Below are 41,171 nucleotides of genomic sequence, written 5' to 3'. Positions count from 1 at the left end.
CGCTGATCGGCGGCGCCGGGGCCGACAGCCTCTACGGCAGCGGCGGCAACGTCACGGCGGATTACTCGGCCTCGGCTGCGGGCGTCACGGTGAACCTGACCAGCGGCACCGGGCTCGGCGGCGATGCGCAGGGCGATGTGCTGTCGGGCATCGCCAACCTGACCGGCTCGGGCGCCAGCGACTCGATGACCGGCGACGGCAACGCCAACGTGATCTACGGCGGGGCGGCGGGCAACGACAGCCTTTACGGCGCGGCGGGCAACGACGCGCTGCACGCCTCGTCGGGCAACAACGCGCTTTACGGCGGGCTCGGCAACGACACGCTGACCGGCGGGCTCGGCAACGACCTGTTGCAGGGCGGCGCGGGCAACGATTCGATCATCGGGGGCGGCGGCAACGACACCGCCGACTTCACCGATTCCGCAACCGGCATCACGCTGACGCTGACCAGCGGCGCGGGCACCGCCACCGGCGACGGCACCGACACGCTGAGCGCCATCGAAAACGTCATCGGCGGCACCGGCAACGACGCGATCACCGGCGACAGCGCCAACAACTGGATCAGCGGTGACCTGCTTGGCAACGACTCGCTCTACGGCGGGGCGGGCGACGATACGCTGGTCGCGGGCGCGGGCAACGACGTGATCAACGGCGGGTCCGGCATGGACTTCGTCGACTACAGCAACGCGACCCAAGGGGTCTCGGTCAACCTCGGGACCGGGGTTGAAACGGGCTATGGCAACGACACGCTGTCGGGCACCGACGGCATCATCGGCTCGGCCTACAACGACACACTGATCGGCTTTGACGGACAGGGCCTGGCGGGGTCGGGCGACGTCTACACCAACATCTTCTACGGCGGCGCGGGCAACGACTCGATCTCGGGCCTTGGCGGCGATGACTCGCTCTACGGCGGCAATGACAACGACACGATCTACGGCGGCGCGGGCAATGATGGCGTCTACGGCGACTCGGGCAACGACACGCTTTATGGCGACGCCGGAAACGACACCGTGGGCGGTGGCGACGGAAACGACCTCGCCTATGGCGGCGACGGCAACGACACGCTGACCGGCGACGCGGGCAACGACACGCTTTATGGCGACGCGGGCAACGACTCGGTCGACGGCGGCACCGGCAACGACTCGCTCTATGCCGGCGCGGGCAACGACACGCTGACTGGCGACGCGGGCAATGACACGCTCTATGGGGACTCGGGCAACAACCTGCTGTACGGCGGCGCCGACGATGACAAGCTTTACGCCGGAACCGGCGGCGACACGCTTTATGGCGGCGACGGCAACGACTCGCTCTATGGCGGGGCGGGCGTCGATCAACTCTACGGCGACGCGGGCAATGACGCGCTTTACGGCAACGGGGCCGGCGATTCGCTTTACGGTGGCGATGGCAGCGACACACTCTATGGTGCGCCGAACGAAAACCTGACCGGCGGCGCCGGGTCCGACGTGTTCTATGCCGCGGCGGGCGACACGATCAACGGCGGAACGGGCGATCAGGACACGCTGAACCTGGCGGGCGACTACCATTTCGTGCCGGTGCCGGGGAATCCCTTCCTCGCCAACGTCGAGGATTCGCTCGGCCATATCGTCGGGCACATCAACTACGACCCGAGCAACGTTCAGAACGGCGTCGTCACCTTCACCGACTCGCATGGCGCGACCACCGGCACGATCAACTTCAACAACATCGAGCATGTCGTGCCCTGTTTCACGCCGGGCACGCTGATCGCCACGCGCGACGGTCTGGTCGCGGTCGAGGCGCTGGTGCCGGGCGATGAGGTGCTGACCCGCGACCGCGGCTATTGCGCACTGCGCTGGGTCGGGCGCAAGACGATCGACGGCGCGCGGCTGGCGGCCGACCCGGCCTTGCAGCCGGTGCTGATCCGGGTGGGCGCACTGGGGCCGGGCGCGCCCGAGCGTGACATGATGGTGTCACGCCAGCACCGGATGCTGGTGCAGGACATCCGCGCCGAACTGCTGTTTGGCGAGGCCGAGGTGCTGGTGCGCGCGCTCCACCTGATCGGCCAACCGGGCATCGAGGCGGTGGCGCCGGACTCGGTGACCTATGTCCATCTGCTGTTCGACGCGCATGAGGTGATCCTCGCCGATGGCGCCTGGAGCGAGAGCTTCCAGCCCGGCGACCGCACCCTGGCCGGGTTCGACGACGCGCAGCGCCGCGAGCTTTACGCGATTTTCCCCGAACTGGCGCTGCCCGCCGCCACCGAGAGCTACGCCGCCGCGCGGATGACGCTGAAGGCGCATGAGGCGCGCGTCCTGTTCCGCGATCGTCAGCCAGCGCTTCGCAGGTCTGCCCGCGCGCTGCCGCCGTCGATCCTGCTGGACGATCCGCGCGCCCTGCCGGTGCCGCAACGCGGCCGCCCGAACGGGCGCGAGGGGCTGACGGCGGTGGCCTGAGGCGGCCTGGAGCGAATTGCGTTTTATCTGATGTGAGGACATCAGAATTCGCCCGAGCCCCGGGGCGAATTCGGATTCACGATGAACGCAATTCGCTTTAGCCCCGGTGGCGCGGCGCAAACAGCGCGCGTACCTCGGCCTCGGAATAATACCCCATCGCCAGATCGTGGGCAACCGCCAGCGGGTCTCGCCGGTCGGGCGGGCCGTAGCCGCCGCCACCCGGCGTGCGCACCTCGACCCGGTCGCCGGGGCTCAGCGGGATGTCCTGCGCCTTCGACAGATGAGCGGGCGTCATCGGCACGTTGTCGCGCCAGATGGTGACCTCGTTCACCGCGCCGTCATGGCCGCCAAGCGCACCCTGCGGCCCGAACCGGCCGTGATCCATCACGAAACTGGCCGTCGCCTGCCCGCGCCGCAGTTCCATCATGTAATCCAGCCCGAAGCCGCCGCGATGTTCGCCCGCGCCGCCCGAGCCTTCGCGCAGGCGGTAGTGGTGGTAGAGCACGGGGAACTGCTGTTCCATGATCTCGACCGGGGGGGCCTTGGAAATGCCGATGGTGGAACAGCCGTTCGTGATGCCGTCGCCCCCGGCCCAGCCGCCATAGCCGCCGCCCGAAAGCTGATACATCACGAAGTCGCGCCCGGTCGCCGGGTCGTGGCCCCCCAGCGCGAAGTTGCCCGAGGTTCCTGCGGGCGCCGCCGTGACGCGGCCGGGCAGCGCGGAGACCAGCGCGGCGAACACCGCCTCGGCGATGCGCTGGCTGACCTCGGCGGCGCAGCCCGAGACCGGGCGGGGGTAACGTGCGTCAAGAAAGGTGCCTTCGATCCCGGTGATGTGCAGCGGTTCAAAGGCCCCGGCGCTGATCGGCACCTCGGGGAAGATGTGGCGCATGGCAAGGTAGACCGACGACAGCGTGGTGGCGCGCACCGAGTTCATCGGCCCGGTGCAGGGCGGCGACGATCCGGCGAAGTCGAAGGTCAGATCGTCGCCGTGCCGGGTGACGGTCAGCCGGATCGCCAGCGGTTCGTTCACCACCCCGTCGCTGTCCACCCAGGCGGTGGCGGTGTGGGCGCCTTCGGGGATCTCGGCGATGAAGGCGCGCATCTGGCGGGCGGCGCGGGTGCTCAGTTCGGCGATGGCTTCGGTCACGGTCGCATCGCCGTAACGGTTCATCAATTCATTCAGGCGATCCTCGCCCACCATCAGGGCGGCGGCCTGCGCCTGCACGTCACCGATGCGCTGATCGGCGACGCGGATGTTGGAACAGATGATCGCGTAGATCTCGGTATCCAGCACGCCCTGCTTGAAGAGGCGCACCGGCGGCAACCGCAGCCCCTCCTGCTCGACCGAGGTGGCCGAGGCGGAAAACCCGCCCGGCACCGCGCCGCCGGTGTCGGGCCAGTGCCCGGTGTTCGACAGCCAGCAGTAAACCTTGGCCCCCCGGTAGAACGGTCGGGCGAAGCGCACGTCCATCAGGTGGGTGCCGCCAAGGTAGGGGTCGTTGACGATGTAGACATCGCCGGGCTGCGGCGCCGGGGTCAGGCCGCTGGCGATCCGCTCGATCAACTGACGGGTCGAATCCTGCATCGTGCCGACGAACACCGGCAACCCGCCCGCGCCTTGGGCGATCAGCGCGCCGTCGGCGGCGGCATAGATGCCGTCGGACCGGTCGTTCGCCTCGGCGATCACCGGCGAGAAGGCGGCGCGGGAAAAGCTCAGGTCCATCTCGTCGCAGACCTGCTGCAAGCCCGCCGCGATGACCGAAAGGGTGATCGGGTCGATCATGGCGCACCTCCGAGGGTGATCAGGATGTTGCCGTCGGCGTCGCCCCGCGCGTGGTCGCCCGGCTCGATCACCACGGTGGTGTCCATCTGCTCGACGATGGCCGGGCCGGTGAGGGTGAAACCGGCGGGCAGGTGGTCGCGCCAGTAGACCGGCGTTTGGTGCCAGGCGCCACCAAAGCGCACCGGACGCGCGCCGGTCTGCGCCTCGGCCAGCGTCGCCCGACGCTGGCCGGCGTCGATGAGCATGGCAAGGTCCAGCCCCGCGCGGCTGCCGATGACGGAGGTGTTGGCGTTCACCACCGCCGCCCGCGCGCCCGGCAGGCGGATGCGGAAGCGGCGGAAATAGACCTCCTCGAACCGCGCTTGCAGTGCCGCGCGAGTCACCGTCGCGTCGTCGAGCGGCACCCGGATCAGGTGGGTCTGGCCACGATACTGCATGTCGACCGAGTGCAGCCTGCGGACAGCCTCGACCACGATCCGCTCCTGCCCGATCAGCGCCTCGCCCTCGGTCGCCTGCGCGCCCAGCACCTGCGCCAGCCGCCCCATGTCGAGCGTGTCGAGCGGGGTATTGAGCGTGTGCACGAAGTCGTGCCGCAGATCGGCCACCACGCAGCCAAGCGCGTTGGTGATCCCCGGCCGCGCCGGGATCAGCACGCGCGGCACCCCCAGTTCACGCGCCAGCGCGGTGGCGTGCAACGGCCCGGCGCCGCCGAAGGCAAAGAGCGTGAAGTCGCGCGGATCGGCCCCGAGCGAGACCGAGACCATGCGGATCGCCCCGGCCATCCGGATGTTGGCCAGCCGGATCACCGCCTCGGCCGCCGCGATCTCGTCCAGCCCCAGTGGCGCGCCGAGCTTATCGCGGAACGCCGCCGCCACCGCGTCGCGCGGCGTGTCGGCGCGGGTGAACTTCGCCGGGTCCAGCCGACCGAGCAGCAGGTTGGCGTCCGAAATCGTCGGCTCGGTGCCGCCGCGCCCGTAGCAGATCGGCCCCGGCTGCGCCCCCGCGCTGTCCGGCCCCACCGCCAGCAGCCCCGCCGCCGTCACCCGCGCGATCGACCCGCCACCGGCACCGACGGTGCGCACGTCGACCATCGGCACATGGATCGGCATCGCGTATTCGATCTCGATCTCGTTCGACACCGGCGGTTCGGCGCCCCGGATCAGCGCGACATCGGTCGAGGTGCCGCCCATGTCGTAGGTGATCAGATCGGGATAGCCGGCGCGGCTCCCGGTATAGGCTGCCGCCATCACGCCGGACGCAGGGCCCGACATCACCGTTTTCGCCGCCTCGCGGCTGACGGTGCGGGCCGAGACCATGCCGCCGTTGCCGTTCATCACCAGCACCTCGCCGCGGTAGCCGCCCGCGCTGAGGTCTGCGGTCAGCCGGGCCAGGTAGCGTTCCAGCAAGGGCTGCACCGAGGCGTTGACCGCTGCCGTCACCCCCCGTTCAAACTCACGGCTTTCCGACAAGAGCGCGTGGCCCATCGTGATATGCGCGTTCGGCCAGAACCGGGCGAGGATCGCCGCCGCGCGCCGTTCATGGTCGGGGTTGGCGTAGGCGTGCAGGAAATGCACCACGACCGAGACGCAGCCCGCGTTCAGAAGCGCGCGCCCCGCCGCCGCCACCGCGGCGTCGTCGAGCGGAATCACCACGGCGCCTTGCACGTCCATTCGCTCGGGCACCTCCAGCCGCAGATCGCGCGGGATGATCGGGACGAAGGCGCCGGTCATGCCGTAGGCCTGCGGCCGGGTGCGGCGGCCCAGTTCCAGCACGTCGCGGAAGCCTTGGGTGGTGATCAGCCCGGTGCGTGCCAGCTTGCGTTCCAGCACCGCGTTGGTGGTGGTGGTGGTGCCGTGCACGATCAGATCGGTCCGCGGCAGGTCGGCGCCCGCGGCCGTCAGCGCGGCCAGCACGCCAAACGCCTGATTGTCGGGGGTCGAGGGCACCTTGGCCAGCCGGACGGTGCCGCTGGCAGGGTCGAACAGGATCAGGTCGGTGAAGGTTCCGCCCACATCGCAGCCGACGATCTGGCCCGCGTCCATGCCCATCTCCCAAACTGTTCGTATGCAAACGATGCCCGCATCGACCGGGCCCTGTCAACGCCGGAAGGGTGCCGCGGCGCGGCGCGCTGGCAGCGATTTTTCGCGCGGACGATCGGATCGAATTTTCGGCGAAAATTCGTGGCTCCGGGCGGGGCGATCCGTCAGCCAAGCCGTGCCAGCAGGGCGACTAACGCCGTCTGCTCGTCGGGCGACAGCGGCGCGAGCGTCTCGGCGGTGATGCGGTGGGCCAGCGGACGGGCCGCGTCATAGGCCGCGCGCCCGGCCGTGGTCGGCGCCAGCATCAGCCGTCGGCGGTCGCCCGCATCGGGCAAGGTCGCCACCAGACCGCGATGGCGCAGCCGGTCCACGACGCCCTTGATCGTGGCCGCGTCCATCGCCGTCGCCCGGCCCAGCGCATTCTGCGAGGTCGGGCCCAGTTCGCACAGCTTGGCCAGCGCGGCGAACTGCGTCGGCGTCAGGCCGGGGATCATCCCGGCGAAGATCGCCAGATGCCGCTGCGTCGCGCGGCGCAGCAGGAATCCCACCTGTTCGTCCAGCCGGTAGCCGTCGGGTTGCGCATCATCCATGCCGCGATGATCCCGTTCGCACCAGCATCCCGCAAGGGCGAATTTCGCCGTTGACAGGGAAATGGAGCGGTCGCACGATCTGTTTGCATACGAACGACCTGCCCCGTGGAGAGTCCCTTGGCCGACCTGTTCCGGCCCCGCACACTTGAGGATGCCGTGGCATTTGCCGCGCGTGGAGGCGTGACCCTGATGGCGGGTTGCACCGATCTGTTCCCGGCGACTCCGGGGCAGACCCTGCGCGGCCCGGTGCTCGACCTGACCGCGATCGCAGGGCTGCGCGGGATCGCGCGTGACGGCGCGGGTTGGCGCATCGGCGCCACCACGACCTGGGCCGAGATCGCGCGGGCCGACCTGCCGCCCGCCTTCGACGGGCTGCGGGCGGCGGCGCGCGAGGTTGGCGCGGTGCAGATCCAGAACGCAGGCACGCTGGGCGGCAACCTGTGCAACGCCTCGCCCGCCGCCGACGGGGTGCCGCCGCTGCTGACGCTGGATGCCGCGGTGGACCTGGTGTCGGCGGCCGGTGTGCGGCGGTTGCCTTTGGGCGAGTTCCTGACCGGCCCGCGCCGCACCGCGCTGCGGCCGGGCGAGGTGCTGGCGGCGGTGCTGATCCCCGGAACGGCGGGGCGGGGGGTGTTTGTCAAGCTTGGCGCGCGGTCGTCGCTGGTGATCTCGATCGTCATGGTGGCGGCGCGTCTTGTCGTGGAGGGCGGCCGGGTGACCGGGGCCGCGCTGTCAGTCGGCGCCTGCTCGGCCGTGGCGACCCGGCTGCCCGCGCAGGAGGCGGCGCTGATCGGCGCCCGCGTGGCTGAGGCGGCGGCGCGCATCGACGCCGCGCTGATCGTTCCCGCCCTGTCGCCCCTGACCGACATCCGCGCCGATGCCGACTATCGGCGCGGGGCAGCGGTGACGCTGCTCCGCCGCGCGGTGGCGGGGGTGGTGGCATGAACCGTGCAGCCGGGTTGACCGAGTTTACCGTGAACGGCGCGCGGGTAGCGGTGGCGGCCGACCCGCTGCGCCGTCTGTCGGACGTGCTGCGCGAAGAGGTCGGGCTGACCGGGACCAAGGTCGGCTGCGACGCGGGCGACTGCGGCGCCTGCACGGTGCGGCTGGATGGTGCGGCGGTCTGCGCCTGCCTGACGCCGCTGGCGCAGGTGGCGGGACGGCGGGTCGAGACGGTGGAAGGGCTGTCGCAGGGCACCCTGTCGGCGTTGCAGGCGTCATTCCTGCGCCACGGCGCGGCGCAATGCGGCATCTGCACGCCGGGGATGCTGATGGCGGCGGCGGCGCTGCTGGAAGCGGTGCCAGCGCCGACGCAGGCCGAGGTGGAGCGGGCGCTGGCCGGTGTGCTCTGCCGCTGCACCGGCTACGGCGCGATCGTGCGGGCGGTGGTTGCGGTGGGGCAGGGCGCATCGGCACCGATGCCCGCCGCCGGGCAGGCGGTCGGCGCACGGGTGGAACGGCTCGACGGGGTGCCGAAGGTGACCGGGGCGGAAAGCTTCGGCGCCGACGACTGGCCTGAAGGGGCGCTGGTGGCGAAGGCGTTCCGCTCGCCGCATCCGGCGGCACGCTTCGCGCTGGGCGATGTGCTCGGATGGGCCGCGGCGCGCGGCGTGCAGGTGTTCACCGCCGCCGACATCGGCGGGGTCAACCGCTTCGGTGTGATCCCCGCCTTTGCCGACCAGCCCGCGCTGGCGGTGGGCGAGGTGCGGTTTCGCGGCGAGGCGGTGGCGGTGGTGGCGGGCGAGGCGTCGGTGATGGCCGCGCTTGGCCTTGCGGATTTCCCGATCACCTGGGAACCGCTCACCCCCGTCACCGACCCCGCCACCGCCATCGGCGCGCGCGCCGTGCTGCCGGACCGCTCCGACAACGTGCTGGTGCGCGGCCGGGTGGCGCGCGGCGATGCCGAGGCGGCGCTGGCACTTGCCCATGTCACCGCCGAGGCCGAGGTGGAGACCCCCTTTGTCGAACATGCCTACATCGAACCCGAGGCGGGCGTCGCCTGGATGGCGGGTGACACGCTGGTGATCCGCGCCTGCACCCAGGCGCCGGGGATGGACCGCGACGAGGTGGCGAAGGTGCTGGGCCTGCCGCCGGACCGGGTGCGGATCATCCCCAGCGCGACGGGCGGCGGCTTCGGATCGAAGCTTGACGTGTCGCTGCAACCGCTGATCGGGCTGGTGGCGCTGAAGACCGGGCTGGCCTGCCGGATGGTCTACAGCCGGGCGGAATCGCTGCAATCCACCACCAAGCGCCACCCGGCGCGGATGGTCGCCCGGATCGGCGCTGATGCGGCGGGGCGCGTCACGGGCATGGTGTTTCAGGGCCGCTTCGATACCGGCGCCTATGCAAGCTGGGGGCCGACGGTGGCGAACCGGGTGCCGGTGCATGCTTCCGGCCCCTACCTCACGCCGCATTACCGCGCGGAAACGGTGGCGGTGCACACCAACAACCCGGTAGCGGGGGCGTTCCGCGGCTTTGGCGTGCCGCAGGCGGCGGTGATTCAGGAAACGCTCTACGACGATCTGGCGGCGGCGCTGGGGATCGACCGGCTGGCGTTCCGGCAACGGAATGCGCTGGCCGAGGGCGATGCCTCGGTCTGCGGCCAGGTGCTGTGCGGCGTCGGTATCGGCGCCTGTCTTGACGCGCTCGCCCCGCGCTGGGGGCAGGCGCTGGCCGAGGCGGCGGCGCATAACGAAAAGGGCGGCCCGACCCGGCGCGGCATCGGCGTGGCCTCCTGCTGGTATGGCTGCGGCAACACCGCGCTGCCCAACCCCTCGACCATCCGCATCGGCCTCACGCGCGCGGGCGAGCTGGTGCTGCATCAGGGCGCGACCGACATCGGGCAGGGCTCGAATACCGTCATCGCGCAGATCGTGGCGGACGGGCTGGGGCTGCCGCTGGGCGCGATCAGCCTGATCGGCCCCGATACCGCGCTGACGCCGGATGCGGGCAAGACCTCGGCCTCGCGCCAGACGGTGGTGACGGGCAACGCCGCGCTGAAGGCCGCGCGGGCGCTGCGGGCGGCGATCCTTGCGCGCACCAACAAGGGCGCCGAGGCGGCGATCACGCTGGGCGCGGGGCGGATCACCGTCACCGATGCCACCGGCAGCACCGAGATCGCGCTGGCAACCCTGCCCGATGACCCCAACGGCTATGCCCTGTCGGCCGAGGCAACCTACGACCCGCCCACGAAACCGCTCGACGCCAACGGGCAGGGCGAACCCTACGCCGTCTACGGCTACGGCGCGCACCTGGCCGAGGTGCTGGTGGACATGGAACTGGGCACCGTGAAGGTCAAGCGCATCACCGCCGCGCATGACCTTGGCCGCGTCATCAACCCGCTGCTGGCCGAGGGGCAGATCGCGGGGGGCATCGCGCAGGGGCTGGGGATGGCGCTGATGGAGGAGTATGTGCCCGGCCGCACCGAGAACCTGCACGACTACCTGATCCCCGTCGTGGGCGACATGCCCGAGATCGTGCCGATCCTGATCGAGGTGCCCGACCCCGAGGGGCCATTGGGCGCCAAGGGCCTGGGCGAGCACGTCCTGATCCCCACCGCGCCCGCCATCCTGAACGCGATCCGCCATGCCTCGGGCGCGCGCATCACCCGGCTGCCCGCGCTGCCGCACCGGGTTCTGGCGGCGATCCGGGAGGCGCAGGCATGACCGACCCGTTGCACGATCCGCGCGCCGATACCTCGAAGGGCACACCGCAACCGGCCCGCGTGAAGGCGGAAAAGATCCGCTGCGACGCCTGCCCGGTGATGTGTTACGTCGCCGAGGGGCAGGCCGGGGCCTGCGACCGCTATGCCAACGAGGGCGGCCGGATCATCCGGGTGGACCCGCTGACGGTGTTCGACCGCAGGCTGGCGGCGGGCGGCGAAATCCGGCCCTTCCTCGCGAAAGACTGGGACGGCACGCTGGCCGACGACCTGACGATCACCGGCATCGGCGCGGGCACCACCTACCCCGATTACAAGCCCGCCCCCTTCATCGTGTCGCGCGAGGTGGCGGGGGTGGATACCGTCACCGTGGTGACCGAGGCGATCTACAGCTACTGCGGCGTCAAGGTGAAGATCGACACCGACCGCCATCTGGGCGACGAGGGCGCCGTGGTGCGCGCGGGCGGCGAGCCGGTGGGGCTGGTCATCACCGGCGAATACGGCTCGCAGATGCTCTCGCTCGGCGGGGTCGGGCACCTGACCGGGGGCACCAAGGCGGAAGGCCGCGCAACCTGCGCCGCGCTGATGGACCTGTGCAACCGGCAGGCGGTGGAGCTGACCATCGACGGCGGCGCGCAGGTCATCGTGCAGGCGGGGCAGGCGCCCGTGGTGGACGGCCTGCCCGAGGAACGGATGCGCGTCGGCTGCGGCTCGGCCACGATCGGGATGTTCGCCAGCCAGTGGCAGGGGCTGGTGGACGAGGTGGTGGTGGTGGATGACCACATCACCGGCGTGGTCAGCGAACATCAGGCGGGCAAGGTGCTGGGCTGGCCCGATACCGGCATCCGCATCCTTGGCCACCGCTCGACTCCGGGGCGGTATTTCAAGGTGGCGAAGCCGGGGCTGGGCTGGGGCGGCACCGACATTGCCGACCCGCTGACCATCCTGGGCGACTGGCGCGCGGCCAAGGGGGCGCGGCCGGGGCTGAGCCTCTTGATGGTCTCCACCACCGGCGAGCATTCGGGGTATTTCGTGCTGGATGAGGCTTTGCGCCCCGTGCCGCAACCGATGCCGCCCGGCCTTGCGCCCTCGGTGGACCTGATCGCCGAGAACTGCGAGCCCGCGCTCTGCACCGTGCTGTTCATGGCCGGGGCGGGCGGCTCGCTGCGATCCGGCGTCACGCGCAACCCGGTGCGGCTGACCCAGGCCGTGCAGGCGGGCCGGGTGACCGTCAGTTGCGGCGGGGCGCCCGCGTATGTCTGGCCGGGCGGCGGCATCACCTTCATGGTGGACGTGATGCGGGTGCCGGTGGGCGCATTCGGCGCGGTGCCCACCCCGGCCATCGTGGCGCCGCTGGAATTCACGCTGTCGCGTCAGGATTACCGCGCGCTGGGCGGGCATGACGCGGCGGTGCGCGCGGTGGCGGACGTGCTGGCGACGGGGGGCGAGTACGGCGCCGCCGTGCGCGCGCTGGGGCCGCCATGAGCGCCGCCGCCGCGATGTTGCCGGACGGGCGGCTGCACCTGCAGCACGGGCCGATCGACCTGATCCTCTGGGCGGATGAGGGCCACCGGGCGCAAGCCTACGCTTTCGCTGCCCGTCGGTTCGACGGGATGCTGGAGGAACTGGTGGCCGAACTGCCCGCGCTGCGTCAGCCGGTGGCGCCGGGCGCGCTGCACGGCCCCGTCGCGCGGCGGATGGAGGCGGCCTGCCTGCCGCACCGGCCCGTGTTCATCACCCCGATGGCGGCGGTGGCGGGCGCGGTGGCGGATGAAATTGTTTCCGCCATGGCAACAATCCCCGGACTGGCGAAGGCCTGGGTGAACAACGGCGGCGACATCGCGCTGCACCTGACGGGGGTTGAAACCTTCACGGCGCTGATGGCCGGGGGCCGGGTGACCCTAGCCGCGCAAGACCCCTGGCGCGGCGTCGCCACCTCGGGTTGGCGCGGGCGCAGCCACTCGCTCGGCATCGCCGATGCGGTCACGGTGATCGCCGCGACCGGGGCCGCCGCCGACGCCGCCGCGACGCTGATCGCCAACGTGGTGGACCTGCCCGGCCACCCCGCCATCGCCCGCCGCCCGGCCCGCGCGTTGCAGCCCGACAGCGATCTGGGCGACCGCCTGGTCACCGTCGGCGTCGGTCCGCTGACCGAGGCCGACACCGCGCAGGCCCTTGCCAATGGCCTTGTCTGCGCCGAAACCCTGCGCGCCCGCGGCCTGATCGGGGCCGCGCACCTGACCCTCAACCGCCTCTCGCGCGCCACCGCCGCGCTGATCCCGGAGCCCGAACATGCCTGACTTCACCCTGCGCAAGACGATGATCTTCATCGAGGAGATCCGCCACGACGGCGGCCCCGCCCCGGCGTTGCCGCGCCGCCGCGCGGCCATCGTGGCGGTGGTGGCCAACCCCTACGCCGGGCGCTACGTCGCCGACCTGCTGCCCGGCATGGAGGCGTTGAAGCCGCTGGGCCTGATGATGACTGACCGGCTGATCGAGGCGATGGGCGGCATCGCGGGCATCGACGGCTACGGCAAGGCCGGCCTTGCCGGCGAGGGCGGCGAGTTGGAGCATACCGCGCTCTGGCATGTGCCCGGCGGCTATGCCATGCGCGCCCGGCTGGGCGAGGCGAAGGCCATTGTTCCCTCGGCGATGAAGGTGGGCGGGCCGGGGACGCGGATCGACATCCCCCTGGGCCACACCAACGCGGCCTATGTGCGCAGCCATTTCGACGCGATGGAGGTGGGCATGGCCGATGCCCCGAAGGCGGGCGAGCTGATGTTCGCGCTGGCGATGGCACGCGGCGCGCGCATCCACAACCGCATGGGCGGGCTGGCGGTCAGCGAGGTGCTGGGGCTCGACGGGCTCAGGTAGCCTGCGCGATCACCTCCAGCAGGTGCGCATGAACGGCGGGCGAGCCCGCGACCACGCGGCCGTCCGAAGTGCGGTCCAGCGGGCGGCCCTGCCAGTCGGTCATCACGCCGCCCGCCGCCTGCACCAGCGGCAGCACCGGCAGGTAGTCGTAGGGTTCCAGCCCGTAATCGACCACGCCATCGACCCAACCGGCGGCCAGTTGGACATAGCTGTAGCAATCCGCCGTCGCCCGCGCATAACGGCCCGCGGCCAGCAGCGCCTCGGCCACGGCACGATCGGAGGCCAGCATCCGCGGCACCTCGTTCAGGCACAGATAAGCCTCGGCCGGGGCGACCGTGCGGCAGCGGATCGGCGCGCCGTTCAGGGTGGCGCCAAGCCCCGGCCCGCCGATCGCGATCTCGCCCAGCGCAGGCATCTGCACCAGGCCCAGCACCGGCTGGCCGCGATGCAGCACCCCGATCAGCATTCCCCACATCGGATGGCCGGTGATGAAGCTCTTGGTGCCGTCGATCGGGTCGATCACCCAGACGTAATCGGCATCAAGGCGGTCATTGCCGAACTCTTCGCCCAGAAGGCCGTGGTCGGGAAACCGCGCCGTGATCTCGGCCCGCAGCCGCGCCTCGGTGGCACGGTCGGCCACCGTCACCGGGCTTTCGTCGGCCTTCGCCTCGACCGCCAACCGGTGGCGGAAGTGGCCCAGCGGGATCGACCGCGCGGCGGCGGCGATGTCGAGCGCGGCGTCGGCCAGCGCTTGCAGCGTTTCATGGGGCAGGGCGGTCATGCGGTTTCCTCGGCGTTGGCGATGTCGATGATGACTCCGGCGGTGGTCAGCAGCCGCCGGATCGCGGCGGGCGGCGCGGTATCGGTGATCATCCGCGCCACCGCGCCCGGCTCGGCGATGCGGATCGGGGCCGAGCGGCCGAATTTGGAGGCATCGACCGCCATGATCGTGCGGTCGGCGCCCGCGATGATGGCGCGGGCGAATTCGGCCTCGCGCAGGTCGCGCAGCAGGAATCCGGCCTCGGCGGTGACCGCCGCCGCCGACAGCACCGCGAAATCGACCCGGAACTGACGCACGAAGGCCAGCGCCTCGGCCCCGAAGGCGCCGCCGTCATGCGCGCGCAACTCGCCGCCCGCCATGAACACCCGGTTGCCCTCGACCGGCGCCAGCGCCTGCGCCACGGCCAGCGAATTCGTCACCACCATCAACCCCTTGTGGCCCCGCAGCGCCTGCGCGACATAGGCCGTGGTGGTGCCGACGTCGAGAAAGAGCGCGGCCCCATCCGGAATCGCCTGTGCCACCGCGCGGGCGATGGCGCGCTTGGCCTCGGCGTGTTCGGTCACGCGCTGGGCGAAGGGCGGCTCGGGCGTCCAGTCGCGCAATTGCACACCGCCGTGCAGCTTGGTCACCAGCCCCTGCGCCGCCAGCCGCTTGACGTTGCGGCGGATGGTTTCCTCGGTGACGTTGAGGCGGCGCGACAGATCAAGGATGCGTGCCGCGCCGGTATCGCTCAGGGCCTGAAGGATCTCCACCTCGCGCTGCGTGGCCTGCATCGGCATCTCCTGCATTCCGGTGAAGTGTGTGGGAAGCTTCCCTGCAAGGCAACCGGGATTGTGGCGAAATACCACAAAAGCCAAAGTCTTTCTTTGACGAAAGCCACATATTCCCACATCCTGTGCGGAATCGATGTCGATTCCCGGATGGAGACGCCATGACCCCCTATGACAAGGCGCGCCATCTGCCGATCTGGCGCGGGCCGGTGGACCCGCAGCCGTTGGGCGGCGGCATCACCAACGTGAACTTCGTGGTCGAGGATCAGGGCCGCAGGGCGGTGGTGCGGATCGGCGACGACATTCCGGTGCACCAGATCCTGCGCTTCAACGAACTGGCGGCGAGCCGGGCGGCCCATGCGGCGGGGGTGTCACCGGCGGTGCTTTACCATGAACCGGGCGCGCTGGTGATCGAGTTCATCGCGGGCAAGACGCTGGCGGCCGCGGATGTGCGGGCGCCGGGGATGCTGGACCGTATCCTGCCGCTGCTGGCGCGCGCGCATCGCGAGGTGCCGCGGCATTTGCGCGGGCCCGCGCTGATGTTCTGGGTGTTCCACGTCATCCGCGACTATGCCGGGCGGCTGGGGGCCGATGGCAGCGCCCATGCCGCGCTGCTGCCCGACCTGCTGGCCGACGCCGATCGGCTGGAGGCGGCGGTGGGCCCGGTCGAGATCGTCTTTGGTCACAACGACCTCCTGCCCGCGAACCTGATCGACGATGGCGCGCGGCTCTGGCTGATCGACTGGGACTATGCCGGGTTCAACTCGCCGCTCTTTGATCTTGGCGGCCTCGCGTCCAACAACGGGCTGAACGAGGTGCAGGAGGGCGCGATGCTGGCCGCCTATTTCGACCGCGCGCCGGATGCCGCGCTTTGGCGCAGCTACCGCGCGATGAAGGCGGCGGCGGCGCTGCGCGAGGCGCTGTGGTCGATGATCTCGGAGATTCACTCTGATCTCGACTTCGACTTTTCCGACTATTCACAGAAGAATCTGACCTCTTTTCGTGCCGCACTTGCAGATTTCAAACAAGGCTGAACCATGACCGCAAATCTTCCCACCACCGCCCGCGTCGTTGTCATCGGCGGCGGCATCGTCGGCTGTTCGACCGCCTATCACTTGGGCAAACTGGGCCTGACCGATACCGTGCTGCTGGAGCGCAAGAAGCTGACCTCGGGCACCACGTTCCATGCCGCAGGCCTGGTCGGCCAGTTAAGAACGTCGGCCAACATCACGCAATTGCTGGGATATTCCGTCGACCTCTACAACCGTCTGGAGGTCGAGACCGGGATCGGATCGGGCTGGAAGATGAATGGCGGCCTGCGCCTTGCCTGCAACGCCGAACGCTGGACCGAGGTGAAGCGGCAGGCCACCACCGCGCATTCCTTCGGGCTGGAGATGCATCTGCTGACGCCGCAGGAGGCGCAGGACCTGTGGCCGCTGATGACGATCGACGATCTGGTCGGGGCGGCGTTCCTGCCCACCGACGGGCAGGTGAACCCCTCCGACATCACGATGTCGCTGGCCAAGGGCGCGCGGATGGCGGGCGTCAGCATCTTCGAGGATACGCCGGTCACGCGCATCATCGTCGAGAACGGCCGCATCCGGGGGGTGGAAACCGCCAGCGGCACCATCGAATGCGAGAAGGTCGTGATCTGCGCGGGCCAGTGGACGCGCACGCTGGCCGCCACGGTCGGCGTCAACGTGCCGCTGATCTCGGTCGAGCACCAGTACATGATCACCGAGAAAATCCCCGGCGTGACGCCCGGCCTGCCGACGCTGCGCGACCCCGACCGGCTGACCTACTGGAAAGAGGATGTCGGCGGCCTCGTGATGGGCGGCTATGAACCCAACCCGGTGCCCTGGGCGGCGGACGGCATCCCGGATGGGTTCCACTACACCCTGCTCACCTCGGATTTCGACCATTTCGAGCAGTTCATGGCCCCAGCCATCGGCCGGGTTCCGGCGATGGATACCGCCGGGATCAAGCAACTGATCAACGGCCCGGAAAGCTTTACCCCCGACGGCAACTTCATCCTCGGCGAGGCGCCGGAGCTGCGCAACCTCTTCATCGGCGCGGGCTTCAACGCCTTCGGCATCGCCTCGGGCGGCGGCGCGGGGATGGCGTTGGCGGAATGGGTGGCCAAGGGTGAGGCGCCGTTCGACCTCTGGCCGGTCGACATCCGCCGCTTCGGGCGCAACCACCAGTCGACCGACTGGGTGCGGGCGCGCACGCTGGAGGCTTACGGCAAGCACTACACCATCGCCTGGCCGTCGGAGGAGCACCACTCCGGCCGCCCGCTGCGCCGCTCGCCGCTTTACACGATCCTGAAGGGGGCGGGGGCCTGTTTCGGCGAGAAGCTGGGCTGGGAGCGGCCGAACTGGTTCGCCGACCTTGCCGCGGGCGAAACCCCGGTCGACGTCTACAGCTACGGCCGCCCCGGCTGGTTCGATGCCGTGGCGCGCGAACACCGCGCGGCGCGCGAGGCCGCGGTGCTGATCGACCAGACCAGCTTTGCCAAATTCACGCTGAAGGGGCCGGAGGCGGCCAGCGCGCTGGGCTGGATTGCGGCGGGCAACGTCGATCGCAAGGTCGGCAGCCTGACCTACACCCAGATGCTGAACGCGAAGGGCGGCATCGAATGCGACCTGACGGTGGCGCGGGTGGCGGAGGATGAGTTCCACATCGTCACCGGCACCGGCTTTGCCACCCATGATTTCCACTGGATCGCCAGCCATCTGCCCGAAGGGGCGCGGGCCGAACTGGTCGATGTGACCTCGGCCTATGCCGTGCTGTCGCTGATGGGGCCGAAGGCGCGCGACATCCTGGCCCGCGTCTGCCCCGACGACATCTCGAACGCCGGGTTCCCGTTCGGCACCGCGAAACGGATCAGCGTCGCGGGCTGCCCGGTGCTGGCGCTGCGGGTGACCTATGTCGGCGAACTGGGGTGGGAACTGCACCTGCCGACCGAATTCGCGGTGACGGTCTACGAGGCGCTGATGGATGCGGGGGCGCCGCTGGGCCTGACCAACGCGGGCTACCGCGCGATCGAAACGCTGCGGCTGGAAAAGGGCTACCGCGCCTGGGGATCGGACATCGGGCCGGACCACACGCCGGTGGAGGCGGGCCTCGCCTGGGCCTGCAAGATGAAATCGGGCCTTGCTTTCCTTGGCCGCGAGGGGATCGAACGGCAACTGAAAGAGGGCGTGAAGAAGCGCCTTGCCACCTTCACCATCGAGGATCCTGCGGTGATCCTGCTGGGCCGCGAGACGATCTATCGCGATGGCGAACGGGTCGGCTGGCTGTCCTCGGGCGGGCACGGCCACACCGTCGGCAAGCCGATCGGGATGGGTTACGTCCGCCACCCCGACGGAGTCTCCGACGCCTTCCTCGCCTCGGGCGCGTGGGAGCTGGAGGTGGCCAGCGAGCGGGTGCCCTGCATGCTGCACATGGGATCGCTTTACGACCCTACCGGCGCGCGCATCAAGGCGTAGGGGCGCGGACGCGCAGTGGCGTTCTGCGGCGTCACCGGATATCAGGGTCGCGCGCCGAATCTGTTCGGAGTCGCGATACCCCATGATCACCGCCCCGAAAGACCCTGCCGCCGTGCTGCACGCTGCCTCGCCTTTGACCGCTCCGCCGCCGTCGCCGCGCGTGGTGCCAGACCTGTCGGTCGTGGTGCCGACCTTCAACGAGCGTGCCAACATCCGCCCGCTGGTGGCGCACCTTGCCGCCGCGCTCGAGGGCATCGCTTGGGAGATGATCTTCGTCGATGACGACAGCCCCGACGGCACCGCGGCCGAGGTGCGCGACGTGGCGCGCGAGGATCCGCGGGTGCGCCTTCACCACCGGATCGGCCGTCGCGGCCTGTCGGGCGCCTGCATCGAGGGCATCCTGTCCTCCATCGCGCCGCTGGTCGCGGTGATGGACGCCGACCTTCAGCATGACGAGGCGCTGCTGCCGCGCATGGTGCAGGCGATGGCGGACGATCCCGGCCTTGACCTTGTCATCGGCTCGCGCCACGTCGAGGGCGGCACGGTCGGCGGCGGGCTGAGCGGGGTGCGCAAATGGGGATCGGATCGCGCGGGCGCGCTGGCGCGGCGCGCGCTGCGCATCACCGCCACCGACCCGATGAGCGGGTTCTTCATGGTGCGCCGCACCGCCTTCAACACGGTCGTGCTGGACCTGCAGACCCAGGGCTTCAAGATTCTGGCCGACATGCTCTCGGCTTCGGCCGGGCGCTGGCGGGTGCAGGAACTGCCCTACACCTTTCGTCCGCGCGTCGCCGGGGAATCGAAGCTCGACGGGGCGGTGACGCTGGAATTCCTCGGCCTGCTGGTGGCGCGGCTGACCGGGGGGCTTTTGCCGATCCGCTTCGTCCTGTTCCTGATGGTCGGGATGACCGGCGTGGTGGTGCAACTTGCCACGGTGCGGCTGGCGCTGGGCGACGGCTTCGGCGTGGCACAGGCGCTGGGGGTCTTCGCCGCGATGACGACGAACTTCCTGCTCAACAACAATCTCACCTGGCGCGACCGCCGCCTGAAGGGGCGGGCGTTCCTGCGCGGGCTGGTGTCGTTCTATGCCGTTTGCAGCCTGGGCGCGGTCGCCAACGTCGGCGTTGCCGATTGGGTCTTCGCGTTGGTGCCGAACTGGGTGCTGGCCAGCCTCGCCGGAGCCGGGATCGGCGCGCTGTGGAACTTCTGGGCCAGCCTGATGGTGACCTGGCGCGCGCGTTGAGCGCGGGACTTTGGGCTGGCGGCTGGGGGCTGGACAGCGCCCGCGCCCGCGCCACATAGACCCTCGGCGGCGTAAGCGGCGCCGCACAAGAATTCAGACGGAAGGCCCGAGATGACCAAACGCGCAATCGAGATCACCACCGCCGACGGCACCGCACCCGCCGGTCTGTTCCTGCCCGAGGGCGGGCCCGCGGGCCGCAAGGCCGGGGTCATCCTCTACATGGACGCTTTCGGCCTGCGCCCCGCGCTTGACGGGATGGCCGCGCGGCTGGCGGCGGCGGGATACACCGTGCTGGTGCCCGACCTCTTCTACCGCTTCGGGGCCTATGGCCCATTCGACACCGTCACCACCTTCGTGCAGGAGGAATCTCGGGCGCAGCTCATGGCGATGATCCATGCGACCCCGCTGGCGCAGACCGCCGAGGATACCGGGGCCTTTCTCGACGCTCTGGTCACGGCGGGTGCCACCGGCCCGATCGGCACCACCGGTTACTGCATGGGCGGCCCGCGCGCATTGATCGCAGCGGCGGCGTTCCCCGATCGCGTCGCGGCGGCAGCCAGCCTGCACGGCGGCAACCTCGCCTCGGACGCGCCCGACAGCCCGCACCGGCGCGCGGCCGAGATCAGGGGCCGCGTCTACGTCGGCTGCGCCGGCGAGGATCGCAGTTTCCCGCCCGAACAATCGGCCCGTCTCGCGCAGGCCCTGCGCGAGGGCGGCGTCGATCACATCATCGAGAACTATGTCGGGATGGCGCACGGCTGGTGCGTGCCCGATCACGGCGTCTACAACGCCATCGGGGCCGAACGGCACTGGCGTCGGCTGCTGACGTTCTTTGCCGAGACGCTGGGCTGACGGGCGCGACGGCGCCGACGCGGCTTCGGCCGTGATGGCGCCGGGAAAAGCCCGGCAGCTCGATTGACGCCCCTACAGGTTCTCGGCCGTGTAGAGATCAAAGCCGATCAGGCGCTGCGCGGGCGGTGCGCCCGGATGGCCGAGGGTTTCCAGCATCGCGGCGACGGCGTCCTGCGCGAGGCGTGCGATCGGGTGGGCGATCACCAGCGTCAGCAGGCCGTCCATCAGCCCGGCGCGGGTGGCCTCCATCAGTTCATAGCCCACGGTCACGATCCGGCCGGGCCGCCCGGCCTCGGCCAGCGCGTCCAGCACCCCGGTCAGCCCGCCGCCCGAAATGTAGAGCGCCGCGAGGTCGGGCGCGCGCGCCAGCAGGCTTTCGGTCACATCGCGGGCGATCGCCCGGTCCTCGAAGGTCGACAGCGGCTCCAGCAACGTGAATTCCGGCGCGTGTTCGCGAAAGTAGCTGCGAAAGCCGCTCTCGTTCATCTCCTGGCAGCGATAGCGGTGGTTGCCGACGAGGATGCCGACCTTGCCCGGCCGCTTGCAGATGTTGGCGATGGCCCAGGCCGAGGTGCGCCCGACCTTCCAGTTGTCGAGCCCGATGTAGCCCACGCCACAGGCCGCAGTGAGCTGCGAGATCAGCCCGAAGACGGGAACGCCCTGCGCCGCCAGCGCCTCGATCGCGCGGGTCACCCGCGGATGCTCGGCAGAGACGACGGCTAGGGCATCGACCCGCCTGCCCATGTCCAGCATCCGGGCCGCCACCGCTTCGGGCGAGAGGTCATCCATGAACTCGACCACCGCCTCGGTCTGCGGCCCGGCGGTCTGCGCCGCCGTGTGCAAGGCCTCGGCGATCAGCCGGTAGAAGGTGCGGTTGGATTGTTGCAGCAGGAACCCCAGCCGCTGCACCGGCTGATCGACCCGCAGCCGCGCGCGCAACAGCGGGGTGGCGTAGAAGCCGATCGCCTCGGCGGCGGCCAGCACCTTGGCGGCGGTTGCCGCCCGGACCGGGTCGCGGCCGTTCAGCACGCGGTCGATGGTCGAGACGCTGACGCCCGCGGTGCGGGCGAGGTCGATGATCGTGGCGCGGCGGGACATCCGGGAACCTCCTGATTGACTCTCTCATTTTGACAGAAGTGTCATCTGCGAGAAATGAGAGGAAAGCATTCACCCATGATGAAATGAATATGCCGGATCATTTGTCACGGTATGAAAATTCCATCGCGATGCAGGACACGCGGACCCGACGCTTCGGGCCGCAACCGACAGGGGAAACCGATGACCAATGTCACCTGGAAAGACTATGCGCTGAAGGGCAGCGCCGAGGGCGCCACCGCGCTGACCGAGGACTCGTTCGAGGACAGGGTCGAGCAGGAATGGTTCACCGCCCGGATCGACCGCAAGCCGTTCAAGCACCTGATCAAGCGGTCGGACTGGCCGGCGCTGGGGCACTTCGGCCTCTGGCTGGCGCTGCTGGTGGCATCTGGCATCGGCGGCTATCTGTTCTGGCCCACCTGGACCTGTGTGCCGTTCTTCGCGGTCTACGGCATCCTCTATTCCGCCGCCGACCATCGCCACCATGAACTCAGCCACGGCACCCCGTTCAGGACGCGGTGGATCAACGAGGGGTTCTACCAGCTTTGCGCCTTCATGACGCTGCGCGAGGCGCATTTCTACCGCTGGAGCCACACCCGCCACCACACCCACACGATGATCGTGTGCAAGGATCCCGAGATCGCCGCGCCGCGCCCGCCGTTCTTGCCGGGCATCGCGTCGGACATCTTCTTTCTGTGGGACGGCACCAACCAGTTCAAGCGGATGATCCGCAACGCCTCGGGCGACCTGACCGAGGACGGCAAGCACTTCGTGCCGCTGGCCGAACGCCCCGCCGTGGTGCGGGCGGCGCGCATCTACCTTGGCCTGGTGGCGCTGGTGGTCGCCGCGTGCATTGTCTGGCACTCGATCCTGCCGCTGATGTTCGTGATCGGCCCCCGCTTCTACGGCGGCGTCCTGAGCCAGCTCTTCAACCTGACCCAGCACGCCGGGCTGGACGAAGACGTGCACGACCACCGGCTGAACACCCGCACCGTGCTGCTGAACCCGGTGTTCCGGTTCCTCTACTTCAACATGAACTACCATATCGAGCATCACATGTTCCCGATGGCGCCCTATTACCGGTTGCCGCTGATCCACGCGATGATCAGGGATCAGTGCCCTCCGCCCTACAACGGCCTCTGGCCCGCCTACCGCGAAATCATCCCGGCGCTGATCCGCCAGACCCGCGATCCGGCCCGGCACGTCACCCGCCCGCTGCCTGCGTATGCCGCGCCGCAGGTCTTCGCCACCGCTGCGGCCCAGCCCGCGGAATAGCCGCCCCCCAACTCCACCGACCCATCGCGGCCCCCATGACCGTCTTCAACATCGCCCTTTTCGGCGCAGGCCGCATCGGCAACGTCCATGCCCGCAACATCGCCGAGCATGACGAAAGCCGCGTGCGATACATCGTCGACCCCGTCGCCGCGCCCGCCGAGGCGCTGGCCGCCCGCGTCGGCGCGCAGGTGGTGCCCGAGGAAACGGTCTGGGCCGACCCCGCCGTGGACGCCATCGTGATCGGCACCGCGACCTGGACCCATGCCGAGTTGATCGAGAAGGGCCTGAAGGCGGGCAAGGCGGTGTTCTGCGAAAAGCCGATCGACCTGGCGATGACGCGGGTGGATGACGTGATGAAGGTGGTCAACCGGTCAGACCGGCCGCTGTTCATGGCGTTCAACCGCCGCTTCGACCCCGGCATCCTGGAGATGAAGCGGCGCATCGTGGCGGGCGAGATCGGCGCGCTGGAACTGGTCACCGTGATCTCGAAAGACCCCGGCGGCGGGCTACCGATCGAGTATCTGAAGACCTCGGGCGGCATGTTCCGCGACATGACGATCCACGATTTCGACATGGCGCGGCACATCATGGGCGAGGAATTCGTCTCGGTGCAGGCCACCGCGGGCAGACTGTGCGACCCCGCCATCAAAGAGATCGGCGACATCGACACCGCCTGCGTCTCGATGCAGACCGCCTCGGGGCGGATCGCGTTCATCACCAACTCGCGCCGCGCAACCTATGGCTACGACCAGCGGGTCGAGGCGCACGGCGCGCTGGGCACGCTGCGCACCGAGAACGTGCCGATCATCATGCTGGTGCAGGAACGCGCCGACGGGGTGCAGCGGTCCAAGCCGCAGTTCTTCTTCGTCGAACGCCATGCGCAAAGCTACAAGAACGAATGGGCGCATTTCGTGCGCGTGCTGAAGGGCGAGGAAGCCCCCTCCGCACCGGCGAGCATGGCCGCAAGGCGCTGGTGCTGGCCGAAGCCGCCTATCGCGCGCTGGATGTCGGCCAGCGCATCACCGTGCCGTTGTGAGGATACGCCCATGAAACTCGGCTTCGTGTCCGACAGCCTTGCCCACTTGCCGCTGGACGGCGTGCTGGATACCGCCGCCGCCCACGGGTTGCAGGGGGTCGAGGTCAACACCGGCGGCTGGTCCGCGGCGTCGCACTTCGACCTGGCGCGGATGCGCGCCTCGGCCGAAGCGCGGGCGGCCTTCCGCGCCGCCTTTGACACGCGCGGGTTGGAGATCATTTCGCTGAACGCCAACGGCTATGACGGCTGGCTGTCGATCGAGCACGAGGACGTCATGCTGAGCCGGATCGAGGGGCTGGTGAAATCCATCGCGCTCTTGAAGGCGGTGGCGCCGTCCGGGTTCAGCGACTTCGCCCCGCAGGCGATCTGAGCGATGGCCACGCCCAAGTCATGATGGAAACCGATCAGCGCGGCGCTTCGCGGGCCCGGCCTGACCTCTATCCTTGCCCGCGACACAAGAGGTTGCGATGAGATACCGAAGCTTTGGCCGCACCGGCTGGCAGGTCAGCGAGATCGCCTTTGGCGCCTGGCAGTTGGGCGGCGACTGGGGCGCCGTCGACGACGCGGCCTCGATCCGCACGCTGCATCATGCGTTCGACCGCGGCGTGAATCTGGTGGACACCGCCTTCATCTACGGCAACGGCCATTCCGAAGAGGTGATCGGGCAGGCGCTGCAGCAATGGCGCGGCCACAAGATCCATGTGGCGACCAAGGCGCAGCCGGTCGAATGGCCCGATCCGGATGACGAGGCGCCGCAGATGCGCGGCCGCTATCCGGCCTGGTATCTGCGCAAGATGGTCGACAACGCGCTGCGGCGGCTGCGGATCGAGCGGATCGACCTGTTTCAGCTTCACTCCTGGATGGCCTCGGGTCTTTACGAACTCGACTGGCTGGAGACGCTGAACGCGTTGCGGATCGAGGGCAAGATCGACCAGATCGGCGTCTCGATCCGCGACTATCGCCCGCAGGACGGGGTGGACCTTGCGCGGCTGGGGCTGGTTGCCAGCCAGCAGGTGGCGCTGAACCTGTTCGAACAGCGCCCGGCGGGCGACCTGTTCCGGGCCGGGGCGGGAACGCAGGGGTTCATTGCCCGCGTGCCGCTGGATTCCGGCGCGCTGGTCGGCAACTGGGAGGAGGGCACCTACGCCAGCTTCCCCGCGGGCTCGGTTCCTGCCGCGCTGTTCCGCGGCGACCGCTTTGCCGAGACGCTGGCCCGTGTGCGCGCGCTCAAGGCCCTGTGCGCGCCCTTCTACCCGACGCTGGCCGAGGCGGCGATGCGCTATGTCCTGTCCTGCCCCGAACTGTCCTGCGTCATTCCCGGCATGGCCAATCCTGAACAGGTCGACATGAACGTGGCCTACAGCGACGGCGCGGCTTTCCCGGACGAGCTGAAGGCCGCCCTTGCCGCCCACGTCTGGCCGCGCAACTTCTACCAGTAGGATGCCGATGACCCGCCAACTGGAACTGCTGCGCCCCGGCCAGATCGCGGCGGAAATGGCCCGCTGCCCGCGCGTCTGGCTGCCGCTGGGCACGATCGAATACCACAGCCACCATCTGCCGGTCGGGCTCGACGGGTTGCAGGCACACGGCCTGTGCCTGGATGCCGCCGAGATTGCCGGGGGGCTGGTCTATCCGCCGCTGTGGTGGGGCACCGGCGGCGGGCATGGCGGCTATCCCTGGACGGTGATGATGCCGGGGGCGGCGGAGATCGCGGCGATCCTTGGCGTCACGCTCTCGCGACTGGAGGCGCTGGGGGTGCGGCAGGCGGTCCTGTTCACCGGGCATTTCGCCGACGAACAACTGGCGATGATCGCCCGCATCGCCGCGGACTGGAACGGCAAGGGCGGGCGCCTGAAGGCGCTGGCGCTCGGCGTCAACGGCAACACCGGCGCGCCCTTTCCGCCCGATCATGCCGGTCTGTTCGAGACGACCCTGCTGGCCGCTTTCCACCCCGAGATCGTGGATATGGCGCTGCTTCCACCCGCCAATCCGGGCGAGGTCGGCGAAGACCCCGATGGCGCGCAACGCCATGACCCAGGCCACAGCCTGCACGGCATCTTCGGCGCCGATCCGCGCGCCTTCGTGCCCGGACGGGCACAAGACTTGCGCGCCGTGATGGCCGCGTGGCTTGCCGACAGCGCCGGGCCGGTGGGCGAGTGATCGGCGCGGATCAGTCCGGAACGGCGTCGGGCAGGTTTTCCGGCCCGTAAAGCACGATCGGAACGGTCGAGACATAGGGCGGCGTCACATGCGCGGCCCCGGCGAAGCCGAAATGGTTCAGCAGCACGTCGATCGCGAACTGCGCCTGAAGCTCGGGGCTTTGGTCGATCGTCAGGGTCATCAGACCCTCGCGCAGGAACTGATGGCTGAATCTGGTCAATTCATGCCCGATGAACACCGGCCGTTCGCGCAGGAGATCCGCCCGGATGGCGGCGGCCACGCCGCGGTTGGCGGCGCCGACGTTGTAGATCGCCACCACGTCGGAATGGCTGCGGAACGCGTCCTTGAGCCGCGCCTCCGAGCGGATCGCATCGTCGCCGCCCTCGACGATGCGGGCGATGTCGAAGCCCGGCGCGCATTCGGCCAGATAGTCCGTCAGCCCGCGCACCCGCTGCGCGTGGGATTGAAAGCCGAGGTGATTGCACAGCACGATGACCGCGCCCGGCCGGGCCATCCGGCCGAGGAAATATCCGGCCGAGCGCCCGGCCTTGTAGTGATCGGTGCCTGCATAGGCAAGCCGCGCCGAACCCGGCAGGTCCGAGATCATCGTGACCACCGGCTTGGCGCGGGCGGCAAGGTCGGCGATCGCGGCGTGAACCTGCGGGTGGTCCTGAGCATAGACGATGGCGGCATCGCAGGGACTGTGCAGCAAGGCCGAGGCGATCGCCGAAGGCGACTCGTCATCCAGAACCGTGCGATGGATCACCACCGAGCGATCCAGCCGCTGCGCCATGCGCCGGAACTCGAATCCCATCCGATGGATCAGGGGCAGCTCGGGGCGGGCAAGGATCACGTTGATCCGGACCATGCTGTGATGGCTGACGGGCAACAGCCGTTTCAGGCCAAGTTCGCGCGCCGCCTGCAGCACGCGACGCCGGACCTCGTCGCTGACATTGCCGCGATCATTGATCACCCGATCGACGGTGGCACTTCCAACCCCGGCGAGCTTTGCGACATCCTGCAAGGTGACTCGCGGCCTGTCGTGTTTTTGTCCCATCATTCCAAATCTTTAGAGGTTATCACATCGGCTCTCGGGGCGCGCCATGATTGCTTTCAATCAACATTCAGGTGCGACAACTTGTCAAGCCGGAATAGAAGCACGACCGGGACGCGGTTGATCCGGGGCCCGGCCGGACGTGGGGTGAAAAGGTCGCTCAATTCGACGCATCCGGCGTTTGTCCTGAATGAGGGAAACCCCTCGTCTGGAGTGATGCAGAGGTGCCGAGGTAATTCGCGATGGCGTGAAAATTCCATCGGATCGGTGTGGCGGGTCATGCCGCCTGAGTCTGGGGCGGCGATCGGGTGTCGTCGGAACTGCGAGAGAGAAGGCAATGGACGATCTGAAATTCGGAACCCGGAACAAACGCGGCGACTACACGCCCAACGCCGCGCTCGACGTGGCGCCGATCCTGATCTGGCCGCCGCAGCCGCTGAAGTTCCTGCGCTGGCTTCCGCATTACCTGCTGCCGTGGAATGCGCTGTTCATGGCGATCGCGCTCTTGTTCTGGACATACCTGACGCCGTCGAAAGAGGCGATGCAGACCCTCGACTGGCACTGGATCGCCTTCATCTGGGCGCGCAACTCGCTGTTGGTGCTTCTGGTCTATGGCGCGCTGGAACTGCGGCTCTACGTCCGCCGTGCGCAGGGCAACCGGTTCAAGTTCAACGCGCTGTTCCCGGCCGACAGGAAATCGGACGTGTTCCTGTTCAAGAGCCAGAACATCGACAACATGATCCGCAGCTTCGGCACCGGCGTGCCGATCTGGACCGCCTACGAGGTCGGCATGCTTTACGCCTGGGCGCATGGCTGGGGGCCCTGGACGACCTTTGCCGCCCACCCCTGGGCGCTGATCGCGCTGGGGCTGGCGATCCCCTTCATCCACGAGGCGCATTTCTTCTGCATCCACCGGCTGATCCATGTGCCGATCCTCTACAAGTGGATCCACTCGGTTCACCACAACTCGATCAATCCGTCGCCCTGGTCCTCGCTGTCGATGCACCCGGTCGAGCATCTGCTCTACTGGTCCGACATCCTGATCCATCTGGTGCTGCCGTCGCATCCGCTGCTGGTGCTTTACCACCTGCAGGTCACCGGAACCGGCGCTGTGGTGGGCCATGTCGGGTTCGACCGGATCGAAGCGGGCGACGACACCGCCTTCGGCACCCATGCCTTCGCCCACTACCTGCACCACAAGTATTTCGAGGTGAACTACTCCGACGGGATGGTGCCGTTCGACCGCTGGTTCGGCACCTGGCACGACGGCACCAAAGAAGGCGAAGCCCTGATGGATGCGCGGTTCGAGCGCAAGAAGGCCCGCGTGAACGCAAGCCGCCAGGCCTGACAGAACCACCCCCATCCCACCGGATGGGGCCGGACCTGGGGGGAGACCGTGTCCGGGAGACTTCACGGCAAACAAGAACCCGCCCGATGGCGGCAACGAGGAGGAGACGTAGACATGAAAACCACAAGGCACATCCTGAGGACGGCGCTGATGGCGTCGGTTCTGGCTCTTGGCGCAACTGCCGTTCTGGCTGACGGCGCGACCATCGCCGTTGTCGGCGGCAAGGCGGACGATCCGTTCTTCGCCAAGGTGAAGAAGGGCATCGACGACGGAACCCTCGTCGTCAAGGCGCACGGCGGCAAGGTGAACTACCTGATGCTGCAGAACTACGACAACATCGGCGGCGACGCGGCCAACCTGGTGCGCACCGCAATCTCTCAGCACGCCAGCGTTATCGCCGTGCCCGACTGGGTGGCCGACTCGGAAGACGAGGCGATCAAGGCGGCGCAGGCGGCGGGCATCCCGGTGATGCTCTACAACGCGGGCGGCGCCGACAAGGCCAAGGAACTCGGCGCGATCAACTACATCGGCAACGAGGAATACCCGGCCGGTCTGGCGGGCGGCGCCTATTTCGCGGCCCACGGGTCCAAGAACGTGATCTGCGTCAACACCGTTCCCGGCGCGGGCAACCTGGAAGCGCGCTGCAAGGGCATTTCCGACGGCATTTCCAAGGCGGGCGGCAAATCGACCCAACTGCCGCTGCCAGCCTCGGCCTTTGGTGACCCGACCGCCGTCGCCGAGGCGATCAAGGCGACCCTGCTGAAGGACAAGACGATCGACGGCGTGGCCACGATTTCGGCGGCCGATGCCAACAGCGCCGCCACCGGGATCGAGCAGGCCGGCGTGACCGGCAAGGTCAAGCTCGCCTCGTTTGACATGGACGGCACCGGGCTTGACCGCATCAAGGCCGGCACCCAGCTTTTCGCGATCGACCAGCAGCCCTGGCTGCAGGGCTTCCTCGCCGTCACGATGGCGGATGCCTACGTCAACTACGGGCTGGCGATCTCCTCCGCGCCGGTCCTGACCGGGCCGGGCGTGGTCGACTCGTCCAACATCGCCGCGACCATGGCGGGCGCGGGTGCGGGCTACCGCTAAGCCGCGCCGCTGCTTCGGCGCCGGGCGGCCCGCAAGGGCTTCCGGGGCTGGTCCTGACCGGGCCGGGCATCGCCGATGCCCCGACCGTCGACGCGGCGCCGGCGGGTTTTCCGTCGGCCCGCGCCGACCCGGTCCCTGCAACCGGCCCGGGGTTGATCCTGCGGGCCGGGTGCGACCCGGCCGCGGTTCCGCGCGGCGCCGCTCAACTGCACCCTGATCCGGGAACCCAACCATGTCTGAACATACCCCACGCTTTTCGCTCGGCAGTCTGTTGCGCAGACCTGAAACCGGTTCCTTCCTTGGTCTCCTTGCGGTCTTCGTGTTCTTCACCATCTTCGGCGGGTCCAACTTCGCGTCCACCACCGGGGCGGCAAGCTGGCTGAACGTGGCGGCGCAACTGGGCATCGTGGCGATCCCGATCGGCCTGCTGATGATCGCGGGCGAACTTGACCTGTCGATCGGCTCGATGATCCCGGCGGGCTCGATGACCTGCGCGATCATCTCGGGCCATTTCCACCTGCCGATCCTGGTCGGCATCGGCGCCGCGCTGGCGCTGGGTGCCGTGATCGGTCTGATCAACGGCATCATGGTGATCCGCACCGCCGTGCCCTCGTTCATCGTGACGCTGGGAACCCTGTTCGCCGTCGCGGGCCTGACCCTCGGCCTGTCGGTCATCGTGACCGGCACCACCAGCGTCGCCATCAAGGCCGGGCCGGATGCCAAGTTCCTGCTGGGTCAGTTCATCGGCGGCATCTATCAGGTCACCATCTTCTGGTGGCTCGCCGCCGCGCTGTTCTGGGGCTTCGTGCTGCACTATTCGCACTACGGCAACTGGATCCTGGCGATGGGCGGCGACAAGGTCAGCGCCCGCAACGCCGGCATCCCGACCGAGAAGGTCACGATCCTGCTGTTCATGTGTTCCAGCATGAGCGCGGCCTTCGTCGGGCTCAGCCAGGCCATCCTGTACAACTCCGCGCAGGTCTCGGCCGGGCAGTCCTACATCTTCAATGCCATCATCTCGGTCGTTGTCGGGGGGGTGCTGCTGACCGGCGGCTACGGGTCGGTGTTCGGCATCGTGCTGGGCACGCTCACCTTCGCGGTGGTCAGCCAGGGCATCTACTACACCGGCTTTGACGCCAACTGGGCCAGCCTGATCATCGGTGTCCTGCTGCTGGTGGCCGTGCTGATGAACAACACGTTCCGCAAACTGGCGCTGGCCTATTCTCCGGCCAAGGGAAAGACACGGAAATGACCGCAGCCCTGCTCAAACTGACAAACGTCAACAAGTCGTTCGGTCCGATCGACGTGCTGCACGACATCTCGCTCGAGGTCTATCCGGGCGAGGTGCTGTGTCTGCTGGGCGACAACGGCGCCGGGAAATCGACCCTGATCCGGTTGCTGTCCGGCGTCTACAAGCCCTCGTCCGGCACGATCGAGATGGACGGCAAGCCGGTGAACTTTCCCAGCCCGCGCGAGGCCAGCAACCACGGCATCGCCACCGTGCACCAGTTCGGCGGCACCTTCCCCCTGATGAGCATCGGGCGGTCGTTCTTCGTGGGCGAAGAGCCGACAAAGGGCTGGGGGCCGTTCCGGGTGTTTGACCGCCAGCGCGCCAACGAGATCGCCGTCAAGGCGGTGCAGGATCTGGGCATCACCCGCATCACCGACGGCGACCGGCTGGTGGGCGGGCTGTCGGGCGGCGAACGGCAGGCGCTGGCCATCGCCCGCGCCGTCCACTTCGGCGCCAGCGTGCTGATCCTCGACGAACCGACCGCGGCGCTGGGGGTCAAGGAGGCGGCGCATGTGCTGCGCATCGTGCTGCAAGCCCGCAAGAAGGGCATCGCGGTGATCTTCATCACCCACAACGTGATCCATGCGCTGGCCGTGGGCGACCATTTCGCCGTGCTGATCAAGGGCGCCAAGGCGGCCGACTTCCGCAAGGGCGAGAAAACCCGAGAGGAGATCACCGACCTGATGGCGGGCGGCGAACACATGGCCGAACTGGAGGCCGAGATCGAGGCCTACCAGACCGAACACGACGGCCATCCGCCACCGGCCGTCTGAGCGGTTGACGCCGACCAGGGCCTGAACGGGTACGGCTTTGCCGAAGGGCCGTGTCCCTCCGTCAGGCGGCAACCCGGCACCGCTCGGGAGTTTTGTGCGGCCGGGGTCTTTGGCAAGATTGCCTGAAGGGCTGATCCGGACTATCCTTTTCATCACGAGGGTGCGGGGTGGCGCACAAGGAGGCTTGGGATGTTCAAGAGGATGCTGACCGCTGCGGCGGCGCTATGTTTGATGACCGGGTCGGCCTCGGCTTTGGACTTCGGCACCGGGGTATACGGCTCCCTGTTCGGCGGGGCGGGCAGCGGCCAGACCGTCGAGCCCGGCGTCTCGGGGAATTCCGACTCGGGCACCATGGTGCTGAAGGGCGCGCGGACCTACGGCGGCGCGCTGGGGTTCTCGCCGATGCCGGGGGTGCGGGCCGAGCTTGAGATCGCGCACCGCCGTGCCGGGATATCGAGCTACGTCGACCACAGCGGCTATTTCGAGGGCAGCAGCAGCGCGAACCTTGCGGGCAGCAGCGACAGCCTGTCGTCGCTGTCGCTGATGATGAACGTCTGGCGCGATGTCGAACTGTCGCCGACGGTCGGCATGCACTTCGGCGGCGGCGTCGGGCTGTCGCAACTGCACCTGAACCTCGCCTCGATCAGTGTGCTGAACGACCCGTTCGACAGCACCAAGATGGCGGCCGCCGCGCAGCTTGGCCTCGGGGTTGATGTCAAGGTCGGGGATCGGGCGACGCTCTCGCTCGACTACCGCTACTTCGTGACCAACGCCGCGACCTTCACCAGCGCGGGGGGCGGCAACACGGTGCATCAGGGGTTCCGGGATCAGGGCATTCTGATCGCCTTGCGGATCCCCCTCGGCGGTCCGTGACCGGGGCGCCATCGCCCGCCTTCGCCGCGGCCGCCCTGTCGCTTGATCTTGCGCGCGAAGGCTGCGCGCCCGCCTGTCGCGCCTATCATGGCACGCGGATGCTGCTGCGCGCACTGCGCCTGACCTCGGAACCGTCCGACCAGCGGGAGTTCTTCCGCGCGGCGCTTGGCGCGCTGCCCGACCCGGCCGAGGTCGTGATCTCGGGCTCCAGCGACACCGGGATGCCCGAGCTTGTCGCGGGGCTGACGGCTGGGCGTGGCGGCCGCATTACCGTGGTGGACCTGTGCCCGACCCCGCTGCGCCTGATCGACGCGGTGCTGGCGCCGGATGACGCGCGCCTGCGCACCGTCTGCGCCGATATCCGCGACTTTCCTGGCACGGGCGGGGCGGACGCGCTGGTGTCGCATTCGTTCTTCGGCCAGATCGCGCCGCAAGGTCGGCCCGCAGTGCTGGCAAGCTGGTTCCGCCTGCTGCGGCCGGGCGGGGTGGTGGCCACCGTGAACCGCCTGCACCCGGCGGGCGGGCGGCGCGGCTTTGACCCCGCGGCCGGGGCGGCGCTGGCCGCCGAGGCTGACCGGCGCCTTGTTGCCTCCGGCGCGGCGCCGCTGTTCGATCGGGCGGCGTTGCGGGCCGACCTCGCGGCCTATGCCGCCAACCGCGTGTCCTATCCGGTCGCCTCGGTCGCGGCGCTGACCGATCTGTTCACCGCCGCGGGCTTCACGGTGGTTTCGGCCGAGGCCGTGCAGGGGCCGCAGCGCGTCGCGGGGCTGTCGGGCCCCTCGCTGGCCACCGGCGGCGTCTATTGCCACCTCGTCGCGCGGCGCCCCGAGGCGGTCACGCCAGATCGCTGACGAAGACCTCGAACTTGCCGCCCGCGCCGCGCGGCAGTTCGGGCACCCGGACCAGCGCCACCGCCATCGGCACCGGCAGCGCCGCCTGCACCAACGCGGTCAGCGCCGCCACCTCGGCCTCGGTCAGGTCGCGCGGGCTGACGAACCGCGTCTCGATCCGGTCGAGCGCGGTCTGGCGGAACTGCTGGGCCAGCACCGGCGCGACCGACTGGAACCGGCGCGTGCCGAAACTGGGCCAGAACCGCCCGCGCGCCGTCACCAGCAGGTTGCGATCACGCCCGAGGATGCGTTGCAGCACCGGCCCCGCCCGCCCGCAGCCACAGGGCGGGGCCTGCACCGCATGGTCGCCCACCGCATAGCGGATCAGCGGCTGGGCGAAATTGGCCAGCGTGGTCACCAGCACGCGCCCCGGCTGGCCGGGCGGCAGCGGCACCCCGCCATCGTCCACCACCTCGATATGGGCAACCTCGGTGGGGATGTGGTAGCGGCCGTGGGTCGGGCACTGCATCGCGATGATGCCGCATTCCTCGGCGGAATAGACATCGTCGATGCCAAGGCCCCAGACCGCCTTCACCTGCGCCCGCAGCGGATCATCCACCGTTTCGCCCAGCGTGGTGATACCGCGCAGGCCGGGAATTTGGCCCGAGCGTTCGGCGCTGGCCGCAATGTCGCGCAGGATCGAGGGATAGGTCATCAGGTAATCCGGCCCGACCCGCGCGAGCCAGGCGAACACCTCGTCGGTCGATCCCGCCTGCGCATCCAGCGCGTGGCGCGGGCCGGTGCGGAACGGAAAGCCGTCGCGGTCGGCCCAGTGGTCGGTCGTCTCGCCGTCCGGCAGGCGGGCGGCCGGGCTGGAGAGCTTGCGGATCACCGCGAGGCGGCCGGTGAAGTCGCGCCGCGCCCAGACGGCGGCGCGCAGGGCCAGCACCTTCTGCCAGTGGTTCGAGATGTTGGTGGTCATCACCGTGACCGGCTCGCCGGTGGAGCCTGACGAACGGCGCAGGGTTTCGCTGCGGTGCCCCGGTGGCAGGGTCCGGGCGAGCAGATCGGCGCGGTGCTCGCGCAGATCCTCGCGCGTCAGCACCGGCAGCGCGGCCCAGGCCGCCGTGCCGGGGCGCGGCGCGTCGGGGCCGAGCGCGGCGAAGGCGCGCTGGTAATGCGGCACCTGCGCCCGGGCGAAGGCGACCACCTGCCGGATCTGGTGGTCCCGCGCGGCGGCGATGGCGGGCGCGCTGCGGTCCTGTTCGGCCAGCATCCGTTCCTGAAACGCAAAGGTTTCCTGCGCCACGGCGTCGGGCAGAACGATGTCGCGCCAGCGCAGTAGCCAGCGGATGTCCTTCTGCCCGGCCTTCACCCGCCCGGCCCCCACGGCAGCAGTGGCAGCACGGCCCCCAGCAGATGCACCAGAACCACCTCCGACAGGACCAGCGCCACGGCGCCGAGCGCCAGCGTCGTGGCCAGCGTGGCGCCCAGGCTGCGTGCCAGCACCAGACCGAAAACCGGCAACCCCAACCGCGGGCTCAGCGCCACCAGCAGCAGCGCGGCCAGCACCGGCCAGGGCCGCCCGATGCCGCCAAGGTCCACCGGCGGCGCGGCCTGAGGCGGCGCGGTGGCGGCCGCGCCGCTGAACGCCTCCGACAACGCCGCGGCCACCATCACCGCCGCGACCAGCGCCGGGGCGGCCAGCAGCGCCGGGGTGCGATGCCACAGCATCGCGTCGGCCAGCACGGCACCGCCCGCCAGGGCCGCCGCCAGCACCGCGAAGGTCGCCCTGCCGCTCATCCCGTGCCTCCCCGCAGGCGCCGCCCGACCTCGCGCCCGATCAAGGCCAGCGCCGCCAGCAGCAGGATAACCACGACGGGGCGCCGCAAGAAGGGCCACCCATAGGCGGCGTAAGAGATATTGCCGTAGACCTCGACCGCCGGGCCCAGCACGAAGCCCAGAATGAAGCCGGGGCGGCTGTAGCCGGCGTTCAGCATCACGACGCCCAGCGCGGCGAAGGCGAGGCAGGTGCGCAGGTCGGCGACCTGCCCGTGCAGGCCCAGCACGCCGATCAGCGTCACCACCGTGACCAGCGGCGCCAGGATGCGCGGCGGCGTCGCCATCAGGCGCACCAGCAGCGGCGCCGCCACCACGACCAGCGCGCTGCCGATGACGTTGGACAGCAGCAGCGTCAGCGCCACGCCCACCGCGATTTCGGGGTGGCGGCCCAGCAGGGTCGGCCCCGGCGTGATCCCCAGCATCAGCAGCGCGCCATACAGCACCGCCATGCCCGCGCCGCCCGGCACGCCCAGCACCAGCGTCGGGATGATGTCGCCGCCCTCCTTGGCGTTGTTGCTCGCCTCGGCCGCGACGATGCCGTCCAGTCGGCTTTCGGTGTCGCGCTGGCCGGGCGGGCGGCCCGCGCCGCTGGCGGCATAGGACAGGAACGAGGCCACCGACCCGCCGATGCCCGGCAGCACGCCGACCAGCCAGCCGATCGCGCCGGATCGCAGCACGATCCGCCAGCGCAGCCGCACGTCCTGCCAGCCCATCCGCATCGCGTCGCGGCCGATCCGCCCGGTGCCGAAGGCCACGCGGCCACGCTCGGCCGCCAGGCGGATCAGTTCCGGCCCGGCAAAGAGCCCGGTCGCCACCGGCAACAGCCCGAACCCGTCGAGCAGCGGCGGAAACCCGAACCACAGCCGCGGCTCGCCGGTCGCGTTCTGCATGCCGACAAAGCTGCACATCAGGCCGAGCCCGACGGCGATCAGCCCGCGCCGCAGCGTGGCGCTGCCCAGCCGGGCGGCGATCACCAGACCCAGCACGCAGACGGCGAAAATCTCCGGCGCCCCGGCCAGCCGCACCAGCGCCAGCGACACCGGCAGCGTCAGCACCAGCAGCACGAACCCGACCGCCCCGCCAAAGGCCGAGGCGATGGCGATGGCCGCGATGGCGCGCGCCATCCAGCCGGTACGGGCCAGCGCGTGACCATCCTCCACCGTCGCCGCGTTCGACGGCGTGCCCGGTATCCCCATCGCGATCGCCGTCACCGCGCCGCCGGTATCCGACACCGAATGGATCGCGATCAGCAGCACGACGCCGCTCAGCGGGTCCATCTGCACGGCCAGCGGTGCCGCCAGCACCAGCGCGGTCAGCCCGGTGACGCCGGGCAGGCTGCCCATGAAGATGCCCCAGACGGTGCCGCCGACCAGGGCCAGGGCAAGCGACGGAAGATCCAGGGGAAGCCCGCCCATCCCCGCTCAGTAATACTTGGCCAGCACGACCTGCAGCAGGCCGGGCAAGCTGTCGCCCTGCGCATGGGCCAGCGCGCCGGCCACGTTGGCCGCCACCGTTTCGGGCGGCACATAGGCGAACCGCCGCCCCTGCGCCGCCGCCCCGGCCAGAAAGGCCGGATCGCTGAGGATCGCCTGCACCGTCGCGCGCAGCGTGGCCACCCGGTCGGGTGGCGTTCCCGGCGCCACGATCAGCGTGCGGCTGAGCGTCGTCAGCCGGATCACGAAATCCAGCCAGCCGACCCGCACCTGCGGCCCGGCCAGTTCATAGATCGTCGGCACATCGGGGATCAGCGGGTTGCGCGCCTGCGACAGCACGGCCGCGATCCGCACGGTGTCGGGGCCGGTCGCGGGCAGCGCGGAGTCCAGCGACACCGCCGCCGCGTCGGCCTCGCCCCGCACCAGCGCCGCGATCGCCTCGCCGCTGCCGCCGTAGCCGGTGACGATGCGCGACCGCAGGCCGAACGCCTCGGACACCAGCGCCGCCGCCACCGCCAGATTGTCGGTCTTGCCCAGCGCCGACCAGCGCACCGGGCCGGGCGTGGCGCGCCCCGCCAGCGCATCGGCCAGGAGCCCGGCGTTGGGGCCGGTTGACGGCACCAGCAGCACCCGGTCATCCGAGGCGATGCCGCCGATCCAGACCAGATCCGTCAGCTCGAACCGCGCGCCGGTGAAGCCCGTGATCCTGGCGGTGACCGCCGCCGAGACATTGGCCAGCGTCAGGTCCAGCCCGTCCGGCGAGGCCGTCACGACGTCGTTGATCACCGCCAGCCCGCCCGCCCCCGGCTTGTTGACCACCACCACCGTCGCCCCGAGGCGGGCCGCAAGGGGCGGCGCAAGCAGGCGCGCCAGCGTATCGTAGCCCCCGCCCGCACTGGTGCCGACGATCAGACGGACCACCGCGCCGCGATACGCATCGGCGGCGCCCGGTCCGGTCTGGGCCATCAGCCCCGACGGAACGCACAGACCCAACAGCATTGCGGCTAGCAAAGTCCGCCTTTGTCGGGCCAGTCGTCCCCGCAACATTCCGATCCTCCCGGCTGATGTGATACAACGCTAGCACGGATCAAAGACCGGGCAAGCCGCGATCCGGCCTGCATGGCCGCGCCCGGTCAGTGGCCCGCGCCGCGGTCACCCCAGCCAGGGCATCGCAAGCCCGCCATAGGCCGCACCCGCCATCGCCACCCCGGCCACCGCGACCGCGATCGCCCCGAACACCATCCGCCAGGATCGCGCGATCATCGCCACCGACAGCAGCACGATCGCCATCTGAAGCGCCGTCTCGCCGGTCTCATAGCCTTCACCCGCCGTCGCGGCCTTCAACCCGGCGGCGCGTTGTGCGGTGCCCGCGTCCTGCAACTGGCCGATGCCGTGTCCGGCGGCATCGGGCGCGCGCAACTTCTGCGCCTGATCGGCCCAGTCCTTGCGGTCGCTGTCCGCAGCCGTCGCGGTTGCCGCCGCGGTCTTGTAGATCGTCTCGCGCACGATCTTGGCCTGCATGTAGGCGAAGGTATCCGAGGCTTCGATGCCGCGCAGCACGCTTTCCCGCGCCGCCCCGGCCGCGGCCATATGGACCACGGCCAGCGTCACCGCGAACAGCCCCACCATCAGCGATACCCGATCGCGAAACCGCCTTTCCTCCAGCCGGTCCGCCGTCTCGGCGGCCGTGCGGTCGGTTCCGCTGCGCTCGACCGCCTCCTCGATCAGATCCTTGGCTTCATCGGCGTCAATCATGAAAAACCTCGCGGGTGCAGGGGAAGGGACGGGATTCGGTCACCGGGCGCACCATGATGCACCTCGTCGGCGCCGTCGATGGACCCGATGAGCCGGAATCCGCCGCACCGGCATGGCGGCCGATGAACGGCGGGTTCCGATCAATTGCGTTTACGGCGAAGTCCGGACTGGCTAGCCTTTACCGGCATGGCCCGGTTCGGGCTGCGACAAAGAGGATTGTCCCGTGATCGCCCACGAAATTGCCCCGATCGCGAATTCGCTCTGGACGGCGACCGCCAATTCCGCCGTGACATCCGTGCCGCTGCAAGGCGATGCCGAGACGGATGTGGCGATCATCGGCGGCGGCTACACCGGCCTGTCCGCTGCGCTGCATCTGGCCGAGGCAGGGGCCCGCGCGACGTTGCTGGAGGCGGAAACACCCGGATGGGGGGCATCGGGGCGCAATGGCGGACAACTGAACCCGGGGCTGAAGGAAAACCCCGACGCCATCGAGGCCCGCTTCGGCGCCGGGATCGGGGGCCGGTTGGTGCGCCTGTCGGGTGGGGCGGCGGACTTTGTCCTTGCGCTGATCCGCCGTCACGCGATTGCCTGCGACCCGGTGCAGACCGGCTGGATTCAGCCGCTCCACACCCCGGCGGCGCTGGCGGCGGCACAGGAACGGGTCGCGCAATGGGCGCGGCGGGGCGCGCCGCTGCGGATGCTGTCACGCGCCGAACTCGCGGCCCTGCTGGGCACCGACGCCTATGTCGGCGGAAGCATCGACGCGCGCGGCGGCAATCTGCACCCGCTGAACTACGCGCTGGGGCTGGCGGTGGCCGCGCAGCACGCCGGGGCGGTGCTGCATTGCCACAGCCGCGCGACGCGGCTGGATCGGGTCGGCGACGGCCATGTGATCCAGACCGCCGCCGGGCGGCTGCGGGCCCGGCAGGTAATCCTGTGCACCAATGGTTACACCGATGGACTCGCCCCGCCGCTGGCGCGGACGCTGGTGCCGGTCCGCTCGATCCAGGTCGCGACGGCGCCGCTGGGGGATGATTTGCGGCGCCTGGTCCTGCCGGGCGGGCAGGCCGCGTCAGACAGCCGCAAGCTCTTGCTCTATTACCGGATGAGCCCGGACGGGCGGTTCATCATGGGCGGGCGGGGCGCGTTCGGGGCTGCGGGCACGCTGCGGCTGCTGGACCGTTTGCGCCGCGTCTCGGTGCAGCTTTATCCGCAGCTTGGCGCGGTCGAGTGGCCCTATGCCTGGGGCGGCAATGTCGCGATGACGGTCGATCACTATCCGCACCTCAACCGGCTGGGGCCGGGGGTGATGGCGGCGGTTGGCTACAACGGCCGCGGGGTGGCGATGGCAACGGTGCTGGGCAAGGTGCTGGCCGACTGGGCCACCGGCATGCCCGAGGGCGAGCTTGATTTCCCGGTCAGCGCGCCACAACCGATCCCGTTTCACCTCCTGCGCAAGCCCGCCGTCAGTGCGACCGTCGCCTGGTATCGCCTGCGCGAGCAGTTCGGGCTCTGACCGTGCCCGCCCTCGTGACCGCATGGGGGGCTTTCACTCGGTCGCCGCGTCTGCGCCGCCCAGCGTCTCGATGAACGACGAAAACAGCTCGCCCTGCGAGTTGATCCGCAATTTCGCGTAGATGTTGCGCCGGTGGATGCGCACCGTGCCCGAGGCGATGTCGAGGATCCGGCCGACCGCATCGGCCGAGTGGCCTTTGAGCGTGTATTCCACCACCTCGCGTTCGCGGGCGGTCAGCACGCCCGCGCCGAAGGTCTGGAACGCGTGCTTCACATCGGGGTGTGGCGGGGCGCGCACGGGGTCGGCGGGTCGGGGCGCGAAGTCGGCCCAGTGCCGCCGACAGCAGGCCGCGATGATCGGGGTCAGCAGCTCGAATTCGCGAAACTCGCGCGCGGAAAACGGCCGCTCGGCGCGCATAAGCGAGACCACGATCATCGCACTGTCGGGAAAATCGACAAAGTAACCGATTTCCTCGGCAAGGCCGGTCTGGACATAGTAGTTGCGGAAATACTCGCCCTGATAGAACCGATCCGGCGCCAGATCGCGCATCCGGTAAAGCCGGGCGGGAACCGGCTGCACGCTGGCCAGGTAGAAAGGGTCGAGCAGATAGGGCCCCTCCTGATAGTCGGTGACGAAGACCCGGCGCTTGTCCGCCGGGAAATCATCATGAAGATCAATGGGCCGTGCCGCGCCGCGATAGCCGAAGATGACGGTGAAATCATAAGGCGCGGCCGCCTTCAGAAGCTGCGAAAGCGCGGTGCCGAACGCCGGTTTACCGATCGCCGCGATGGTGCGGGCAATCGCGTGGAGCCAGACGTCATCCTGCATCGCGCGCGATCGGCAGGCGGCTATATCCCAAACGTGATATATACATCGAAATGCGTGTTCCGTAGGCTTTCCATGTTTTCAGGTGGTATGCGCCCCCGGCCGCAAACTCAAGGCTTCATCCCGAAAGGAGCATCTTCCGGTGACCGACCAGAAACCGATCGCGGCGTTCCGTTCGGCATCGAAGATGTTCGGCGCGGTGCGCGCGGCCAACCGGATCGACCTTGAGATCCGCAAGGGCGAGTTCATCTCGTTCCTCGGCCCCTCGGGCTGCGGCAAGACGACGGCGCTGCGGATGCTGGCCGGCTTCGAGGCGCCGACCGAGGGCGAGGTTCTGCTGGATGGCGAGCGCGTCAACGACACGCCGCCGCATCGTCGGCCGGTCAACATGGTGTTTCAGCATTACGCGCTGTTCCCGCATCTGACGGTGTTCGACAACATCGCCTAC

35 protein-coding genes (1 of these 35 running past the window's edge) are annotated in these 41,171 nt (G+C 69.5%); 22 read left to right on the top strand and 13 right to left on the bottom strand.

Annotation, left to right across the window (positions count from 1 at the left end; translation table 11 throughout):
• Window positions 1-2,435, top strand: a 2,435-nt coding sequence (locus AC11WY_RS07730; RefSeq protein ID WP_482924137.1) for a Hint domain-containing protein, incomplete at its 5' end; no start/stop codon positions are given.
• Between the two features lie 97 nt (window positions 2,436-2,532).
• On the opposite strand, the gene AC11WY_RS07725 is transcribed toward AC11WY_RS07730, so the two are convergent.
• The 3 genes from AC11WY_RS07725 to AC11WY_RS07715 form a co-directional block, all read right to left on the bottom strand.
• Window positions 2,533-4,221 carry a hydantoinase B/oxoprolinase family protein gene (locus AC11WY_RS07725; RefSeq protein ID WP_482924135.1) on the bottom strand — a complete coding sequence of 563 codons (1,689 nt, stop codon included), beginning with the start codon at window positions 4,219-4,221 and terminating at the stop codon, window positions 2,533-2,535.
• Window positions 4,218-6,263, bottom strand: coding sequence for a hydantoinase/oxoprolinase family protein (locus tag AC11WY_RS07720; protein WP_482924133.1), 2,046 nt, complete (start codon window positions 6,261-6,263; stop codon window positions 4,218-4,220). Before AC11WY_RS07720 ends, AC11WY_RS07725 begins: the two co-directional genes overlap by 4 nt.
• A gap of 161 nt (window positions 6,264-6,424) precedes the next feature.
• Window positions 6,425-6,850 carry a MarR family winged helix-turn-helix transcriptional regulator gene (locus AC11WY_RS07715; protein WP_482924131.1) on the bottom strand — a complete coding sequence of 142 codons (426 nt, stop codon included), beginning with the start codon at window positions 6,848-6,850 and terminating at the stop codon, window positions 6,425-6,427.
• 117 nt (window positions 6,851-6,967) lie between these two features.
• On the opposite strand from AC11WY_RS07715, the gene AC11WY_RS07710 reads away from it, so the two are divergent.
• Genes AC11WY_RS07710 through AC11WY_RS07690 form a run of 5 tightly spaced genes read left to right on the top strand, consistent with a single transcriptional unit; the run spans window position 6,968 to window position 13,385 of the window.
• Complete coding sequence (locus AC11WY_RS07710; RefSeq protein ID WP_482924129.1) at window positions 6,968-7,795, top strand: FAD binding domain-containing protein; 828 nt, start codon at window positions 6,968-6,970, stop codon at window positions 7,793-7,795.
• Complete coding sequence (locus AC11WY_RS07705; RefSeq protein ID WP_482924128.1) at window positions 7,792-10,515, top strand: molybdopterin-dependent oxidoreductase; 2,724 nt, start codon at window positions 7,792-7,794, stop codon at window positions 10,513-10,515. Before AC11WY_RS07710 ends, AC11WY_RS07705 begins: the two co-directional genes overlap by 4 nt.
• The gene (locus AC11WY_RS07700) at window positions 10,512-11,996 is read left to right on the top strand and encodes a 6-hydroxynicotinate reductase (RefSeq protein ID WP_482924126.1); all 1,485 of its coding nucleotides are present in this window, start codon (window positions 10,512-10,514) and stop codon (window positions 11,994-11,996) included. Before AC11WY_RS07705 ends, AC11WY_RS07700 begins: the two co-directional genes overlap by 4 nt.
• A complete protein-coding gene (locus AC11WY_RS07695) occupies window positions 11,993-12,811 on the top strand; it encodes a UPF0280 family protein (RefSeq protein ID WP_482924124.1) in 819 nt (272 codons plus the stop codon). Before AC11WY_RS07700 ends, AC11WY_RS07695 begins: the two co-directional genes overlap by 4 nt.
• Window positions 12,804-13,385 carry an amino acid synthesis family protein gene (locus AC11WY_RS07690; protein ID WP_482924122.1) on the top strand — a complete coding sequence of 194 codons (582 nt, stop codon included), beginning with the start codon at window positions 12,804-12,806 and terminating at the stop codon, window positions 13,383-13,385. The genes AC11WY_RS07695 and AC11WY_RS07690 overlap by 8 nt, the downstream gene beginning before the upstream one ends.
• On the opposite strand, the gene AC11WY_RS07685 is transcribed toward AC11WY_RS07690, so the two are convergent.
• Both AC11WY_RS07685 and AC11WY_RS07680 read right to left on the bottom strand, forming a co-directional pair.
• Complete coding sequence (locus AC11WY_RS07685) at window positions 13,378-14,166, bottom strand: inositol monophosphatase family protein (RefSeq protein ID WP_482924121.1); 789 nt, start codon at window positions 14,164-14,166, stop codon at window positions 13,378-13,380. The two genes, AC11WY_RS07690 and AC11WY_RS07685, sit on opposite strands and share 8 nt — an antisense overlap.
• Window positions 14,163-14,939 (bottom strand): DeoR/GlpR family DNA-binding transcription regulator, encoded by a 777-nt coding sequence (locus tag AC11WY_RS07680; protein ID WP_482924119.1) that lies wholly within the window; start codon window positions 14,937-14,939, stop codon window positions 14,163-14,165. Before AC11WY_RS07680 ends, AC11WY_RS07685 begins: the two co-directional genes overlap by 4 nt.
• Before the next feature lie 158 nt (window positions 14,940-15,097).
• Here AC11WY_RS07680 and AC11WY_RS07675 point away from each other — a divergent pair, with 158 nt between their 5' ends.
• The 4 genes from AC11WY_RS07675 (at window position 15,098) to AC11WY_RS07660 (ending at window position 20,522) form a co-directional block, all read left to right on the top strand.
• Window positions 15,098-15,970 carry a phosphotransferase gene (locus AC11WY_RS07675; protein WP_482924118.1) on the top strand — a complete coding sequence of 291 codons (873 nt, stop codon included), beginning with the start codon at window positions 15,098-15,100 and terminating at the stop codon, window positions 15,968-15,970.
• A gap of 3 nt (window positions 15,971-15,973) precedes the next feature.
• Window positions 15,974-18,427 carry a GcvT family protein gene (locus AC11WY_RS07670; protein WP_482924116.1) on the top strand — a complete coding sequence of 818 codons (2,454 nt, stop codon included), beginning with the start codon at window positions 15,974-15,976 and terminating at the stop codon, window positions 18,425-18,427.
• 82 nt (window positions 18,428-18,509) lie between these two features.
• Window positions 18,510-19,670 carry a glycosyltransferase gene (locus AC11WY_RS07665; protein WP_482924114.1) on the top strand — a complete coding sequence of 387 codons (1,161 nt, stop codon included), beginning with the start codon at window positions 18,510-18,512 and terminating at the stop codon, window positions 19,668-19,670.
• A gap of 111 nt (window positions 19,671-19,781) precedes the next feature.
• Complete coding sequence (locus AC11WY_RS07660) at window positions 19,782-20,522, top strand: dienelactone hydrolase family protein (RefSeq protein ID WP_482924112.1); 741 nt, start codon at window positions 19,782-19,784, stop codon at window positions 20,520-20,522.
• 72 nt (window positions 20,523-20,594) lie between these two features.
• Here AC11WY_RS07660 and AC11WY_RS07655 read toward each other — a convergent pair whose 3' ends face one another.
• Window positions 20,595-21,620, bottom strand: a complete 1,026-nt coding sequence (locus AC11WY_RS07655; protein WP_482924110.1) for a substrate-binding domain-containing protein — start codon at window positions 21,618-21,620, stop codon at window positions 20,595-20,597.
• 180 nt (window positions 21,621-21,800) lie between these two features.
• Between AC11WY_RS07655 and AC11WY_RS07650 the strand changes: the two genes are divergently transcribed.
• From AC11WY_RS07650 to AC11WY_RS07635, 4 genes are all read left to right on the top strand, one after another.
• On the top strand, window positions 21,801-22,892 hold the full coding sequence (locus tag AC11WY_RS07650) for a fatty acid desaturase (protein WP_482924108.1): 1,092 nt from the start codon (window positions 21,801-21,803) through the stop codon (window positions 22,890-22,892).
• Between the two features lie 35 nt (window positions 22,893-22,927).
• Entirely contained in the window at window positions 22,928-24,298 is a 1,371-nt protein-coding gene (locus AC11WY_RS07645; RefSeq protein ID WP_482924106.1) for a Gfo/Idh/MocA family protein, read from the top strand.
• Between the two features lie 97 nt (window positions 24,299-24,395).
• Complete coding sequence (locus AC11WY_RS07640; RefSeq protein WP_482924104.1) at window positions 24,396-25,367, top strand: aldo/keto reductase; 972 nt, start codon at window positions 24,396-24,398, stop codon at window positions 25,365-25,367.
• A 7-nt stretch (window positions 25,368-25,374) separates the two neighbouring features.
• Window positions 25,375-26,088, top strand: a complete 714-nt coding sequence (locus AC11WY_RS07635) for a creatininase family protein (protein ID WP_482924103.1) — start codon at window positions 25,375-25,377, stop codon at window positions 26,086-26,088.
• Window positions 26,089-26,098: 10 nt separating this feature from the next.
• On the opposite strand, the gene AC11WY_RS07630 is transcribed toward AC11WY_RS07635, so the two are convergent.
• Window positions 26,099-27,148 (bottom strand): LacI family DNA-binding transcriptional regulator, encoded by a 1,050-nt coding sequence (locus AC11WY_RS07630; RefSeq protein WP_482924101.1) that lies wholly within the window; start codon window positions 27,146-27,148, stop codon window positions 26,099-26,101.
• A 331-nt stretch (window positions 27,149-27,479) separates the two neighbouring features.
• On the opposite strand from AC11WY_RS07630, the gene AC11WY_RS07625 reads away from it, so the two are divergent.
• The 6 genes from AC11WY_RS07625 (at window position 27,480) to AC11WY_RS07600 (ending at window position 33,373) form a co-directional block, all read left to right on the top strand.
• Window positions 27,480-28,490, top strand: a complete 1,011-nt coding sequence (locus AC11WY_RS07625; protein WP_482924100.1) for a sterol desaturase family protein — start codon at window positions 27,480-27,482, stop codon at window positions 28,488-28,490.
• Between the two features lie 114 nt (window positions 28,491-28,604).
• Window positions 28,605-29,585, top strand: coding sequence for a sugar ABC transporter substrate-binding protein (locus tag AC11WY_RS07620; RefSeq protein ID WP_482924098.1), 981 nt, complete (start codon window positions 28,605-28,607; stop codon window positions 29,583-29,585).
• Between the two features lie 232 nt (window positions 29,586-29,817).
• The gene (locus AC11WY_RS07615; protein ID WP_482924096.1) at window positions 29,818-30,837 is read left to right on the top strand and encodes an ABC transporter permease; all 1,020 of its coding nucleotides are present in this window, start codon (window positions 29,818-29,820) and stop codon (window positions 30,835-30,837) included.
• Window positions 30,834-31,649, top strand: coding sequence for an ATP-binding cassette domain-containing protein (locus AC11WY_RS07610; protein ID WP_482924095.1), 816 nt, complete (start codon window positions 30,834-30,836; stop codon window positions 31,647-31,649). Before AC11WY_RS07615 ends, AC11WY_RS07610 begins: the two co-directional genes overlap by 4 nt.
• Before the next feature lie 189 nt (window positions 31,650-31,838).
• Window positions 31,839-32,522, top strand: coding sequence for an outer membrane protein (locus AC11WY_RS07605; RefSeq protein WP_482924093.1), 684 nt, complete (start codon window positions 31,839-31,841; stop codon window positions 32,520-32,522).
• Complete coding sequence (locus tag AC11WY_RS07600) at window positions 32,519-33,373, top strand: class I SAM-dependent methyltransferase (RefSeq protein ID WP_482924091.1); 855 nt, start codon at window positions 32,519-32,521, stop codon at window positions 33,371-33,373. Before AC11WY_RS07605 ends, AC11WY_RS07600 begins: the two co-directional genes overlap by 4 nt.
• On the opposite strand, the gene AC11WY_RS07595 is transcribed toward AC11WY_RS07600, so the two are convergent.
• The 5 genes from AC11WY_RS07595 to AC11WY_RS07575 form a co-directional block, all read right to left on the bottom strand.
• Window positions 33,357-34,727: a phenylacetate--CoA ligase family protein gene (locus tag AC11WY_RS07595; protein WP_482924089.1), complete on the bottom strand. Its 1,371-nt coding sequence runs from the start codon at window positions 34,725-34,727 to the stop codon at window positions 33,357-33,359. The genes AC11WY_RS07600 and AC11WY_RS07595 overlap by 17 nt on opposite strands.
• Window positions 34,724-35,155 (bottom strand): hypothetical protein, encoded by a 432-nt coding sequence (locus AC11WY_RS07590; RefSeq protein ID WP_482924087.1) that lies wholly within the window; start codon window positions 35,153-35,155, stop codon window positions 34,724-34,726. The genes AC11WY_RS07595 and AC11WY_RS07590 overlap by 4 nt, the downstream gene beginning before the upstream one ends.
• Window positions 35,152-36,609, bottom strand: a complete 1,458-nt coding sequence (locus AC11WY_RS07585) for a tripartite tricarboxylate transporter permease (RefSeq protein ID WP_482924085.1) — start codon at window positions 36,607-36,609, stop codon at window positions 35,152-35,154. The genes AC11WY_RS07590 and AC11WY_RS07585 overlap by 4 nt, the downstream gene beginning before the upstream one ends.
• A gap of 6 nt (window positions 36,610-36,615) precedes the next feature.
• Entirely contained in the window at window positions 36,616-37,593 is a 978-nt protein-coding gene (locus tag AC11WY_RS07580; protein ID WP_482924084.1) for a tripartite tricarboxylate transporter substrate-binding protein, read from the bottom strand.
• 186 nt (window positions 37,594-37,779) lie between these two features.
• Window positions 37,780-38,382 carry a DUF4337 family protein gene (locus AC11WY_RS07575; protein WP_482924082.1) on the bottom strand — a complete coding sequence of 201 codons (603 nt, stop codon included), beginning with the start codon at window positions 38,380-38,382 and terminating at the stop codon, window positions 37,780-37,782.
• 223 nt (window positions 38,383-38,605) lie between these two features.
• On the opposite strand from AC11WY_RS07575, the gene AC11WY_RS07570 reads away from it, so the two are divergent.
• Window positions 38,606-39,898, top strand: coding sequence for an NAD(P)/FAD-dependent oxidoreductase (locus AC11WY_RS07570; RefSeq protein ID WP_482924081.1), 1,293 nt, complete (start codon window positions 38,606-38,608; stop codon window positions 39,896-39,898).
• Window positions 39,899-39,931: 33 nt separating this feature from the next.
• Here AC11WY_RS07570 and AC11WY_RS07565 read toward each other — a convergent pair whose 3' ends face one another.
• Window positions 39,932-40,726 carry a helix-turn-helix transcriptional regulator gene (locus AC11WY_RS07565; protein WP_482924079.1) on the bottom strand — a complete coding sequence of 265 codons (795 nt, stop codon included), beginning with the start codon at window positions 40,724-40,726 and terminating at the stop codon, window positions 39,932-39,934.
• Window positions 40,727-40,910: 184 nt separating this feature from the next.
• Here AC11WY_RS07565 and AC11WY_RS07560 point away from each other — a divergent pair, with 184 nt between their 5' ends.
• Window positions 40,911-41,171: the beginning of an ABC transporter ATP-binding protein gene (locus AC11WY_RS07560; protein WP_482924144.1), read on the top strand. 807 nt of this gene lie beyond the right edge of the window; 261 of the gene's 1,068 nt are visible here — the first part of the coding sequence; the start codon lies at window positions 40,911-40,913; its stop codon lies off the right edge, out of view.

The sequence above is a fragment of the Solirhodobacter sp. genome (genome assembly GCF_964715405.1).
This window is presented reverse-complemented; position numbering and strand designations above follow the sequence as displayed.

Coding starts and splice junctions, on each gene's coding strand:
- AC11WY_RS07720 (WP_482924133.1), bottom strand. CDS start 6,263: ATGGACGCGGGCCAGATCGTCGGCTGCGATGTGGGCGGAACCTTCACC.
- AC11WY_RS07585 (WP_482924085.1), bottom strand. CDS start 36,609: ATGGGCGGGCTTCCCCTGGATCTTCCGTCGCTTGCCCTGGCCCTGGTC.
- AC11WY_RS07705 (WP_482924128.1), top strand. CDS start 7,792: ATGAACCGTGCAGCCGGGTTGACCGAGTTTACCGTGAACGGCGCGCGG.
- AC11WY_RS07715 (WP_482924131.1), bottom strand. CDS start 6,850: ATGGATGATGCGCAACCCGACGGCTACCGGCTGGACGAACAGGTGGGA.
- AC11WY_RS07625 (WP_482924100.1), top strand. CDS start 27,480: ATGGACGATCTGAAATTCGGAACCCGGAACAAACGCGGCGACTACACG.
- AC11WY_RS07610 (WP_482924095.1), top strand. CDS start 30,834: ATGACCGCAGCCCTGCTCAAACTGACAAACGTCAACAAGTCGTTCGGT.
- AC11WY_RS07695 (WP_482924124.1), top strand. CDS start 11,993: ATGAGCGCCGCCGCCGCGATGTTGCCGGACGGGCGGCTGCACCTGCAG.
- AC11WY_RS07665 (WP_482924114.1), top strand. CDS start 18,510: ATGATCACCGCCCCGAAAGACCCTGCCGCCGTGCTGCACGCTGCCTCG.
- AC11WY_RS07685 (WP_482924121.1), bottom strand. CDS start 14,166: ATGACCGCCCTGCCCCATGAAACGCTGCAAGCGCTGGCCGACGCCGCG.
- AC11WY_RS07655 (WP_482924110.1), bottom strand. CDS start 21,620: ATGTCCCGCCGCGCCACGATCATCGACCTCGCCCGCACCGCGGGCGTC.
- AC11WY_RS07725 (WP_482924135.1), bottom strand. CDS start 4,221: ATGATCGACCCGATCACCCTTTCGGTCATCGCGGCGGGCTTGCAGCAG.
- AC11WY_RS07575 (WP_482924082.1), bottom strand. CDS start 38,382: ATGATTGACGCCGATGAAGCCAAGGATCTGATCGAGGAGGCGGTCGAG.
- AC11WY_RS07660 (WP_482924112.1), top strand. CDS start 19,782: ATGACCAAACGCGCAATCGAGATCACCACCGCCGACGGCACCGCACCC.
- AC11WY_RS07605 (WP_482924093.1), top strand. CDS start 31,839: ATGTTCAAGAGGATGCTGACCGCTGCGGCGGCGCTATGTTTGATGACC.
- AC11WY_RS07700 (WP_482924126.1), top strand. CDS start 10,512: ATGACCGACCCGTTGCACGATCCGCGCGCCGATACCTCGAAGGGCACA.
- AC11WY_RS07590 (WP_482924087.1), bottom strand. CDS start 35,155: ATGAGCGGCAGGGCGACCTTCGCGGTGCTGGCGGCGGCCCTGGCGGGC.
- AC11WY_RS07675 (WP_482924118.1), top strand. CDS start 15,098: ATGACCCCCTATGACAAGGCGCGCCATCTGCCGATCTGGCGCGGGCCG.
- AC11WY_RS07650 (WP_482924108.1), top strand. CDS start 21,801: ATGACCAATGTCACCTGGAAAGACTATGCGCTGAAGGGCAGCGCCGAG.
- AC11WY_RS07680 (WP_482924119.1), bottom strand. CDS start 14,939: ATGCAGGCCACGCAGCGCGAGGTGGAGATCCTTCAGGCCCTGAGCGAT.
- AC11WY_RS07670 (WP_482924116.1), top strand. CDS start 15,974: ATGACCGCAAATCTTCCCACCACCGCCCGCGTCGTTGTCATCGGCGGC.
- AC11WY_RS07645 (WP_482924106.1), top strand. CDS start 22,928: ATGACCGTCTTCAACATCGCCCTTTTCGGCGCAGGCCGCATCGGCAAC.
- AC11WY_RS07630 (WP_482924101.1), bottom strand. CDS start 27,148: ATGATGGGACAAAAACACGACAGGCCGCGAGTCACCTTGCAGGATGTC.
- AC11WY_RS07635 (WP_482924103.1), top strand. CDS start 25,375: ATGACCCGCCAACTGGAACTGCTGCGCCCCGGCCAGATCGCGGCGGAA.
- AC11WY_RS07640 (WP_482924104.1), top strand. CDS start 24,396: ATGAGATACCGAAGCTTTGGCCGCACCGGCTGGCAGGTCAGCGAGATC.
- AC11WY_RS07690 (WP_482924122.1), top strand. CDS start 12,804: ATGCCTGACTTCACCCTGCGCAAGACGATGATCTTCATCGAGGAGATC.
- AC11WY_RS07565 (WP_482924079.1), bottom strand. CDS start 40,726: ATGCAGGATGACGTCTGGCTCCACGCGATTGCCCGCACCATCGCGGCG.
- AC11WY_RS07580 (WP_482924084.1), bottom strand. CDS start 37,593: ATGGCCCAGACCGGACCGGGCGCCGCCGATGCGTATCGCGGCGCGGTG.
- AC11WY_RS07615 (WP_482924096.1), top strand. CDS start 29,818: ATGTCTGAACATACCCCACGCTTTTCGCTCGGCAGTCTGTTGCGCAGA.
- AC11WY_RS07620 (WP_482924098.1), top strand. CDS start 28,605: ATGAAAACCACAAGGCACATCCTGAGGACGGCGCTGATGGCGTCGGTT.